Below are 57,262 nucleotides of genomic sequence, written 5' to 3'. Positions count from 1 at the left end.
CTGGTTCTCGATGGTCGCGACCACGTCGCCGTTCGCGCCGACGAGATCGATGCGCGCGACGCCGTCGATGGCCGGCAGTTGCGCGAGGTTGTCCTTGAATACTGGGGTCGGTTGAATCACTGAAAACACTCCGTCGGTTCGGTCAGGGGCCAATGAGCATGGCCGGCCGTATCTTATCCGATCGGTCTCCCCACACCGGCCGGCACGCGGGCGCCGGCCGTGCGCCGCGCCGTCGGCCGGCGGCAACGATCCGGTTCAGCCGGCAGGGGGCATTGCCCCACCGTGCCGGCCATCGCGTTCCACGCCACTACCGCCCGGCGCCGGCCGGCACGCCCGCATCACGCGCGCGCTCGATGTCCGGGCTGCGATACGCGCGCTCGGGAATCTCGGCGAGTCGCGACGCATGCACCTGATGCGGCGTGAGGCCATAGAACTTCTGGAAGCTCATGATCAGCGGCGACCACTTGTCCGGATCGATGCGGTCCGCATGCCCGTCCATCAGCAGGTCGGGATGCACGTGCACGCGCTGGATGCGCAACTCGAACACGCGGATGTGGCCACGCACGTCGGGCGCTTCCTCGCCGATCCCGTGCGTGGCCGCGACGACTGCTTCCATATGCACCGGGCATTCGAGCGCACGCGGCGGCGCGACGGTTTGCGAAGCCGCGGCCGTGAGCCCGGCCGTGCCGAACTTGTCGGATTCGTACACGTAGCCCTTCGCGCGCTTGCCGTCCGGCACCGGCCAGGTGCCCGTCGTACGCGCGATCCGGTCGACCGCGTGGGCCTGTGCCGACGACGGCAGGTTCAGCACGCACTCGCCGGTGCGCAGCAGGTTGCGGGTGGTCTGCGAACTGGCGGCGATGCCGATCACGCCGCGCCAGCCGAGCCAGAACGCGGACGAGATCGGCGCGAGATTGGCCGTGCCGTCTTCGTTCAGCGTGCTGACCAGCACGACGGGCATGCCGAAATAGAGGATGTTCGGTTCGGTGACGCAATGCGGAGCGTTCATGATCGGTGCCTTCGTTGAGGGATCAGTCCGCATGCTGATCCCGCCGCGGCGGCGCGGCGCTCCGAATCTTGTCGTGTCATTCCGGAAGGTGCGCAGGAACGCCATTTGCGCCGTCAGGACCGCCCGGCATCGCGCGCGCTTTTCCGCTACAGTAGGAAATCGCAGGCCGCGCCCGCCGCGTCGCACGAGCGCGCGCGGCCCTGGTCGCCAACGTACACGAGGGCTTGATGGATACCGAGCAACGCTACACCGCCAACGCGCCGACGCGCGCGGAAGTCGACGCACTGGGCGGCGCAACCGTCATCGAATTCGGCGCGAACTGGTGCGGGATCTGCGCGGGCGCGCAGCCGGCGATCGTCGCGTCGTTTTCCGCGCATCCCGCCGTGCGGCACCTGAAGATCGAGGATGGCCCGGGCCGCCCGCTCGGCCGCTCGTTCGGCGTGAAGCTGTGGCCCACCCTGGTGTTCCTGCGCGATGGCGTCGAAGTCGCGCGCGTCGTGCGCCCCGCCGACGCGAAGCAGATCGAAGCCGATGGCTTCGCCGCGCTGGCTTGAGGTCACGACCATGCAACAGGCGATCACGCATATCGGCATCGACACGCGCGGCAGCGGCCTCGTCGAATTCACGTCGCAGGTGCGCGCGTTCGTCGACCAGCAGGCCATCAGCACCGGCCTGCTCACCGTGTTCTGTCGCCACACCTCGGCGTCGCTGCTGATCCAGGAGAACGCCGATTCGTCGGTGCAGCGCGACATCGAGCGCTACTTCGCGACGCTCGCGCCCGAGGACGCCACGCGCTACGAGCACGACACCGAAGGCACCGACGACATGCCGGCGCATCTGCGCACGGCGCTCACGCAGGTGCAATTGTCGATCCCGGTCGAGCAGGGGCGCATGGTGCTCGGCACGTGGCAGGGGATTTACCTGTTCGAGCATCGCCGCGCGGCGCACCGCCGGGATATCGTGCTGCACCTGATCGGCGAGTAAGCGGCTACAAGTGGCAACACGCCGCGCATCGCTGGCGCACCGGCTCAGGCGAACAGCTTCTCGACGAGCGCGCCGAGTTCGCGCAGGTGGACGGGCTTGGGCAGGAATGCGTCGAACACCTGCTTGTTCTCGCGCAGCGCAGCCGATTCATATGCGCTGACGCCGAGGATCGCCGGATGCCGGCCGTCGTCGTCGGGTACCGCGAGCGTGCGAATGCGCCGCGCGACTTCGAAGCCGCTCAAGTCCGGCAGTTCGAGATCGATCACGACGATGTCGTAATGGCCCGAGCCGAAGCGCGCGACGCCGTCCTGCCCGGTGCCGCACAGATCGGCTTCGATGCCGAGCGCCGACAGCATCGCGCCGAGCGTTTCGCGCGCGTTGTCGTCGTCGTCGACCACCAGCGCGCGCCGGTTGCGGTGCGCGGCCGCGTGCGGCAGCGCGAGCGCGTCGCCGGCCGCGTTGCCGGCGGTGTCGATGCCGGGCACTTCGGCCGGCAGCGTCACGACGAACTCGCTGCCTTCGCCCACGACGCTGCGCACGTCCACATGCCCGCGCAGCGTCGTCACGATTTCGCGCACGACGGCGAGCCCCATGCCGATCCCGTCCACGTGCAGCCCGACCGCGTCGTTCGCGCGATAGAACGGCTCGAAGATCTTCGACAGGTGCGGCTTCGCGATGCCGGCGCCCGTGTCGCGCACCGCGATCTTCAATTGCGGGCCGGCCGGCGCGTCGGCGAGCGAGATCGACACGTCGATCGACCCGCCGAGCGTGTACTTGACCGAGTTCTCGATCAGGTTCGACAGCACCTGGCGCAGCAGTTTGCGATCGGAACGGATCGCGAGATCGTGCGGCTCGACCTGCTGCGCGATCGCGATCCGCTTGGCCGCGATCTTCTCGCGCAGCGGGTCGAGCACCTCGGCGAGCAGCGACGCCATGCCGACGGTTTCCCGTTCGGCGAGGCGCTTCGTCGAGCGCAGCTTGATGTAGTCGGTCAGATCCTTGACGAGCGCCTCGAGCGACAACGCGGAATTCTGCAGCCGCCGGATCGTCTTCAGGTTCGCCTCCGACTGCGGGCGCGCGAGCAGGATCTCGACCGATCCGCAGATCGCCTGCAGCGGCGTGCGCAACTCGTGGCTGACCATCCCGAGGAACGCATTCTTCGCCTCGATCATTTCGAACGCGCGGTCGGACGCCTTGCGTTCGGCGTCGAGCGCCGCGTCCTGCCGTTCGAGCAGGTCGTCACGCGTGCGCATCGTATAGAACAGCAGCAGGAACAGCGCGCACAGGATCACGCCGAGCACGATGCCGAGGATCAGGATCGCGCGCTGCTTCTCCTTCAGCTGATGGAACGTGAAGTCGCGCTGCGCCATCTCGATCGCGCGGAAATAGTTCGCGAGGCCGTTGACCTTCGGCCAGTACGCATTGACCTCGTCGATGACCTGCGGCGCGTTTTTCGGCGAATCGCGCAGCAACGGAACTTCGCGCTTCAGGCGCGTCATGAATTCGCCGAGCGCGTCGATCTCGTTGCGCGCGCGCGGGATGCGCAGCCAGTATTCGGACACCTCCGACGGCCGCTGCAGAAAGCCGAACGACACCGACAGGCTGTCGAGCTGCATCTGCACGTGATTGAAGTCGTCGTCCTGGTGCGTCGCGTAGAGGATCAGTTGCCGGTCGAATCGCGTATAGACGTTGCGGTATTGCGCGGCGGTCCAGAACACGCCTTCGCGCGGCCCTTCGAGCACGCCCTCGTTGACCGAGGTGGCGAGGAGGTCCCACAGCAGGAACGCCCACGCGGCGAACCCCATGATCCACAGCGAGCCGAGGACCAGGATGATTTTTCTATTTTTCCATCGCCGGCGTTTCATTTCACCGTCAGGCCGATGATCTGCCACGCGAACTTGGCTTCGCCGAGCGGCGTCTTCAGTTCATCGGGATACTGGTCGCGCGGGTACATGATCCACAGCGGGCCGTAGTTGTCGTTGCTGAGCACCTTGCCGTTCATCTTCCGCGCGAGGATCACGCCGTAGCGATCGGCATCGGACAGGGGAATCGTGAACGTGTACTCGTCGATGCAGCGGAACTCGATCTGCGTGCCGTGCGCGCCGACTGTCTTCAGGATGTCGGACAGGCGTGGGCCGGTGAAGGCCGCTTTCGGCGTCCAGCTCGTGGACGTGACGATCGTGTGCTGCGGCAGCGCCATCAGCGCCTGCTCGGAAAACACGTACGCCGCCTTGCCCTGCTGGTTGTGCTTGTCGATCTTGCCGTCGACGGTGAACGTAAACGACGACGCGGCCCAGGTCGCGGCCGCCATGCCGAGCAGGCAGGCCGTCAGCAGGCACTTGGTCCAGATGGTCGAAATTCGCATGTCTTGCCCTCGGTCGTGCAGTGGTGATTTGTCGTTGGAGTCTCAGTTCGTGGCGGCGGCGGCCGGAAGCGTGATCTTCAGTTCGCGCGCCACTTCGGCGAACAGGATCGGCAGGCGCACCGGCTTTTCCTCGCAGCGCGCGTTGTAGTGCGACACGATGTGCGCGATCTCGTCCTCGCTGGCTTCGCCGGTCGAGATCTTGCCGGTCAGCAGGAAGATCGGCGCACCGCTGTTCTCGCTCGAGCGGATGCCGCGCACGAGTTCGGCGGCGGTCTGGTCGCCGAGCATCCAGTCGAGGATGTAGCCGTCGAAATCCTCGACTTCCAGTGCCTTGCGGAACGTTGCGCCGTCGAAGTACGGAATCGCGTTCACGCCTTTCTCGATGAAATATTCACATACCGTTTCGGCGACGTCCTGCGAATCGTCCACCACCGCGATGCGCGCCGCATATACGTTCGGCTGGGCCGAGCGCAGCTCGATGACGTCGACCGGATACGTGCGGCCCTCGCGCGCGTGCTGACGCTCGGTGATGAGCCATTCGCCCTGCCACTGCAGCGCGACGAAATCCGTCTCGGCCTGGCTGCTGGCTTTCGACGAGATCGCGGCGCGGCACCGGAAACGCCGCGACTCGATCACGAGCGTCGCATCGATCATCTCCGCGGCGGCCGGCTGCGTGCCCTTGTCGTCGAGCAGGATCGCCGGCGGCACGCCGAAGTGCGTCGCGATGTCCTGCAATTGCGACAGATTCCACGGGATCAGGCCTTTCATCTTGCGCGTGACGACCGAGAAGCTCAGGCCGAGCACATTCGCGATCGTCGTGTTGTGACTTCGCGGCGGAATGCCGTTCCGGTTCAGTAGGTCGCGCACCTTGTTGGCGGTAATCAGATCGACGTTGGCCTGCTCGGTGGTGGACATCTCGATGGGGTCTCCAAGGGTTTTTGCGAGGGTGAGCATATCAAAACTGACGCGTCATGCAAACTTTGAAAATGCGAATGACCTTGACATGCCATTTTTCTTCATTATTATTGCTCACCACGTCACTATTGTTTGTCGCGTCATGTTTGGAGATCGATACCGGCCACAGTCGGACCATCGAAAAACGCCGGCCAAGAAGCAGTGACAGAACGATTCGAAGAGAGAACCTGAGAGAGCCTTGGAATGCGTGTCGGCGTTGGCGGATTGTATCCGTTGCGCCGCACGCCGCCGGGTGCGAGCTCACGGGGGTGGGATAGCTCGCAGAATTGCGGCGCCAATAAAACCTGAGGGAAGTAACAATGTACCGCCGTTTACTCGCACCGGGGCTGCTGTTGCTATTGGCCGCGTGCGCGCAGGATCCGTCGATCACCAGCAACACGGTGCGGATCTGCGACGACACAGGCTGTTCCGACCGTCCTAAAGATCAGGTGTCCTATCAAAAAAGGGACGATTCGGAAGACCAGGAAAGCCCGCGCATCGCTGCGCTGAAGCAGACCGCGAAGACCCAGCCGAAGGCCGCCTACGACCTCGGCCTGCGTTATTTCCGCGGCGACGGCGTGCGCCAGGACAGCTACCAGGCCCTCAAGTGGATGCGCGAAGCCGCCGAGCGTGGCGACGTGCAGGCGCAGAAGGCGCTCGGCAGTTTCTACCTGTTCGGCCTCGAGGAAATGGGCTCCGACGCGCGCGAGGCGGAGAAGTGGCTGTCGATCGCGGCCGGCCGCGGCGACAAGGAGTCGAAGAAGCTGCTCGACCTGGCGCGCAAGGCCAAGAAGGAAGACGAAGAAGACTGGAAATGGCGCACGGAATGGCGTGATCGCTATTACGGCTACTGGTACTCGGGCTATCCGTACTACGGCGTCTGGCAGCAGACGTACTGGTACTACTGACCGGGTCTGAAAGCAACGGGGGCAGCAGCGGGGAGACCACCATCGCGCGCCAGCCGGGGGGGCTTATCGAAGTTCGCACGAACACATAAGCCGAACAACGACTCTAATCGATCGACAACGACATGAAGACCATCCTTTCCCAACGTCTCACTCAAGGTGCGCTGGTGGCAGCGCTTTGCGCGTCCGTCGCGGGTTGCGGCGGCGTGGTGACGCCCGGCGGCCAGAACGCGGGCGTGACCGGTGCCGCCGCGGGCGGCGCGAGCGCCGGCGCCGATTCGGGGCTGCAGCGCTGTGCGTCGCCGCTCGGCACGATCGCCGTCGATGACGGCCGCAACGCCGACTGGTGGGGTCCGTTCGGCAGCGCGACCAAGATGACGACGATCGACCCGCTGCTGCGCCTGGCCGTGCAACAGTCGAACTGCTTCGTGATCACGTCGATCGGCAACCAGAAGAGCGACGCGCGCCTGTCGCGCATCACGCAGCTGCAGCGCAACTCGGGCGAATACCGCGCGGGCTCGAAGCAGCAGAAGGGCCAGCGTGTCGCAGCCGACTATTACATGGAACCGCAGATCGTCATCAACGATTCGCCGATCGGCGGCATCGGCAGCATGATCGGCGGGCTGATCGGCAACAGCGCGGTCGCAGCGGTGGCCGGCCACCTGCAGACGAAGGCATCGGTCGTCACGTTGACGCTGTTCGACGTGCGCTCGGCCGTGCAGATCGCGGCGTCGGAAGGCAGCTCGACGGCGACCAACTACGGCGCGGCGCTGGGCGGCTTCGGCGGCGGCGTGGGCGGCGCGCTCGCCGGCTTCTCGTCGACGCCGGAAGGCAAGGCGACCGTCGTCGCGTTCATCGACGCGTACAACAAGATGGTCGTTGCGCTGCGCAGCTACAAGGCGCAGGACGTCAAGGGCGGCCTCGGCCGCGGTGGCCAGCTCCAGGTCAACTGACGTTCCCGGGCCGGCGGTGCGCCGCCGGCCGGTTCCTGATTCTGATGCTTGACTGTCCGTGCGCGCGGTGTGATCCGCGCGTACCGGCTCCGTTCGTCCCTGTTTGCACCGAGGTGATCCCGATGAAAGCCGTTGCTCTGATCGCATTGACCTGTCTGGCGCTGACCGCTTGCGGCGGCGACGATTCCTCGCCTGCGGCGTCCGGTGGCGGTTCGGGCACGAGCAACAACGGCGGCAGCGGCGGCACAGGTTCGGGTGGAACGGGGAGCGGCGGTAACGGCGGTTCGGGTGGGTCGGGCGGTTCCGGCGGCTCGGGCGGCAGCACGTTGACGTGGCGCTACGACGCGCAGCCCGTGGCCGTGGATCGAGCGAGCTTCCTGACGCTGGTCAACAATGAAGGCGCGAAGGGTTACCGATATCTGGGCGACTACTTCTACAGCGCGACCAACGGTGGCACGCAGTCGATCTTCGTGAACGACGGCACTGCTCAGACGTATACGTACCAGTTGCAAACGGCGTCGTCCGACATGACGTCCTTCATCAACGCGGCCAACGCGCAAGGGGCGAGCGGCTACCGCTACGAAGGGCCGCTCACGTACGGCGATCTCTATCGCAAGGATGGCGGCTCGTCGGCCACGTACACGTATACGACGACCGGCCTGCCGGCCGATGCGAACGCGTTCCTCACGCAGGCGAACGGCCAGGGCCAGTCGGGCTACTGGTTCGTCGGCCCGCTGATGGTCGGGGCCGCGCAGGCGAACGTCTACATGAAGAACAACGCGTCGAATGCGACGTATACGTATGACGCGCTGGCGCCGACCTCGACCGTCAACGACTTCATCGCGCAGGCCAACAGCGAAGGCGCGAAGGGTTATCGTGCAAAGGGCGCGATGGCGTTCGGCACGGCGATCTCATGGGTCTACGTGAAGGACCAGACGCAATCGCCGACCTTCGCGTACCAGTCGGCCGCGGTCCAGGGCTCGGGTGCGAGCTTCGTCCAGCAGTCGAATACGCTCGGCGCGCAGGGCGCTGCCTATCTGGGCGATCTCGCGCTCGGCACGTCGAATCCGGTGATCGCGTCGTTCTATTTCACGCCGAAGAACTGCACGGGTTTCCTGTGCACGACACTGAATCCGCTCACACAGAACTGAGCGCGCGCACGCAGAACGAGGTGTCTCAGGCGTGCTTTCCTCGGGCACGCCTTTTCGCCGCCGGCTTGCCGGCGGTATTTCGTTTACGCGCGCTCGCGGCTACCCGTCGCAGGCCAGGCGCGCTTGTTCGATCGTCCGATCATTCCGGCATGACCGGGCGATAAATCCGCAACGAAAATTCGGTCGAGTTCAAAACAATTCACAATTCCACTCAGACGTGTACTAAATAGGTGCTTCGCGACTGATTTCCGCTGCGCCGTTTGGCATGATCGGGATACCTCCATCCCATCGGTTTTCATCGTGACGCCCATTCGGGCCGGAAATGAGCAGTATTCCGGCACCGGATTCGGCGTCGCGTCTGGTCATGGCATACAGCACGCTTCAGTCCATTCGTCGCTATCAGAGCATTTCGATGTTCGGCGGCGCCATCGTCGTGACGATCCTGATCCTGATCGCCTGCGGGCTCGGGATCGTGTCGATCGTCTACGGCTATCTGGACGGCGAGCGGCGCAATTTCCTGAACGGCGTCGAGGAAACCGTCGACGAGATTCAAGTGAGCGAAACGTCGTTCCGCAACGGCGTCGCGAATACGCAGTTGATCTGGCGTGAGCTCGGCCCGGCGCCGGCCGATGTCGTGGACGGCTTCTTCGCCAACGGCCAGCAAATGGCGATCACACCCTACCCGTCGCTCGTGGTCGGCGTGCCGGGCCAGACCGCGCAGCGCGACGAGGTCGCGCGCTACCTCGCGCTGTCGTTCATGCTGTCGCGCATCTGCGCGGCGAGCTCGCTCAATCGCGGGCGCACGCTGGAGGGCTACCACTACAGCACGCGCACGGGGCTGTTCGGCTTCGTGCCGCACCTGTCGCGCGACAACCCCGCGCTCGCGACGGCCGACGCGCGTGCGCACGTGATGGCCGCACTGCATATCGATTTTCCCCCGGTGCCGCGCGAAGCCGATGATGGCCGGCCGCGCGTGCACTGGCTGCCGCCGTACGCGAATCCCGTGACCGGGCAGTCCCGCATCCGGATCGCCGCCGAAGCGCGGGCCCATGGCCAGCCGTTCGCGGTGCTCGTGACCGAGTACGCACCCGACTACCTGCTGTCGTGGCTGGCGGGGCGCGGGTCGACCGGCGTGTTCTTCATCACGACCGCGGACAACCGGCTCATCACGATCGATCCGGACATCGAACGAACGGCTGCGCTGACCGAGCGGCTGCTGACGCTCGACGTCGCGAACGGCGGCGCGGCGGCCGGCGAGGCAGCCTTCCGCGATGGATCGATCGTGTTCAGCAGCAGGCTGGGCGCGACGGGCTGGACGATCGCCTACGCGCTGTCGTGGGCGGATGTGGCTGCCGGCGTCGGCGTGCAGGCGGGCTTGCTGGCAGGCGCGACGATGCTCGCCATCGGCGTGATGTGGCTGTTGCTCGCTCGCTTTCGCCGGCGCGTGCTGCTGCCCGTCTATGCAAGTTCGGCCCGCGTGTTCGACAGCGAGGCGCTGTGCCGCAGCGTGATCGACACGGCCCCGATCGGCCTCGGCCTGATCTCGCGCGCGGACGGTCACTTCATGCTCGTCAGTCCCGCACTCACCGAAATGATCGCGCGGCTCGGCAGCGATTACCGCACGTTGTCCACCCAGGCCGTGGCGCGCTACGAAGCGTTCGTCGCGAGCGGAGCGGCCGGCGGCACGCTGCAGACCGATTTCGTGCTGGCCGACGCGAGCGCCGGGGCGGTGCCGCTGCATCTGGAGGTGAGCGCCAGCGGCGCGCGCTATCAGGAAACCGACGTGCTGATCGTCGCGGTCGCCGACGTGACCGTCCGCCGGCAACTCGTCCGCCAGCTCGAGGACGCAGTGCGCGCGGCCGATTCGGCGAATGCGGCGAAGTCGTCGTTCCTCGCGGCGATGACGCATGAAATCCGCACGCCGCTGAACGTAATCCTCGGCAATCTCGAACTGCTCGAACGCTCCGCGCTGGACGCGTCGCAGCAGGGCCGCGTGCAGACGTTGAGGACGGCCGCGGCGGGCCTGCTCGGCCTCGTCAGCGACATCCTCGACTTCTCGAAGATCGAAGCCGGTGCAATGACGGTCGAAGCGATCGAATTCGACGTGGCCGGCGTGATCGAGCGCACGCTCGGCGCCTTCGCACCGGTCGCGAAGGCGAAGGGGTTGCCGTTGTTCTGCGAGATCGACGCGAGCGTCTCGCAGCGGATGCGCGGCGATCCCACCCGGCTCGGGCAGGTGCTCGGCAACCTGCTCAGCAACGCGATCAAGTTCACCGCCAGCGGGCACGTGTTCGTGCGCGTGTCGGTCGTCTCGACCGGTTGCGGTGGCGCCGAGCTGTCGATTGCGGTGGAGGACACCGGCATCGGTATCGCGGGTGCCGATCGGCACAAGCTGTTCAACGCGTTCTCGCAGGTCGACGCGACGATCACGCGGCGCTACGGCGGCACGGGGCTCGGGCTCGCGCTGTGCGATCGCCTTGCAGCCGCGATGGGCGGGCGCATCGACGTCGCGAGCGAGCCGGGCGCCGGCAGCTGTTTCACGGTGACGGTGCCGCTCGGGATGGCCGTCGTACCGCTCGACCTGCATCCCGTGCGCGGCAAGCGCGTGCCGCTGATCGTCGTCGCGTGCACCGAGTGGCAGCGCTTTGCGTTGCCGCACCTGCGCGCATGGGGCTTCGACGTCGACGCGTACGATCGCCCGTCGCGGGTTTCGGCCGATCGCTACGCGAGGGCCGTTGCGATCGTCGTGTTCGGCGAATCCGACAGCGGCGCGCGCCCGGCGCTCGACAGCCTGGGCGGCGACAAGCCGGTCGTGTTCGCCACGCCGGACGGCCCGCTGCAGGCTTACCGGGCGGGCACGACGATGCACGTGTCGAGTTACGCGCTCGGCGGCTTCAAGGCCGCGCTCGTGCAGGCCGTGGCCGCGGCCCGGGCCGGTGAGCCGGCCGCGCACCTGCCGGCGCTTGCGCACGCGGCGGCCGGCCGTCCGCGCACGTTGCGCGTGGTGCTTGCCGGCGTCGATTCCGTCGGCAGCACGCTCTTGCGGGAACAGCTCGACGTGCTGGGTTGCGAGGTGGCGGCGGCCGGATCCGCCGAGGCGGCGCTCGACCTGCTGGCCACCGGTGCATGGGACGCCCTGCTGCTGGATACCGGCCTGCCCGGAACGTCGGGTTGCGAGTTGGCGAGCGCGGCACGCGATCTCTGCGCAGGCTGCGGCGTGGTGGTCGTGACGTCGCATGTCGCGCCGGGCGACCGGCGCCGCTATGCCGGCGCGGGGGTCGGCTGCGTGCTGACCAAGCCGGTGACGCTCGCGCATCTGCGCGGTGCATTGGCGGGCATCACGCGGCGGCGTGGCGTGCCGGACCAAGAAGGGATACAAGAACAGGACATCGCGCAGTGCGCGCATGGCGATGCGACATGAAGCAGCGTGTTTCGCTACGGGCAGCGACGACGAGGTCCGAAGAGTGGAAGGCAGCGTGCCGCATCGGCAAGTGCGACGCAGATCAATCAGGTGAAGAGAGGGGAAGACCGTGCGCTACATGGTGAAAGTCTTCGTAATGCTGCTCGATTTTGCCACGCTTCCCGAGAAGTCCCGGAAGGATTTTCTTGGCAGGATGAATGAATTCCTGATCATGTCGCCGATGCAGAAGCGGCGCGCGGTCAGCGAATGGAAGCAGGAGGTGGAGGAACGGGGCGAATCGGGTGAGAGCGGACCATAACGATGATCCCGGCGCGGATGCACGATCGCTGCGCGACAGGATCGCAGCCGCGTGAACGACGGCGGCACCGGGGCGGCCGGGCAATGCGACGTTGCGGCCGGGGCGCCGCCGCGCGAGTGGTCGACGGCACCGCTCGCACCCGTGGCGCATGCCCGCAAGCGTAGGTTGGCCACCTTGCAGGGCGATGCGGAACACGCCCCGCGTCTGCCGAGCGGCGGGCGGCTTGCGGCCTTGACCACGTTTTATCTTAAAATCTAGGCGCGCTTGCATTCTCCGATGTGTCGAAGCGACGGGTCGAAGACGGCCTGTCGGCGGGATGGAACGGAACCGGAACGGCGGCCCGCATCCTGCGGCCGTCGACGGATGCGCGATCGAATGCCTCGGGGAGAACAGGGACGATGGATGAATTCTTTGTGCGGGTGATGGTGGCGGACGACCATCCGTCAGCCGCGATCGGGATGTCGCAGGCGCTCGCCGAGAGCAGCACGATCCGGCTCGTCGGCTCCGTGTCCAATTCGACCGATCTCGTGGCGGCGCTCGACGAGAAGCCGAGCGACGTGCTCGTCGTCGACTACGTGATGCCCGGCGGCAAATTCGGCGACGGGCTCGTGCTGCTGTCGTTCCTGCAGCGCCGTTATCCCGCGCTGCGTCTCGTGACGATCACCATGATCGACAATCCCAGCGTGCTGCATGCGATCCGCAAGCAGGGTGTCGGCTGCATCCTGAGCAAGTCGGATGCGATTTCGCATCTGGTCGGCGCGGTGCACGCGGCATATGTCGGCGCCAACTACCTGTCGCCGCATATCAAGCAGTTGCTGGAGTCGACGGGCACCTCCGATACGGCTCGCCCGCTGACGACGCGCGAAATCGAAGTGGTGCGGCTGTTCGGTTCCGGTTATACGGTTGGCGAGATCGCCACGCAGCTCCATCGCAGCAAGCAGACGATCAGTTCGCAGAAAGCCAGCGCGATGAAGAAGCTCGGCATCGCGCGCGACGCCGACCTGATCCGCTATGCGAGCGACGGCAACCTGGCCGACCCGGCAGCACCCGATGCGCCGGCCGCAAGCGAATAGCCGGCGCGCCGGCCGTCGCGATGCAGGATGCATCGACAGGCGGCCGCATGGCCAGACGGCGGGCGAGCGGGCCGGGCAGCCGGCCGGGCGCCGCATGCACCGACGGTGACTTTTTCATCCGGCACCGCCGATAACGATCCATGCCCGCAAAACTGAAACGACTTCTCGCGCACGCGGCGGCGGTGGGCCGCAAGCCGTTCGATCCCGGGCGCGTGCGGCGGCAGCAGCAGATGCTGCTGTACGGCGGCGGGTGTGCGATTACCGCGTTCATTGTCGTGTGCGCGGCGCTGGTTGTCCGGCTCGACGTCCAGGACAGCCTGGAGCGGGCCCGTTCGACGTTTCTTCAGCGCGAAACGCGGTTCTACGCAAGCCTGCAGACTGCGGACCACCTGCTGATGCTCTTCGGTACCCGCACGGAACTGCTATGGAACAAGGGCGCGCAGCCTCCGCCGGAGGCGCTCAGGGCTTTTTCGGCGGAAGGCGGCCGGTTGGCCGCCGGCAACGCCAGCGGAGAGACGCCGTTTTTCGCGATGGCCGAGGTGGCGGCGGACCGGCCGGCCGAATCCTTTGCGCGATATCTGGGTGCGGCACTCGGGCAAATCAACCGGGGCTCGCGCTACCCGCCGGGTCCGCCGGGCGCCGAGCCGATCGGGGGTTACCTGATCGGGCTCGATGGCCCGTTTCTTGGCGTGTTGGGGGCGGGGGTCGTCGCCCGTGCGCAGGCGCTGCCGCCCGATACCGACCTGCGGGCGTTGATCGACAGCCTGATGCCCATCGGCGCAACGAAGCAGAAGCCGGACATGCAGCGCGCCACATTCGTGCTCGACCGTCGCTACGACCCGATCGTCGGGCGCGACGTCGTACGGTTCGCACGGCGGCTCGACGACGCGGACGGCCGCCCGTTCGGATGGCTCGTCTTCAACGGCCGGTTCCGTCTCGACGACACCATGTCGCCGCAGTCCGACGACGAGGACGTCGCCGTCCTGGATGCGCGTGGCCGTGTCGTGTTCGGGCGGCTGCGCGATCCGGAATCGATCGCGCGAGCGATGGCCGATGCGGGTGCGCAGTCCGGCAAGCATGTCGTCGTACGCAGGGTCGGCATGCGGTTTGCGATCGTGGACAGCCTGCCCGATACCAGCCTGACCATCGCGACGACCTTCTCGTGGCGAAGTGTGGCAAGGGCAACCGCGGTCGGCGTGAGCGCGACGCTCGCGGCTGCGTTGCTTGCCGTCTCGATGCTGTGGATCGCGATCGTGACGTTCGATCGCCGGGCGCTGCGCCCCGCACACCGGCGCGCGATCCGTCTGATCGAAAGCGAGGCGTTCAACCGGACGTTGATTCGCACCGCACCGGCCGGCCTGCTGCTGCTATCGGCGGCCGATGGCGAAACGATGGTGCGCAACGACGCCGCGCTCGCGTACGACGACGGCGCGTCGGGGCTCCCGCTCGGCAAGCGTATCTGGCAGGCCTGCCGCGAGCGACAACAGGCCGGCGCGGACGGGCGGCGCTTCATGATGCAGCAGGAACTGGCGGTCGAGCGCGACGGTCACGACACCACATATCTCGCGGCGCATGTCGTCCGCACCAAGTTCCGCGGTGTCGACGTGCTGCTCTGCATGCTGACCGACGTCACGGCGCGCCGGCTGACCGAGGACAAGCTGCGCGAGGCGCGCGTGGCCGCGGACGACGCCAACAAGGCGAAATCGACGTTCCTCGCGACGATGAGCCACGAGATCCGCACGCCGCTCAATGCGATCGTCGGCAACCTGGAGCTGATGGAGCGGGCCGAATTGCCGGCGGTCGAGCGGCAGCGCCTGAAGACGATCGTGTCGTCATCGGATGCACTGCTGCGCGTAATCAACGACGTGCTCGACCTGTCGAAGGCCGAATCGAACCAGATGGCGCTGGAGCAGATCCCGTTCGATCTGAGGCGCGTGCTGCAGGACGTCACGGCGATTTTCCGGCCGCTCGCGGAAGCGAAAGGGTTGACGCTCGAGTGCGATGCCGCGGCCGAACTGGCGGACGGCCATGTCGGCGATCCGACGCGGTTGCGGCAGCTCGTGTCGAACCTCTTGGGCAATGCGATCAAGTTCACGGAGCGTGGCGGGATTGCCATCGACGCACGGCGCGTGCGCGGCGGCGCCGGTGAGGTCGAGATCGCCGTGCGCGATACGGGTGTCGGTATTCCAGAGGACGCGTTGCCGACGCTGTTCGACGTCTACATGCAGGCCGATGCATCGATCTATCGCCGTTTCGGCGGCACCGGGCTTGGATTGCCGCTGTGCCGGCGCATTGCGCGATTGATGCACGGCGAGCTGACGGTCGAGAGCCGGGAAGGTGCGGGTTCGACGTTCGTGGCAACGTTGCCGCTGCCCGCTGCGCCAGCCGGCTGGCGCAGCGCCGAACCCGAACCGGATATGGCGCTCGCGCCGCAGCAACGCGACGACGTGCAGCCGCTGCGCGTGCTGGTGGCTGAAGATCATCCGGCGAGCCGCGCACTGCTGCGGGATCAGCTCGACGCACTCGGTCACGACGCGACGATCGTCGAGAACGGTGTCGAGGCGATGCGCGCGTACTTCGAGCACCCGTTCGACGTGGTGCTGACCGACCTGAGCATGCCGCAGCTCGACGGCTTCGCATTGGCGAATTTCCTGCGTGAGCAGGGGGCAACGGTGCCGGTGATCGCGATGACCGCGCATGCGACCGATGACGATCGCCGCCGCTGTGCGCAGGTCGGGGTGGCGGAAGTCGTACTCAAGCCGTTGTCGATCGATGCGCTCGAGGCGGTGTTGCGGCGGCACGGGACGCGTGGCGCGGGAGGGGCGGTCCAGCCGGCTGATTCCGGCGGTTCGGCGCCGCCGGCGATGACCGACGAGATCCGCGAGAAATTGCGGGCCGCGACGCTGCAGTCGCTTGCGGTGATCGACGATGCGCTGTCGCGCGGCCACGCTGACCCGCTCCGGATTGAACTGCACTCGATGCGGGGCGGCTTCGCGCTGGCCGGCAATACTGACGCAAGGGATGCCTGTGCAGCCATGGAGCGGATCGTGAACGAGGGCGGAGCCGAGGCGCTCAGGGATCGATGGGCCGCGTTCCGGAGTGAAATGGTGCGGCAACTCGAATGCTGACCCCGGGCGCGGCCGCTCGGTGCTTGGGCCAAGTCTGGCCTGAGGCCACGCGTGGACGGGCTACTGTTCACTCATCGTGAAAGTCGCGACGGCACCAGTGCTTTCCGCTGTCATGTTGCCGGTCCGGACTGAGTGTGCGGTGAGAGGCATGTTGACCCCCTGGTTGCCGGTTTCCGTAACGAATCGTTGATTCGGATTGCCGGCTGCGCTCGAGTCCGTGCCGTAGAAGACTGGCGTCGACTGATTCATGATCCGTACGCCGGCGCCTTTCGCCGCGGAACCGGGAGGTAGGCTCGCACTTCGGCTCGCGTACCGGCATGGGTCGCGTCGGTCAGCGTGATGAACATCCGGGTCGTTGCGCCCTGGGTGCCGTCCGCGCACTGCAGATTGATCGCGAAGTTCCGAGCAGGCCCGACGCCATTTCGGGTAAGGTTTGCTATCGCGATGCTGCCCATCGGAACGTTGATCTTCCTCGTACTGACCGCGCAACTCGAGACCAGCGGCATGAAGGCGACGGATCCGCTCAAGCGCACGAGGATCGTGACCTGGCCGTGACTGCCAGGCGTCATCTGCCCGATACCGCCGCTCAGGGGCCGGCGGCTTCGATGAAGTCGCCGGCCGTTGTTTTTTTGGCGCCCGCTCGAAACGAGCGAGCGCTGTTGTGCCGACCCCAACGGGTTCAACTAGCCCTTATCGAGCGACGGGACCGTAATACCATTGCCCGTTGATCTTGCCGATACTCATACCGACCATGTAATACGGTTGGGCGGCACCTTCAACCGAGCTGGTTTCGATGCTGCCGGTGTTGTTGTTGTACCCGACCAGGGTGCCCCAGGAACGCCCACCGTAAATCGTCGATGCGGGATCGATACGGCTGCTCGACTTCGACGCGCGGATCGTGCCGGCGTTTTCGCCGACGAGGCCGCCCAGGGACGCATAGGTGCCAGCAATCGTGCCGGTGGACAACGTGTTGTCGATGACAGCACCCTGATCGTTCAGCCCCACCAAGCCGCCGACGGTCGATAAGTTCGCCGTGACATTGCCGGTCGCTTCCGCTTGGCGCACGATTGCGCGGTCGCCTTGGTTCGTGCCGACCAGTCCGCCGACGCGGCTGTTGTTACCGGCCGTCACGTTCCCGGTGGCTTGCACGGTGTCCACCACCCCCGTGTTCAGGCCGACGAGTCCGCCGACATCGCTCGCGTCGCCTGCACGGACCGGGCCATGCGCGCTTGCGTTCGATACGGTGCCCAGGTTCGTGCCGACGAGCCCGCCTGCATGACTGTTGCGGCCGGCGGTTACCGTGGCCGCTGCATACGCGTTGCGAATCGTGCCGCCGTTCCTGCCCGCCAGGCCGCCGACATGGCCGCTGGCAAGATCCGTGACGTCGCCGTCCGATTTCACTCCGTCCAGCGTGCCGCTTGCGTTGTCGCCGATGAAGCCACCGATGGCGAGTGCGCCGTTGGCCGAAACCAGGCCGGATGCGGACGCGTTTGCGATCGTGCCGCTGTCCCGGATTTTGCCGGCAAAGCCGCCGACATAGCTGCCCTTGCCTGCCGTGACCGTGGCGTTGGCCGACGCGTCGCGAATCGTGCCGAAGTTGACGCCGACAAAGCCGCCGGTGCTCGTATTCTCGCGGCCGGACACGCGCCCGCGACTCGACGAGCGAACGATCAGGCCATCGTTCATGCCGACGAGCCCGCCGGCGCTCTGGAGTTCAGGGCTGTAGGGGCCATCGAAGGGGAAGACGGTGCGGCCGGACAAGGTGACGTCGCCGGAAGCCGTGCTGTCGGCGATCGTGCCGGCGTTGGCGCCGACCAGGCCGCCGACGGAAAGCGTGTTCCCGGTACCCGCGACGCGCCCGGAAAAGTTCGCGCGATCAATCGTGCCGAGGTTCCGGCCGACGAGGCCGCCCATCATGACCACTTCCTTCCCGTTATACGCGACGCTCATGTTTTTCGCGGCGACATTGGTGATGCGTCCGCTCATGTTGTCGCCGACGAGGCCGCCGACGAACCGTGCGCCGGCGGCCGACGTGCCGTCGACCGTCAGCGAATCGAGCGTCAGGTTCGCAAGGTAGCCGGTGCTTTGCCCGAACAGGCCGACGTTCGTGCCGGTGTTGGTGATCGACAGGCGGCTGATCGTGTTGCCGAGGCCGTCGAATACGCCGGTGAACGTGCCGCTGCCGCCGATGCTGCGGAAGTTCGCGTTCGCGCCGTCGATCGTGTTGCCGATCACGTAGCGGCCGCCGAGGTTCGCATCGACGTTACGCAGGTCGGCGAGGGTATGGAGCACCTTGTAGTCCTCGCCGTTCGAACGGAACGACGCGTTGTCACCGGACAGCGTGACGGCAGCACCGTTGTTCACCGTATGGCCGTTCTTCGAATCGAACTCGAGGTGCGCGTTGCGGCCGGTGAGCTTGACCGCATCGTTGATGCGGATCTTGTCGGCGGCGTTGACGTTCAGGCTCGCGTTCGCGCCGGCGGCGGACACCGTTTGCTGCAGATCGACGTTGCCCTTCCGCGACGTGAGCGTGAGCGAGCGATCGCTGTTCCATGCGACCGGGCCGCCGACCCTCAGGTCGCCGTGCGTGTCGGTCAGCGCGACGTTGGTGGTGCCGAGGTTGTTCGACAGCGTGTCGCCGTCGATCGATGTGCCGGCCGGATCAAGGCTGTCTGCGTTGTTGTTCGCAACGCCCGCGTTGGCGGCTTCGATGGTCCAGGTGCCGGCGGTATTGCCTGCGCGCGTGTCGACCGTCGTGCCGCGTGCAACGCGAACCTGTTCGCCGCGAGTGAGAATCGAGCCGGCCGGTGCGTCGGCTTCGGCTGCGCTCGCGTCGAGCTTGCCGCCGACGAGGACGGTGCCGCCATCGAGCGTGATCTTGCCGGCGCGGCTGGCGAGGCCCTTGGCTTCGATCGTGCCGGTGTTGTTCACCACGGCATTGAGCAGGTCGCCCACCGCACGCGCGGTCATCAGTACTTCACCGCCGTCGGCCTTCAGCAGACCGCCGTTGGTGGCCTGCGCATCGACCGCGCCGCCTTCGACCTGCAGGCTGAGCATGTCGTTGCCGTCGAAGTTGACCTTGAACGTGTTGCCGGCGCCGAGTGCGACGCGGCCCATCTTCGCCTGGATCACGCCGTTGTTGGACACACGCGCGCCGAGCAGCGCGACGCTGCCGCCGTCGGCGGCGGTGATGCGGCCGTCGTTGACGATGGAGGCGGTGGAGTTACCCGAGAAGCGGTAGTTGCCGGCGAGGAAATCGGCGTCGGCGATGTTCTGCGTGGAAGCGACGAGGCCGCCGACGTTGATCTGTGCGCCGGAGCCGAACAGCACGCCGTTCGGGTTGACGAGGAAGACCTTGCCGTTGGCGTCGAGCTGGCCGTGAATCTGGCTGCCGTTGTTGCCGACCACGCGGTTCAGCGCGATCGACGTGGTGCCGGGTTGATAGAACGACACGCGCTCGCCGCCGGCGATGTTGAAGTCGTTCCAGTTGGTGATCAGCTTGTCGGTGTGCTGGTTGATGAGCATCGACTTGCCGTCTGCGTCGCGCAGGATATCGGCCTTGCCGGCGGTGATGTTCTCGCCGGAGGGCAGCGCGAAGGCGGGCAGGCTGACGACGCCGAGCAGCGAGAGTGCGGCGGCGGCGCGCTTGGCGCTGCCGGGCTTGGCACGGCGGCGTGCGGTTTCCCCGACCGCGCTCCAGCATCCCTGGGTCTGGTTCCAGACCAGTGCGTAGGTCTTGTTCATGTTTCTTTCCTGTGGAAAAAGTACTGGAGTATCGTTTCGCATTGGTACGTATACCTAACGAAACGGCTAAGACGGAAACGTGTGACTTGCACGCTTCCGACAGTGCGAGCAACTACGCTGCCCGCGCTACTTACGGCCTTGCCATGCCCGGCGGGCCGCTCGTCGTATGCCGCTCAGAAATACTGGGCGGCCTGCAGCCAGACACTCGGTGAGCGCGTGGGCGACGCGACCTGATCGGTGTAGCCGACCGGCAGCGCGGCGGTGACGCTGACTTGATGACGCGAGCCGTACCAGCTCGCGCCGATACCGAGCGACGACAATTGCACGGTATTGCGTTCGCGCGACCAGCGCTGCTTGCTGAGCTGGATGCGGCCCGTGTCGGCGAACGTGCTCAGTTGCCAGCCGGGCGCGACCAGATAGCGCAGTTCGGCGGTGGCCTGCCAGCCCTGGTCGCCGCTGCCGGCGCCGAGTGCGAACGCGCGCACGCCATACGGTCCGCCGAGATTGAATTTTTCCGAAGAGTCGAGGTTGCGCGACGACAGTTGCGCACTGAATTGCGTGTAGAGCTGGAATCGCGAACCGAGCGCCTGCAGCCGCAGCGCGTTGATGTTCAGTTTCGCGAACTGCCCGAGGGTATGGACGTAGTAGTTCATATCGAGCGGATCATTGCTGCTCAAATGCCCGATGCCGACGGTCGCGGAGAAGCCGGTGCGGCCGCCGCCGCCGAAATCGTCCTGGCGGTTGCCGCTCACGCCGAACGACCACAGATCGACGGTCTTGTCGCTGACCACGTCGAATACGCCGTACACGTCGCGCAAGTGCTTGTTTTCGTAGGTCACCTGGGCATCGACGCTGGTGCGCCGGTTGCGCACCAGCGGCTGCGTGACGAACGCGGAGCGGACGTCCGCTCCGCCGTGGTAGCGAAGCTCCTTCAGGCTGCCGCCGATCCGGTAGTTCATGTCGGAATACGCGATACCGACGCGCGTGGACGCGGGTCCGACCGGCACCTGATACGACGCGCGGTAGTAGCGCTGGTTCGTATTGCTCGTCAGGCCGCGCAGCGAGAAGCGGTCACCCAGGCGCAGCGGCGCGTTGACGTCGATGCTGCCCGTCGCGCGGTAGCGGCCGGTCAGCGGATCGCCGAAGTTGTCGAATTCGACCGAGCCGGTGGCGAAGCGACTGCGTTCGGCATCGATCACGAGATCGGTCGTGCCGGGGTCGGCGCCGGGCCGCAGCGTGCCCTTCGCATCGACGCCGGGCATCTCGTTCAGCAGCATGAGGCTGCGCTCGAGACGGTTGCCGCTGACGATCTCCCCGGGCTGCAGCGACGCAAGCGGCTGACGCAGCGCGCGATCCATTACGCGTGTGCGGTTGTGCAGCTCGAGCTGCCCGTAGCGGCCTTCGACGACGGCGATGCGCACGACGCCGTGTTCGATGTCCTGGCGAGGCAGATAGGCGCGGGCGAGCACGTAGCCGTGTTCGCGGTAGTACGTCGTGATTCTCCCGGCGGCCTGTTGAAGATCGCCGAAGCTCAGCTCGCGGCCGACAAGATCGACGAGTAGTGCGTCGAGCCGTGCGGCGGGAATGGCCGCATTGCCTTCGATGGCAAATGCGCTGACCGGAATGCGTGGGCCCTCAGCCGTGGCAGGCGAAGGCGCTTCGTCGGGTGGCGGCATCGCGAGATCGGGCTCGGTGGGAGCGGGCAGTGTCGGGCGGAGTGTCTCGACATCGCGCAGCGACTGTCCCGCATTCGGCACCTGGGCTTGCGCATGGGCGATACCGTGAAGCGATAGCGCGAGGCCGGCCAGGCACACGATGCGTAACCGGCCTGATCGCCTTTCGGCGATGGGTTCGAAGCGGAGGAACTGGCGGGCACGGCGCATGGCCGCTCGCTTGGCGGGAAGAAAAGCGGGTACTGGCGCCTGCATCGGGGGCGTCCCGGGCTCGGCGTCGAGGGAGCGGATGAAGGGGATTTTCGGCCTCGATCGGTTGTGCTGTTCGGCCGACGCGTGGTCTCTCGCTTCGGCCGTTTGAGATGCCGACGATGGTACGAAATGGTTCCGGAGATGAATATGGAACAAGTACGAGTGGCTCGTTCCCTTTATTCATTTTTGTCAGATTATTCGATGCAATCGGATCGGCGTTCAAGACGCCGATGCACGACGCGTCGGTGGCAGCCATCGCTTCAACGCAGCAAGCATCGGCCGTTCGATCCACGCATGACAGGCACAGCCGCATGCGCAGACGACGGCCAGCGTCGCGAGCACGGCCGCCAGGCCCAGCCCCGTGCCGGCATCGAGGCGCACGCCGACGATCTTGCTCGCAGCGCCGATCACATACGGATGCAGCAAATAGATCGAATAGCTCGCATCGCCGAGACGGGCGAGCATCGCGCTCCCGATGGTCCAGCCCCGCAGGTCGAGCGCGACCGCGGCGACGATCAGTACACAGGCCGGCACGCCCCACCAGAACACACGCTCAAAGCCCGCCGGGATACCGGACAGGGTGGCGGCGAGCGGTATCGTCGCGAGCGCTGCCGCGGCCGCCGTGAGCCACGCGAAGCGCGGAAGACGGGCGGCGATGCCCGTTTCCAGCAGGCGGCTGGCGAGCACGCCAAGCCCGAATTCGAGCACGAACGGCTGGCCGAGATGAGTCGCGACGTCGCCTGCCGGGCCGCCGGCGGCCACGTACGCGCAGAACAGCGCAAGCGCGAGCGCCGCGAACGTCGTTGCATGGCGCGCGCGGACGAACCACATCGATCCGGCGATGACGAGGTAGAACAGCATCTCGTACTCGAGCGTCCAGCCGTTGAGGTTCAGCGGCCCCCAATGGCCGTTCTCCTTCACGTACGGCACGAAAAGCAGCGACTTGACGAGATAGCCGAGGCCGGCCGTCGTCGAATTCAGCCATTGGGGTTTCATGATCGCGATCGCGAACACGCCGAGCGTGGTCAGCCAGTAGAGCGGCACGATCCGGATCAGGCGCCTGCGCAGGAAGTCGCGCCCCTCGCGCGGCGCGACGACGGACATGATGAAGCCGCTGATGACGAAGAATATGTCGACGCCGGCCTGCCCGAACGGAAGCACGCCCATGTGATAGCCGACGACGGCGAGCGCCGCGAAGGCGCGCGCGCACTGAAGATTCCGGAATATGCCGGAATGGAGGGGGATGGTCTGCATGTCGGGTTCAGCGGGTGATGGTCTTGTGTTGCGTGCGGGCGAGATTCGACGTGGCAGGAACGCCTGGTTGCCGCGTGCCCTTCGTCGCGGGATCGCGCTTCGGCCGGTGTCGGCCGGCACGCGAGTCGAATCCCGCGAACTGAAGCGCGCACAGCAGGGCGACACTGGAAAGATGGCGCGTATAGCTGCCGAGATCGGGTTCGAACAGCATCGAAACGGCGACGTGACCGATGACGACGCAGGCGAGCAGGTCGTGGGCCGGATGCGTGCCATGCCGTGCACGACGCCACACGGCGGCCAGCGCGATCCACACGAACAGTTGCATCGCGAGTTCCTTCGGGCCGATGTCGAACAGCAGCGGCAGGTTCAACCGCAGCACCGCGTACGCATAGTTCGCGCAAAAGGCGATGAACGAATCGGGCGTGAACGGGTTGTAGAAGCTCGTGCGCGCGCCGAACGGCGAGCCATAGGCGAGATAGTCGGCCGCCATGTCGCGAGGGTGCTGGAGCAGGTAGTACACGTCCGGCGGCAGCAGGAACAGCGCGATCGCGGCCGCGCCGATCAGCAACGTCTTGCCGCGCGACGACACGTGCCGGAACAGGAACGCGGCCAGCGCGATCGCGAGAATCAGCGCAAAGTAGCTGCGCACGACGGCGGCGTAGCCGGCATAGAGCGCAACGACGGCCACGAAGGTCCAGGCGGTCGAGCGACGCTGCGCGATACGTGCCAGCACGAGCGCAATCAGCACGACGAGCGTGTCCTTGCTGGCGACGAACAGGTTGAAGAACACGCAAGGCGCGAGCAGCACGACGGTCGCGGCCAGCGACCCGAGGCGGCGGCTCTCGCCGACGATCCGCCAGATGAACGCCGTGCCGATTGCGGCAACGAACAGCGACGCGCCGGCCGGGCCGAGCAGCGCATAGAATTTCGCGATCGCGTCGAACGACGTGCCCTCGTAGGTGCTGCCGCCGCCGATCTGGCTCTGGATCTTCTCCGCGTCGCGGAACACGAACTCGGGCAGGAACGTGCCGGCCTTGGCGTAGACGATCCAGTAGACGAACACGATCATCGCGCCGACGGCGCGCGTCACGCCGCGGCTCAGTGCCGGGCCGCCGGCAATCAGGTTACGCAGCATGCGGGGCAGCCTCCGTGCTTGCGGCCGCACGCGACCGCCCGGTGCGCGCGACGATCAGCGCCAGCGCGGCGACGATGCCGGCGCTTGCCGTGAGATGGGCGATGGCCGCCCCCAGCGCGCCGGCGTGGACGATCAGGCTCGACGCAAGCGGCAGATACGACAGCGCGAGCGTAATCATCGATACCATCACGACGAAGCCGGTACGCAGCGCGATCGCGGCCGTCCACAGCACGTCCGCCGCGCCGCGCAGCACGAACGACACGAGCAGTATCGCGAGCAGCGCGAACTGGCCGGTGTCCCCCGGCGCGTGCGCGAGCGCGAACAGGTCGCGATGCAGCGCGACGATCGCGGCCGCCACGATCGAGGTGACGACCACGCTGGCTACCGTCGCGCGCACGACGAGCCGGGAGAACGTGCGCGGCGCGTCGGCCAGCACGCGCACGAAGCGCGGGCCTGCCGCCACGACGACGGTCGAGAACGCGAGCGCCTGGATCGCATTGGCGATCGACCACGCGAACACGTACCGGCCGAGTGCATCGGCGCTCAGGTGCTCGCCGCCGACGAATCGCTCCGCGTATTGCAGCGACGAGAGGACGATACCTCCCACGTAGAACGGCAACCCGTGCCGCCAGACCGACAGCACACCGCGCTCGCGCACGGCCGGTGCGCGAGCGGCCCGCGGGCTCCCGCACGCCGGGCGCGCAACCGCGCCGATACGCCACAGCGAAAGCGCGACGACGCACGCATTGGCCGCGAACCACAGCGCGAAAACCGATTCGATCGACCGCAGAATGCCGACCAGCAACCCCGCTCCCGCGATGCCGGCCCACGCGCCGGTCCGCACGAACAGCAGCAGCGAGCCGACGCGCGGGCGATGCAGCGAGAACAGCCAGCCATTCGCTTCGAATGCCGCATGCTCGGACAGCGCGACGAGCAGCACGCACCACGCGAGCCGCGTCGGCAGGCCGAGGCGGGCGAGCAGGGCTGCGTCGCCGTGGGCCGTCGCAATGGCGAGCGTCGCGACGAGCAACAGGTAGAGCCCGCCGTACGCGATGCAGAGCGTGCGCATCGCGCCGAACGCGGGCAGCGGATCGGATTCGCTGAGCCGCCGGTTGAGTTCGGGGCTGAAGCCGAGGCCGAGCAGTTTCGAGGCGATCACCGCGGCGGCGACCGCGAGCCCGTACGCGGCGACCGCGTCGAAGCCGAGCGTGCGCGCGACGATGATCGCGAGCGCGAATTTCAGGCCGAGCGCCAGGCTGCGCAGGAGCAGGCGTATCAGCATGGCGCGACCTCGTCGGCTTCGGCGTGCGTTTCGATGTCGGAGCCGCAATGGTCACGATGGGCCGCGCGCAACGTGTCGATCACGCGTGCGCGTGCGGCACGGATGCGCGCAAAGCCGCCCTGCGCGGCATGCCAGAACGCCTCGGTCGCGCCGGGGGCGAGGATCGTCCGGCAGACGCGCGCCGGATCGAAATCCGCACCGTTGACGACCCAGTCGCCGAGCTTCATGTCCGCATACGCGCCGAAGCCCTTGCGCTCGTAGCTGACGTGGAAGGCGGGTACGCCGTGCAGGATAGATTCGAGCGCGCCGTGCAGGCGAACGGATACCGTGAGGTCCGGCCGGTCGGCTTCGAGGAGCGTCTTGAGCGGCGTCAGCGGTTCCTGGATGCCGAGGCCGCGGTAGTACGCGGGATCGTCGTTGCCGCGTCCCGTGCTTTGCACCGCAAAGCTGACCCGGCACGTCGCGCGTACCTGCTCGACCAGCCGCGCGATCGACGCGTCGTAGCGTGCGCGTCGCTTCGCGCTCCAGGCGGGGGCGCGACGCAGCACGAACGCGACATGGCGGGCGGTATCGCTCGTCGGCAGGGCGTGCCGAAGGATGGCCTCGCTGCGATGCCCGAAGTCGAGCACGGCGAGATCGGGTGCACGCCGCGTATTGGGATTCGCGGCGAGGAAGGCGGCGGAACGGTCGTCGCGCACGAATACCGAATCGAACGCGCCGAGCAGCGATTGCAGATGCGTTCCGACGGCGCTCGAGGACAGCACCGGGCCGATGCTTTGCGGCAGATAGACGGCGGGCTTGCCGGAGACGCGCGCGGCCCGCATTTGCAGCAGGTGGCCGGCTTCGAGCTTGAGCGCTTCGATGGCCGTGCGTGCGCGCAGGTAGCCGCCGCCGACGCCGACGATCAGGTCGACTTCGTCGAGCAGGCTGCGCAGTGCTTTCAACCGGCCATTGATTCGCACGGGCAGCGCGGCAGCGGCCGCACCGACCAGCCGGTGGGTGCCGCGTTCCGCGAGCACAGGGGCAGCGCATACGTCGTCGTACGCCGGGAACGAGGCCGGATCGGCCGCGACGATCGACACGCGGACGGCATCGCCGAAGGCCTCCCGGAGCAAGTCGACGGACAGGTCGACCAGCAGGCCGTCACCGGAGTTGCGGGCGCTGTAAGCGTGCAGCAGCGCGACGTGAATGGGGCGCGTCATGCCGGGCCTCGTCGGGAAAGGGTGTGATAGAGGTCGAGCGTGTGCGCGACCATCGTCTCGGCCGAGAAGTGACCGAAGGCCGCCGCGCAGTTCGCTCGCATCGCGTCGCATGCGGCCGGATCGCCGGCAAGCGCGACGATCGCGCGGGCGAAGCGCGTCGTGTCGTCTTCGTTCGGCACGACGACGCCGATGCCGTGCGCGTCGATCAGCTCGGTCGCGCCGGACACCTGCGTGGCGACGATCGGCACGCGCGCAGCCATCGCTTCGAGGCATACGTATGGAAAGCCTTCGTAGCGGCTCGGCAACGCGAACAGGTCGAATGCGGAGAAATAGCGGCTCGCGTGGTTCACGCGGCCGACGACGTGAAGATTCGGCGGCAGATCGTCGGCCTCGTCGCCGGCCGCCGCGATGAAGTCGCCGGAACCGATTGCGACGATCTGCACGGTGCGGCCGCATTGGCGATACACGCCGCGCGCGATTCGCACGAGACGGTCGATGCCTTTCTGATGGTCGAAGCGCCCGACGAAGCCGACGACGCGTGCATCGCGCGCGATACCGAGCGCACGTCGTGCCGCTTCGCGCGGTATCGGTGCGGGCGGCCGGACGCCGTTGACGATCGTCTCGATCCGCGCGGCAGGGATGCCGAGCGTTTCGTTCAGGTGTTGGGCCTCGTCATGCGAGACGGCGACGATCCGGTGCGTGCACAGGCGGCCGAGCAGCCGCTCGACCGTTCCGTAGAAACGGCGCTGGCGCGCGCCCAGGGTCGGGTTGAGCGTATAGACCGCATGCGGCGTATACACCTGCCGCCACGGCCCCGAGCACAGGCGCGCGATCGCGCCGGCTTTCGAGCTGTGGCTGTGCACGATGTCGGGGCGGATGCGCAGCAGGTGGCGATAGACGTGGGCGACCGCGAGCGCGTCGCGCCAGCCGACCGCGCGCTGCATCGGCACCGCATGCACGCTGGCGCAGCGCGACAGCACGCGCGCATCGAGGATCGTCGCGTCGAAGCGCGGGCCGTGCGGCACGATCAGGTGCAGTTCGATGCCGTCGGTGGCGCCCAGTCCGTCGATCAGGTCGGCGAGATGGACGGCCACGCCGCCGCCTGCGGCTTCGACGACGAGCGCGATGCGCAGGCGCGCCGCACGGGCCGGGGCAGGCCGGGCGCGAAATTCGGTCGTGGCGGAAGCGCTCGACGGCGCCGTATCGCGTATCGCGACGCGTTCGAGGTGACGGGTATCGCTCATCGCGGCTCTCCCCGGCGGCGGGACACGAGCGCGCGCAGCATGCGGCCGACCGACGATGCCAGGCCGCAACGCGTCGGCGCGTAACGGTACTGCTTATAGCGATAGGCGCCGTAGCGCGAGCTGTACCGGCCGACGTGCGGATCGATGCCGTTGAGCAGCACGCCGCTCGCGGCGACGCCGTTGTGCGCGAGACGCCGCACGGATTCGTCCAGTTCGGCGACGCGTGTCGAGGCGGCGCGCGCCGTGAGCAGCACGGTGCCGGCATGGCGGCCGAGCGTGACCGCGTCGGTCACCGCGAGAATCGGTGCCGCGTCGATCACGACGACGTCGTAGTGGGCCGACAGCAAGCCGAGCAGTTCGGCCACGCGCGCGTCGTCAAGCAGCTCGGACGGATGCGCGGGCACTGCGCCGGTCGGGATGAAGTCGAGGCGCGGCACCACGTCGCGGCAGATCACGTCGGCCGGCGCAGCCGTGCCCGACAGCAGCTCGGCGAAGCCGCGCTCGCGCGGGACACCGAACGATTCGTGCAGGTGGCCCTTGCGCAGGTCGCCGTCGACGAGCAGTACGCGCTCGCCATTGGCCGTGAGCAGCGCCGCGAAGTTGGCGGCGACGAACGACTTGCCCGCGCCCGGCGCAGGGCCGGTCAGCAGCAGCACGTTGTTGCGCGCGCCCTGCATCGCGAAGCGCAGCGCGGTGCGCAGGCTCCGCAGGCTTTCCACGGCCGGATCGTGCGGGTGCCGCGCGCTCAGCAGGTTGGGCCCCGGTGCATGCTGCGCGATGCGCCGCGCCATCTGCCGCTGGGCCGCCGAGTCGGGAATCGTTGCGTAGACGTCGATGTCGAGATGCCGTTCGATCTCGTCCGCATGGCGGATGCCGCCGAACAGGAAGTCGCGCGCAAAGGCGAGCGCGATGCCGAACGCGAGCCCGATCAGCGCGGCCGCCGCGATCACGACGGGCCGCCTCGGGCGTACCGGATCCTCGGGCACGATCGCCGTATCGACCAGCCGCACGCTGCCGGTCTTGCCGGCCTTCACCAGTTCGAGCTGCTGCGTGTTCGCGAGCAGCGCCGTATAGAGATCGGTGTCGACCTTCACGTCGAGCATCAGCCGCACGGCGTTCTGCTGCAGGTCGGGCAGCCGTCGCACCTGATGCTCGAAGCCGCGCTGCTCGCGGCCGAGCGTGGCGATCTGCGCGTCGAGCGCGACCATGTCGGGGTGGCCCGGTGCAAAGCGCGTGGCCATCTCGTCGCGCTTTTGCTGCAGCTCGAGGCGGCGCGTTGTCGCGTCGGCCGTCTGCTGCAGGATCAGCTTCGCTTCCTCGGTCAGGTCGATCGTGCCGTTCGCGTTGCGCATGTCGGTGTAGCGCTGTTCCGCTTCCTGCAGCTGGCGCTTGAGCACGGGCAGCTGTGCGTTGAGGAACGCGAGCGACTGCGCCGCGTCGGCGGACTTGCGCTCGATGTGCTGGCGCACGTAGTGGTTCGCGACCGCCTGAAGCTGCGACTGGATCCGGTGCGGATCGGGGCCGCGCAGCGTCGCGACGATCATGCCCGACTGCTTGATCTTTTCCTGGACCTCGAGGCCGCGTCGCAGCGCGTCGATCGTCTCGGCACGCGATTCGCGCACGAGCGTGAAGCGGGTGGCCGGATTCGCGTCGATGTGCGCGACGTCGAGTGCGATCGGGCCGTTCTTGGTCGGGAAGGTTTCCAAGTGCCCGATGCGGCCGGTGACGTCCGACGGCAGTGCGGGCCCGGTCAGCCGGTAGCGCTGGCCGTCGAGCAGCGTCAGTTCGAAGCGCTCGCCTTCGAGCGGCCTCGGCACGTCGAAGCGCGCGACCCCGATCGCTTCCTCGCCCCATGCGTAACCGCCGAAACCGAGGAGGCCCGGGTGCGCGAGGCCGGTGTTGAAGCGCGACACGAAATTGCCGACCAGCGGAAAGCGCTTCGGCTGCACGACGATGTAGCTGCGCAATTCGTCGACGACACGCGTGACGACGAGCCGCGACGCGAGAATCTGCGCTTCGGCCGCCGCGCTCGACTTGATGTCGAACAGCGACGACACGTCGCCGAGCATGCTTTTCGCGGCGGACGTGTCGCCGCTGTCCTCGACCTGGAGCAGGATGTCGGCCTGGTATTGCGGCGGCGCGAGAAACGCGTACAGCGTGCCGGCGCCGACGCAGGCGGCGGTTGCCAGCGCGATCAGCCAGCGTTGGGCGGCGAGCACGTCGACGACACCGGCGAGGTCGAGCTCGGCGTCGCGATCGTGCGATCGCTCGCGGGAAACGGAAGAGGTCATCGATTCGGTCCGGAAAGCGGGTTGGAGGGGCCGGCGGCCGGCGCAATGCGCGCGCACCACGCGTCGACGCCGCGCTCGATGAGCCGCAGGCTGTGTTCGAACGACGCGCGCGGGCCGAGATACGGGTCGGGGATGTCGAAGCCACGAGCGGCGCCGCCGAGCCGGAACACGCGGCCGCACAGGAACGGGTGGCGGCGTTCGAGCCAGCGCTTCTGCTCGAGATCCATCGTCAGGATCAGGTCGGCGCGCACGACTTGCCGGGACGACACTTGGCGTGCGCGGTGCGGGGCGAGGTCGAGGCCGCGCTCGCGCATCAGGTCGATGGCGTGCGGGTCGGCGGGGTGGCCGTCGAGTGCGCCGATGCCGGCCGACTGCACGTCGACCTCGGGCAGGCGTGCGCCGAGCAGCGCCTGCGCCATCGGGCTGCGGCAGACGTTGCCGACGCACACGACGAGCAGCGTGGCGATGGCGCTCATTTGACGGCGAGCGCCGCGGCGGCGCTGGTGCTGACGCCAGGCAGCAGCAGGCTCAGCACGCGGCTGAAGCGCACCAGGCCGTTGCCGTCGACGTAGACGATGTCCTTCGGTTGCAGCGCGAACTGGTTGGCGAGCACCATCGACACCGGCGAGCGCGCGTCGAGGTGGAACACCTGCGGGTCGCCCGTCTGCGAGCCGCGAATCACGAACATCTGCGCGGCGTCGGCGGTATTCGCGTTTACGCTGCCGGCCTGCGACAGCGCGTCGGACAGCGTCAGCCGGCCGTCGCGCAGCGGCAGCGCGAGCGACGGCTTGTTCACCTCGCCCATCACGTACACGCCGTAGTCGCTGCGCGCCGGCACGTGCAGCAGGTCGCCGGCCGACAGCACGACGTCGGCCGGATTGCGGCCGTCGCGCAGCATGCGCGTCAGGTCGAGCGGATAGGACACGCCGTTGCGCACGAGCGTCATGCGGCTCTGGTCGGCGGCCGTGCCGAGCCCGCCCGCGCGGCCGAGCGCTTCGTAGAGCGTCATCGGCACGTCGTTGACGGGCTGTGCACCCGGCGTGCGGACTTCGCCGTCGATATAGACCTGCTGCGAGCGGAACGACGCGACGCGCAGCGTCACTTGCGGATTGCGATAGACGCGCGACAGCGCGGCGGCGATACGGGCCTGCGCGGCGTCGGCCGTGAGACCGGCGACCGGCACGCTGCCGGCGAACGGGAACGCCACGTTGCCGTGCGGATCGACGACGAAGCCGGCGACCGGGTCGGCCGCGCGCGGCGCGTTCTGCTGCGCGGCGCCTTGTGCGGCAGCGAGTTCGGGGTGATCCCAGACGGTGATCTGCAGCACGTCGCCGGGGCCGAGGCGGTAAGCGCCGGGCGCGGCTGTCGGCGGGCCGGGCGGCAGGTTCTGCTGCTGCACGGCCTGTGCGTCGAGCTGGCGAATCAGGCTGGCATCGATCGTCGTGATCCGGAACGGAAGGGCACTCCCGTTGGCGTTTGCGTGTCCGGCGGCCTGGCCGCCGGTGGTGGCGGGCGGGGCGCTCATCTGCATGCCGGGTGCGAATGCACAGGCCGACAGTGCGACGCTGACCGCTGCGGCGAGCAGCGTGCGCACGCGGCAGGGACGTGCGGATCCAGCCCGCTCGATCATGGCGGAAGTCATCAGTCATCCTTATCGTGATGCGGCGACGCGCGTTGGCGGCGCCGCGTGCGTATCAGTACGCGTTGCGGTGCGACCAGCCGCGCAGGGCGGTAGCCAGGACGATGCGCATGTCGAGGGCGAACGACCAGTTGCGCAGGTAGTGGAGATCGGCTTCGACGCGGCGCTGCATTTTTTCGACGCGGTCGGTTTCGCCGCGCAGGCCGTTGATCTGCGCCCATCCGGTGATGCCGGGCTTGACGCGGTAGCGGTGGATGTAGCCGTCGACGATCTTCCGGTAGAGGTCGTCGTGTTCGAGCGCGTGCGGGCGCGGGCCGACGACCGACATCTCGCCGCGCAGCACGTTGAGGAATTGCGGCAACTCGTCGAGGCTCGTGCGGCGCAGGAACGCACCGACCCGCGTGATGCGCGGATCGCCGCGCGTCGCCTGGCACACTTCGCTGCCCGCGTCGTGCAGCCGCATCGTGCGGAACTTGAAGATCGTGAACGCCCGGCCGTCGGCGCCCTTGCGCTGCTGGCGGAACAGCACGGGGCCGTTCGACGACAGCCGGACCGCCGCCGCAATCGCGAGGAGCAGCGGCGCCAGGCCGACGAGGACGGTGGCTGCGAACACGCGATCGAAGATTGCCTTGTGCAGCAGCGCGCGCGACGACAGCGGCGACGCGACCAGGTTGATCGCCGGTGCACCGACGAGGTCGATCATCTCGCCGTCGAACATCGCGAGCTTGCTGACATCGGGCATGAAGCGGATGTTGACGAGATCGTCGCGGAACACGTCGAGCACGGCCATCACGACGCGCGCCTCGCCGATCGGCAGCGCGAGCCAGACTTCGGGAATCGCGTGGGCGCGGACATGCCGGGCGAACGTATCGAGATCGGAAAAGCACGGTATGCCGTCGGGGCTCGTGGTGTCGGCGCCGGCGATATCGAACATCGCTGCCGCGCGGAATCCGGCCGACGGCGCACCGGCGATGCGGTCGAGGACGGCGTCGCGATGGGCGCCGGTGCCGACGATCGCGACGAGGCGGTCGCTTTCCTGCGGCCGGCCGATCCGTTCGAGTGTCGTGCCGGCGACGACGCGCGACGCGACGAGCGCGATGCCGCTCGTCACCGTCCAGAGCAGGTACCAGGGCAGCGGGATGGCCAGGGTTGGCGCGAGCACCCGCATCACGAGCGCTGCGCCGGCCTGCGCGGCCAGCCACGCGAACGCGGTGAGCAGCGCGGTGCGGTGCGTGGGGGTGTGGGCCGGCGCATGGTAGAGGCGGAATGCGGGAAACAGCATCAGCGCAAAGGTCGCCGCGCAGGCGACGGCGGCCAGTTCGGACAACCGGTCGACGTCCTGGCCAGGCAACACGAGCGCGGCGGCCAGCGCGCCGAACGAGATCAGTGCGACGTCAGCGATACGCGCGATCAGGCCGCCTGCGGCGCGCGCTGCATGCGTGTGCCGTGGTTCGAATGAAATATCCATATACCCCTCTGCTGCCGTTCTGATTTAAAAGGACGCCCGTCGGCCCGATTGCGCCGCGAAACCGCACGCTCGGCCGAAGCGGAGCGCGGCCGCTGTTTCCACTGCATGGGAAATGCCATCGGGGAAGGAGACGCTGCCTGGGGTGCCGGTCGACCTGATGCGCTGCAACGGTGCTATCCGCGCCTCGCGCGAAGAAGGACGAATGCTGGTGAAGCGTTGCGGCCGACTCGACAGGGTCAATTTTCGGGAAGCAGGGGCCTGATTTAAATAGAACGCCTACTAAATGCCACGCAAATGGATTAGTACATGTACGAATCAGGCGGATTGCGGCCCGAATGTGCGATTGACGGAGTCGGACTCGTCTTTAGCAAGACAAGCGATGTCGGGGTATCGAGGCGAACGATTCGCAACGAGCGGCGCGCGGTGGGCTGGAAATCGAGGGTTTGGGGTAGCCGAAGAGATGGCGCGCGGGCCGGAGGACGTGTAGGGGCAGCTGCAACGGCAAAGGCGATCCGGGCGATCGCCGTGATCCAGGCGCCGGCGCGCGACCCTCGGCGCGCCGGCCGTTCATCTCAAATTCGTCAACCGTTCCGGAAAATCTCGCTGTATGCACTCAACGCCGGCACGCCGCCGAGATGCGCATACAGCACCTTCGACCCCGGCTCGAATTCCCCGAGCCGTACCTTGTCGATCATCCCGTGCATCGACTTCCCTTCGTACACCGGATCCGTCAACATGCCTTCGAGCCGCGCACACAGGCGGATCGCTTCGAGCGTGCCGTCGTTCGGCAGCCCGTATTCGGGGCCGGCGTAGCGCGTGTCGAGCACGACGTCCGCGGCGGTGATTGGCCGGCCGAGATCCACGAGCTCGGCGGTGTGCCGCGCGATGCGCGTGATCTGCTCGTGCGTGCGCTCGGGCGTGGCCGACGCGTCGATCCCGATCACGCGGTCGGCGCGCCCGTCGGCCGCGAACCCGACGACCATCCCCGCCTGCGTGCTGCCCGTGACCGAGCACACGACGATGTAGTCGAACCTGAAGCCGAGTTGCGCCTCCTGCGCACGCACTTCTTCCGCGAAACCGACGAAGCCGAGCCCGCCGAGCGGGTGCTCCGAGCAGCCGGCCGGAATCGGGTAAGGCTTGCCGCCCGCCTGCCGCACACTCTCCATCGCTTCTTCCCAACTGCGGCGAATGCCGATGTCGAAGCCGTCGGACACGAGCCGCACGTCCGCGCCCATCATGCGCGACAGCTGGATGTTGCCGACGCGGTCGTACACCGGATCTTCGTAGTTGACCCAGTGCTCCTGCACGAGCACGCATTTCATCCCGAGATGCGCGGCGACGGCCGCGACCTGGCGCGTCTGGTTCGACTGCACGCCGCCGATAGACACGAGCGTATCCGCGCCCTGCGCGAGCGCGTCGGGGACGAGGTATTCGAGCTTGCGCGTCTTGTTGCCGCCGAACGCGAGGCCGCTGTTGCAGTCCTCGCGCTTCGCATACAGCTCGACCTTGCCGCCGAGGTGCTCGCTCAGGCGCTTGAGCGGCTGGATCGGCGTCGGGCCGAACGTGAGCGGATAACGGGAGAAACGTTGCAGGTTCATCGGCGGGCTCCGGAAAGCGGTGGACAGGGCGGGAAATCGGATCGTTCGGACGCGGCCGGCCGGCCGTGTTCCGACGAGAAAAATGATAGGCAGAAGCGAGAGAAATGAGCTTGCGAAATCAATTGAGACGGCCTACGTTATCGACGATATGAGAAAGTGATAAGCAATTTTGAGTCGTCGAACAGGAGGATGACGCAATGAAATTAGATCGAGGCCGCGCGTCGCCGGCCGACGCCGCACCGGCGCTCGATCGCATCGACCGCGCGATCCTGCGGCAACTGCAGCAGGACGCGTCGATCTCCAACGTGAGCCTCGCGGCGAAGGTGAAGCTGAGCGCGCCGGCGTGCCTGCGGCGCGTCGAGCGGTTGAAGGAAATGGGGCTGATCCGCGGCATCGTCGCGTTGCTCGACCCGAAGCCGCTCGGCGCGGGGATGCTGGTCGTGATCGGCTTCGTGCTCGATCGTTCGACGCCGGAGGCATTCGCGGCGTTCGAGAAGGCCGCGCAGAAGGTGTCGGGATGCGTCGAGTGTCACGTCGTGACCGGGGAGTTCGACTACTTCATGCTGGTGCGCACGCGAGACAACGACAGCTTCAACCGGTTGCACGCCGAACAGCTGCTGTACCTGCCGGGGGTGCGGCAGGTGCGCTCGTTCATGGTGCTCAAGGAGATTCTTTCGACGCATGCGCTGCCGTTGTAGGCACGCGTATTCGACGGAGGCACGCCGGAGCGGCGCCGGGCGTGCCCGTCAATCCGTCTGTTTGCCGACGAAACGGCGACAGTCGCCCGACACCGCCGAAAGGGGACCGAACCATACGCAAGCAAGCGTGTCGCACCTTCACGACGCGTCGCGAAACGATCGCGTATGCTCGTTCGTTCGGTGGCGAAGGCGGGCGCCGCGGCCGATTCTTTCGTGTGACGACCCATCAACGAGCGAGGGCAGCATGGTAAAACAGACGATGGCGGAATATCTGGCGAAGACGCTGGCGGCAGCAGGCGTCGAGCGCATCTGGGGCGTGACGGGCGACAGCCTGAACGGCCTGTCGTTCAGCCTGGGCCAGATCGGCTCGATCCGCTGGATGCATACGCGGCACGAGGAAAGCGCCGCGTTCGCGGCCGGCGCGGATGCCGCGTCGACCGGGCGGCTCGCGGTGTGCGCGGGCAGTTGCGGCCCCGGCAACCTGCACCTGATCAACGGGTTGTACGACTGCCACCGCAATCACCAGCCGGTGCTCGCGATCGCCGCGCATATTCCGTCGACCGAGATCGGCCTCGGCTACTTCCAGGAAACCCATCCGCAGGAGCTGTTCCGTGAGTGCAGCCACTTCGCGGAGCTCGTGACGAACGCATCGCAGTTCCCGCGCGTGCTCGCGCGCGCGATGCGCACCGCGATCGAGGAGCGCGGCGTCGCGGTGATCGTGCTGCCGGGCGACATCGCACTCGGCGACGGCCCCGAAGAGCTGCCGGCGTGGAGCGAATCGGCGCCGCCGTCGATCCTGCCGGCCGACGCCGATCTCGACCGGCTCGCGGCGCTGCTCAATGCATCCGACGCGGTCACGCTGCTGTGCGGCAGCGGCACGCAGGGCGCGCACGACGAGGTGGTCGCGCTGGCCGACACGCTCGGCGCGCCGGTCGTGCATGCGCTGCGGGGCAAGCAGTTCGTCGAATGGGACAACCCGTTCGACGTCGGGATGACGGGGCTGATCGGCTTCAGCTCGGGTTATCACGCGATGGAATCGTGCGACACGCTGCTGATGCTCGGCACGGATTTCCCGTACCGGCCGTTCTATCCGTCGAACGCGAAGGTCGTGCAGATCGACTGGAAGGGTTCGCAGCTCGGCCATCGCGCGCCGCTTGCGCTCGGCCTCGTCGGCACCGTGAAGGAAACGATCGCGGCGCTGCTGCCGCGCCTCACGCGCAAGACGCAGCGGCGCTTCCTCGAGAACGCACTGAAGCACTACGCGGCGGCGCGCAAGGGGCTCGACGATCTCGCGGTGGCCGAGCCGCCGGGCCGTGCGATCCATCCGCAATACCTGACGAAGATCGTCGATGAAGTCGCGGCGGAAGACGCGATCTTCACGGCCGACGTCGGTACGCCCACGCTGTGGGCCGCGCGCTACCTGACGATGAACGGCAAGCGCCAGCTGCACGGCTCGTTCAATCACGGGTCGATGGCGAACGCGATGCCGCAGGCGCTCGGCGCGCAGGGTGCGCATCCGGGGCGGCAGGTGGTGTCGCTGTCCGGCGACGGCGGGCTGTCGATGCTGCTCGGCGATCTGTTGACCGCGCGCCAGCTCAAGCTGCCGGTCAAGATCGTCGTGTACAACAACAGCCTGCTCGGCTTCGTGTCGATGGAGCTGAAGGCGGCCGGCTATCTCGACACGAATGTCGACCTGAGCCCGACCGACTTCGCGGCGATCGCGAAGGGCGCGGGCATCTTCAGCGTGCGCGTCGAGCATTCGGAGAATGTCGAAGAAGCGTTGCGCACGGCGTTCGCGCATGACGGGCCGGCCGTCGTCGACGTCGTCACGTCGAAGTACGAGCTCGCGATGCCGCCGAAGATCGAACTCGCGCATGCGAAGGGCTTCAGCCTGTTCATGCTGCGCGCGATCCTCAGCGGGCGCGGCGACGAGATCGTCGAGCTGGCGAGAACCAACTTGCGGTAATGCGGTGCCGCGCGCGGTGCGTCGGGCAGCGCGCGCGGCACAACGCGTCGGCGAACGCGCCGGGGTGCATTCGTCTGCGCAGCACGCATTGAACAACACCCAAACATGGCAATCGAAATTCGCGCCTACGAGGCATCCGACCTGCACACGCTGTCGGCCATCTGGTTCGATGCGTCGCTGCTCGCGCATGCGTTTCTCGGCGAGGCGCGGCTGCGCGAGCAGCGCGCGCTGATCGAAGCGGTTTATCTGCCCAAGGCGGAAACATGGGTCGCGTGTCGGGCTGGCGAGCCGGTCGGTTTCATCGGCCTGCTCGATGGTTCGATCGGCGGCTTGTTCGTCGCGCCTGCCATGCACGGCCACGGGATCGGCCGCGCGCTGGTCGAGCATGCGCTCGCGCTCAAGGGCGCCCTCGATCTGGAGGTGTATGCCGACAATCGCGATGCCCGCGCGTTCTATGCACGACTCGGCTTCGACGAAATTTCGCGGCGCGACGAAGACGACGAAGGCTTGCCGTTCGCGAACATCCTGCTGCGCTCGGCGCGTTGAACGAGCGGGCATGCCGACCGCCGGCGATCTCGCCGCGATCGAGGCCGCACTGCAGCAAATCAGGATCGTCGGCGAGCGCTATCCCGCGCATTTCCAGCAGCGCATCGACTGCTGACCGGGCGCGCGCCAGCTGATCCGGCACGAATTGGTCAGGCAAATCAGGGTCAATCTTCACGTCGGCTTAAGTTTGTGTTTCCTAGAATCGATTGACCGTCGCGTGTACAGCGACGGACCGATTCGCTCAGGAGGATGCGCATGAACCCTACCAGTGTCGCCGTAGCCCAGTTCCGCGCGGTCATCGGCACGCCGCCGCTGACCGCGCAAGCACCGGAGGCCCGCCCATGATGTGGCCGAACGCGTGGCGTGTCTCGGCACTGTTCGTGCGCGAGTGGGTCGGCCGTCCGGCCGCGGTGGGCGCGTTGTGCCCGAGTTCGCGGCAGCTGGCGCGCGAAATGGCCGGCGCGGTGCCGGACGGCGACGGGCTGGTCGTCGAGCTCGGCGGCGGCACCGGCGCGATCACCGCGGCGTTGCTCGAACGCGGCGTCGCGCCGCGGCGGCTCGTGGTGGTCGAGCGTTCGCCGGCGTTCGTCCAGCATCTGCGGCGACGCTTTCCGGGTATCACGATCGTATCGGGCGACGCGCGGCAGCTCGAGCGGCTGCTGCCGCCCGATGCGCGCGTCGACGCGATCGTGTCGTGCCTGCCGCTGCGCACGCTGCCGCGGCAGGACGTGGCGGCGATCGTCGATCAGTGCCATCGCGTGCTGTCCGCCGACGGCGTGATGATTCAGTTCACGTACGACCTGCGGCCGCCCGGCCGTCATCCGCTCGGCGATTCGGCATTTGTTGCCAGCGGCAGCCGGATCGTGTGGGCAAACATACCGCCTGCGCGCATCGTGACCGTGCGCAGCGTCACCGTCGAACACGCGGAATGACGCGGCTTCACGCGGGGCGCTCGACCGTGGCGCCTCGCTTTCTGCTTTCATAAATCCTTCGAATCCTTCCAATTGCCCTTCACATTGTCGTCACATCAGGTTCCTACCATCGCCTTTCATTTCGAAAGCATCAATGGCGGGGGGAACCGGCGACATGAATCGAATCAAACTGGCGGCGCTGCTGTGTGCAGGCGCCTTTGCACTGGCCGGATGCGGCAGCGACGACGGCCCGACCAGCACGGCGCCCGGCCCCGTGCAGGCGGCGGCGCGCAACGTGATCTTCTTCCTCGGCGACGGCATGGGGATCACGACGATGACGGCCGCGCGCATCTATGCGGTCGGTGAAGACGGCGCGCTCACGATCGACACGCTGCCCGAAACCGCGTTCGTGAAGACCTATTCCAACGATGCGCAGGTGACGGACAGCGCGCCGTCGATGTCGGCGTACATGACCGGCGTCAAGACCAACAATGAAGTGATCTCGATGACGCCCGACACGAAGGCGATCGAGCCGACCGCGAGCCTCACCGGCAACTGCGGCGCGAACAACGGCAAATCGGCGACGACGCTGCTCGAGATCGCGAAGGCGCAGGGGCTGGCCACGGGTGTCGTGACGACCACGCGCGTCACGCATGCCACGCCCGCCGCAACGTATGCACACGTGTGCCATCGCGACGCCGAGAACGACATCGCCGCGCAGCTCGTGCCGGGCGGCGCGGGCTACAACGGCGCGCTGGGCGACGGCGTCGACGTCGTGCTCGGCGGCGGCACGCAGTTCTTCGTGCCGAAGGACGGCGGCGGCAAGCGCACCGACGGCCGCAACCTCGTCAACGAGCTGAAGGCGAAGGGCTATGCGGTCGCGCAGAACCGCGACGACTTGCTGGCCGCCGATGCGACGAAGGGCGGCAAGCTGGTCGGCCTGTTCTCGTCGAGCCACATGAGCTACGACCTCGATCGCGGCGCGACCAAGGAGCCGAGCCTCACCGACATGGCGACGCGCGCGCTCGACGTGCTGCAGAAGAACCCGAACGGCTATTTCCTGATGGTCGAAGGCGGCCGGATCGACCACGCGCTGCACGACACCAATGCGAAGCGCGCGCTGCAGGACACGGTGGCATTCGACAACGCGATCAAGGCCACGATCGACAAGGTGCGCAAGACCGATCCCGACCTGAAGAACACGCTGATCGTCGTCACGGCCGATCACGACCACACGCTGGTACTGAACGGCTATGCGGCGCGCACCGGCAAGACCGAGGCGGGCAAGCCCGGCGTGCTCGGCGTGCTGCGCAGCTACCAGACCGGCTCGGTTGCGAAGGATGCGGACGGCGCGCCGTACACGATCATCGGCTTCGGCAACGGCGAGAACCGCGTGCAGGGCAGCCGCGCGGGCACGGCACTCACCGACGCGGTGACGGGCGCCGACGACTATCGCCAGGAGGCGGTCGTGCGCATGGACAAGGGCAGCGAGACGCACGGCGGCACCGACGTGTTCCTTGGTGCGATCGGCCGCGGCGCGGATGCGTTCCACGGCGTGATCGAGAACAACAAGGTCTTCGAGCTGGTGCGCAACGCGGTGCAGCTGTGAGCGCCGACCATACGGGTACAGGGGAATACAGGATGTCGACCATCAAGTGCATCGCGGCGGCGCTGGCCGTCGCGGGTTTCGCATGCGGCGCGGCGCAGGCCGCCGGCCAGGCGAAGAACGTGATTTTCTTTCTCGGCGACGGCATGGGGCCGACGACCGTGACGGCGAGCCGGATCTACAAGGTCGGTGAGTCGGGACAACTGACGATGGAGAAGCTGGCCCGCACCGCGCGCGTCAAGACCTTCTCGAACGACGCGCAGACGACCGACAGCGCACCGTCGATGGCCGCGTACATGACCGGCGTGAAGATGAACAACGAAGTGCTGTCGATGTCGTCGGACACGCGCGCGGTCGCACCGGGCAACGACGCCAACGGCAACAAGACCGTCAACAACTGCGCGCCGGGCAACGGCCAGCCGGTCGCGACGCTGCTGGAGCTCGCGAAGGCGCGCGGCAAGGCGGTGGGCGCGATCACGACGACCGAACTCACGCACGCGACGCCCGCCGCGACCTATTCGCACATCTGCCATCGCGATGCGCAGTACGACATCGCCGCGCAGACGGCGCCGGGCGGCGCGGGCTACAACGCGGCGCTCGGCGACGGCGTCGACGTGCTGATGGGCGGTGGCCGCAACCACTGGACGCCGTTCGATCCGGTCGCCAACAAGCGCGGCCGCGCGGACGGGCGCAACCTGCTCGACGAGATGAAGGCGAAGGGCTACACGGTCGTCGCGACCCGGGATCAGCTCGCGCAGGCCGGCAACGGCAAGCTGGTCGGCCTCTTCAGTTCGACGAGCCACCTCGAGTACGAACTCGATCGCGTCGCGGGCAAGGGCGAAGGGCCGACGCAGCCGAGCCTCGCGGAGATGACGTCGAAGGCGATCGACGTGCTGTCGAAGAATTCGAACGGCTATTTCCTGATGGTCGAAGGCGGCCGGATCGATCACGCGCTGCACGGCACCAATGCGAAGCGCGCGCTGGAAGACACGGCGGCGTTCGACGAAGCGATCCGCGTCGCACTGTCGAAGGTCGACCTGTCGAACACGCTGATCGTCGTGACGGCCGACCACGACCACACGATGACGATCAACGGCTATTCGAAGCGCGGCAACCCGATTCTCGACATCAGCCGCAACTATCGCGACGGCCAGCCGAGCAAGGACGCCGACGGCAACACCTACACGACGCTCGTGTTCGGCAACGGCGCGAACCGGCCGAACGTGCGCGCGTCGGTCGATTCGGCCACCGCGACGAACGACGCGTATCTGCAGGAAGTCGGTGTGCGGATGGGCAGCGCGGGCTCGGAGACGCACGGCGGCGGCGACGTGATGCTGTTCGCCGACGGCGCGGACGCGAAGGCGTTCAAGGGCACGATCGACAACACGAAGGTGTTCGGTCTCGTGCGCTCGGCGTTCGGTTTCTGAATCCGTTGACGGCATGAGGAACGGGAACGCCCGATGAAACGTCAGCTTCTCTGCGCGCTCGCTTGCGGGTGGGTTGCGCTGCCGGCCCTTGCAGCGGCCGATCTCGACGCGGTGCTGGTGCACGAGAGCCGCACGGTGTCGGCCGATGGCGTGACGCGCACGACGATGTATCGCGAACGGATGGTGCGGCGCGACGCTCACGTGTGGGTCGAACGCGTGCTGCCCGTCGCGGCGGCAGGCGGTCACGGCAATGATCACGATCACGACCATGATCACGACGCGGGGGCTCGCACCGGTGCGCAGCCTGCCGCCGCCCACGCGGGCCACAAGCATTTCAACTTCCAGGCGGCGGCGCGGCACGTGACGTACGACGGCAAGGCAGCCCGCATCGAGTACGTGGACACGGCGAACCGGACGGTCGTCAGCGTGCCGCCGGCCGAGTACGAAACCACGGGCTTCGACGGCTCGTGGGACAACGCGTATTACGTCACGCCGCCGTCGCAGTTGAAGCGGCTCGCGGTGGCGAAGCGCGGCGACACGCCCGGCACCCGCTGGTACGAGCAGGCGGTCGACACACCGGGCGCGCGCGGCGTGAACCGGATCCTGTGGAGCGAGAAGCTGCAGGCGCCGCTGTCGGTCGAATTCCGGAGCGCCGACGGCCGCGTCGTGCGCAAGCTGACGCTGACCCCGGCGACGGCCGCACGGCACGAGACGTTGCCGTGGCAGGCGCTCGCCGGTTATTCGCGCAAGGAATACGCGGATTATCTCGACTGATCGACGATGTCGACCCTCTGTACGCGGGGCTTGCGGTCAGGCCGGCCGGTATCGTCAAGCGATGCGGGCCGGGCCCTGGCCGGTTTTTTTGCGGCTGACCGGCAGCCATTGGCGATGACACGCTAGAAGCGCGCGCCATCCGGCACGCGCGTTGAAGGCCGCGACGCGACTCGCTTGACGAAGCGGTCGAGCGGTGTCGCATAGCCGCGCGCGATCGCCGCGCTCAGCGCCGCCGACAACACCAGATACGCAATCAGCAGCAACAGCTTCGCGTCGCCATGGGTGGCCGACGGCGGCCAGAACGTGCGCAGCCCGCCGAGCACGATCAGGTGGAACAGGTACAGCTCGTAGCTGAGCTTGCCGGCGCGGCCCAGCGGCACGAGCAGGCGGCCCTGCACGTGCTCGCCGCTGACGTGCGCGCCGATCAGCAGCACGGCCGTGCCGAGCGCCATCGCGGTGACGCCGGCGACATGGCTTTCCGCGATCGGCCACGCCAGGTAAAGCGTGGCCATCGCCGCCGCGACGAGCCACTGCACGAGCGGCGCGGCCAGCCGCTGCCCGTTCACGCGCTCGGCCAGCAGCGCGGTGCAGCAGCCGATCGCAATCCCGTCGAACGAGGCGAAGTACGCATACAGGAACCCGCCTTCGTCGCCGGCGTGCGTGAAGCGGTACACGGGCCCGATCGCGGCGATGACCACCCAGAACGCGACCAGCCGCGTATCGCGGCGCAACGCGATGCACAGCAGCGGAAACGACAGGTAGAACACCTCTTCGACCGACAGCGACCACAGCACGCCGAGCGCGTAGTTGACCCACCCGTACGCGCCGATCAGCACGTTCATCCAGAACGTCAGCGACGCGAGGTTCACCAGCCAGAATGACACGGCGATGCCCTCCGGCGCATGGTTCTCGAAGATCGGCACGCCGGCTACCGCGAGGCCGTTGACGAGCGCGAGCAGCAGGAGCAGGCACGGGACGATGCGCGCGATACGCGACACGTAGAACGCACGCACGTCGAGCGCACCGAGGCTGCCCCAGCGGCGGCGCGCATTCGACGTGATCAGGTAGCCGGAGATCACGAAGAACATCGTCACGCCGTAGTTGCCGTTGCGCGCCACGGCATGCACCGCGTCCCAGCCGAATACGCGCGCGAGCGACGTGTCGCGCAGCGAGTAGGGGATGTTGAAGTGGTGCAGCAGCACGAGCACGATCGACACGCCGCGCAACAGGTCGATCCGCGCGTCGCGCGGGCCGGTGCTCATTGCGGCCTGCCCGGTTCGGCGAGGGCCGGCAGCGTTGCCAGGAACGTATCGCGTGCGCGCAGGCCGGCGTTCGGCGTCTGCCGCTCGTCGTCCTGGATCAGGGTCGCGAATGCGACCTTGCGCGGCCCCTTCGCCGCCCAGCCGACGAACCAGCCGTACGCGCGCGACGCATCGTACTTGCGCCCCGGCGACCCGGTGCCCGTCTTGCCGTGCACCATCCAGCCGCCGGGCTGCGTGTCGATCAGCGTGATGCGCTCGGTCATGTCGTATGCGTGCGCGCTGACGGGCAGCGTCCGGTTCGCGATCTTGCGCATGAAGTCGACCTGTTCGAGCGGCGAGATGCGCAGCGACGCGTTGACCCATGCGCCCATCACGCCGTTCAGTTCGCCCGCCGGACTGGTCGCGTCCGCGTTGCCGTAGCCGAATGCGGTCGTGTACTGCTGGAAGCGCGCCTGCCCGAGCGCCTGCGTGACCTGCTGCGAGTACCAGAAGATCGACAGCTTCATCCAGCGCGCCGGATCGGTCGGCTCGCGCCACGGTGCGCCGCCCCAGTCGGGGTAGCCGGCGTGGAAGTCGAGCGTCGGCGTGTGCGCGTCCTTCAGGACGCCCGCATCGAAGCCCATCAGGCTGATGGCGACCTTGAACGTCGACGCCGGCGTGACGCGGGTCGTGCAGTCGCCCTGCTGAACGAGCACCTCGCCGGTGGCGGCATCGGCGACGACGGTGCAGATCGGGTGGGCATTGGAAGTCGCGGCGGCCAGGAGGCCGGCGGCGAAGGTGAACAGCGCGCGGCGCCAGGGCTTCAAGTGACACTCCTCGGAGATGGGCGGCAAGCGCGCGGTGCGGGCGGATAGCGGCGTGCCGTGCGCAAGGAAGGCGGCGGCAGGCATCGGGGATCGTGGGGATGGCGGCCGTCGCGGAAGCGCACAGTGTATCGACGGATGGTCGTTCGTTGACCTGTCACGGTTGACGGGGCAAGCGCACGCTTTCTACCGATGCCGGCGACATCGGCCGGTCGCGCGTTGCGAGGAACCATGAAAAAACCCGCCGGCAGGCTGGCGCTTGCGGGCGGGCAAAGACACCTCGGGCAGACCCGCGCGGGTGTCGCGTGAAGAACGGAGAGCCGGCTTACATCAGAACTTGTGGCGCAGCGCGACGCGCACGGCCACCTGGTTCGACGTCGACGACGGCGCGTCGGTACCGGGGATGAACGCGTTGTCGAGGATCGAGTTCGTCTTGTCGCCGGCGATGTGCTGGTACGCGGCCTGCACGTACACGTCGGTGCGCTTCGACAGGTTGTAGTCGGCCATCAGCCCGGCCGAATGGATCTTCGGCTTCGCGTTGCCGGTCGATGCGTCGTACTTCTCGAGCGACAGCACGTACTGCGCGCCCACCATGAACGCCGGCGTGACCTGGTACGAACCGTTCACCTCGAAGTTCTGGTACTTGATCGCGCTGACCGTCGCGCCCGGGGCGATGACACCGCGCATTCTTCCCAAGCCGACAAGGAATCGAAAGCGAGTAATTTCGATGGATGGGATCGGGTTCGCCAATGGGGGCGCGACAGGCCGTTTCGACAGTTGAAACGGTATGTGCGGCGTCGCGGTTCGACGCCGGTCCGGCAACGGCCGAACGGGGGCGGCTCGCGCAGCAGCGCCGGCAGAAGGGCGCGTCGCGCGTGCCGTACCGGCTGCCGCGCAAGGCGCAGCCGGCGGGCGTCGATTCGAATCAGGCGACGCAGTCGTCGCGGGCATAGGAGCGGAGACAGACATGGCGACCATCGACGTCAAACACGTGTACAAGCTGTTCGGGCCGCAGGCCGCGCATGCGCGCGTGCTCGACCTGCTGCGCTCGGGCAGGCGCAAGGCCGACGTGCTGGCCGAAACGGGCTGCAACGTCGGGCTCAACGACGTGAGCCTCGGCATCGAGTCGGGCGAGATCTTCGTGATCATGGGGCTGTCGGGGTCCGGGAAATCGACGCTCGTGCGGCACTTCAACCGGCTGATCGAGCCGACGGCCGGCGAGATCGTGATCGCCGAGGCCGCGCGCAACTGGCTGACGAAGGTCGGGCTCGATGGCTATGGAGATCACTACCCGGACGAGCTGTCGGGCGGGATGCGGCAGCGGGTCGGGCTGGCGCGCGCGCTGGCGGCCGATACCGATGTGCTGCTGATGGACGAGGCGTTCTCCGCGCTCGATCCGCTGATCCGTACCGAGATGCAGGATCAGTTGCTCGAGCTGCAGGCGACGCTCGCGAAGACGATCGTGTTCATCACGCACGATCTCGACGAAGCGTTGCGGATCGGCGACCGGATCGCGATTTTGCGCGACGGTACGCTCGTGCAGGTCGGGACGCCGGACGATATCCTGTCGCGGCCGGCGGATGATTATGTCCGGCGGTTCGTGGAGAAGCGGACGAGTGTGAACTGACGAGGCCGCACGGGCGGGAAGCCGGGTCGGACGCATGAAGAGCGGCACGCCGCGACAGGCGGCGTGCTTCTTTTGCCGGCGACACGGCGATGACACGTGATCGTCCACGAAAAACCGCCGCGAGTCTCGTGGACACGCGGCGGTTTCGTCACGCTCCTCGCGTGCCGATCCGTGATCAGTAGTCCCACAGAACCGGCACGAACCGGAATCCGTCGCCGGTCTTTGCGATATGGCCAATGGACGGAAACGCGACGTGCGCGGCGGCCAGCAGCGCGCCGGTCTCGGCGGCTTCGTTGAACAGCGCGATACGCACGGCGGCAGCCGTTTCAGGATCGTGCTCGAAGCCGTTTTGCCACTCGGGATGATCGAAGTTGACCTCGAAGATCGCATCGCCCGCGAACGTCAGCTTCTCGCCATTCGATGCGATGTCCACGACGCAGTGCCCGGGCGTGTGCCCGCCCGTCACGCGCGCCGACACGCCTGCGGCGACTTCCACGGTCTGGTCGAACTGGACGATGTTTTCGCCGTAAAGCGTCACGAACTTCTCGGCTGCCTTGCGCAGGGCCGGGGGCACCGTTTCCGGCATTACAGTCTTGCTGAAGTCCGGATTTTTCCAGAACGCCACTTCCGCGGCCGACACGTGAATGCGCACGTCCGGGCGCAGCTTGGCCTTGATGCCGTCGACGTTCAGCCCGCCGACGTGATCCATGTGCATATGGGTAATCACGATATCGGTGAGCGCGGACAAGTCGATGCCGGCCGATTCCAGGCGCATCACCGACTTCCCGGCGCGCGTGAAGTATTCGAAGCCGTCGCCGACGCCGGAGTCGATCAGGATCAGGCGTTCGCCGCTGCGCACCAGCGCGATGTTCAGCGCCCAGTCGAACATGTCGCGTTGCAGGAAACGGCCGTCGAACCAGGCATTGCGGTCGGCTTCGCTCACGTTGGTGGACATGGTGGAGGTCGGCAGCGGCAGAATGCCGTCGCTGATCAGCACGACGTCGACGTCACCCACGCGGACGGCGTAGCGGGACGGCACGAGTTCGCCGGAACCTTTCTTGCCGAGGTCGGAGATAACCGGCTGAACATTGCGGGTGGTTTCGCTCATCATCAATAGTCCTATTCATCGAGTGGGGTAAGTCGCATTGCAGGGTGCGGTTCACGAGCACGACCACGAATTTCGCGCGTTTCGCTTCGCTCGCCTTTCAACCGGGCGTGAGAAGGATTGTAGTCAGGTGGATGAAAGGCGGAAGCACCGGGAACGCACACATCATGTTGTTCGACCGGCAACAATCGACGACGGGCGGGAAGCGTCGGGCAACGCGGGAGGCGGATGGTTCGACCCGCATTCCGCCCGCGGCTCCCCGGCAAGCGCCGAAGCCCCATTTTTGGCGGTGTGCGGCGAACGTCGCTGGTTTCGACCCGCGGCCGCTACTTCGTGCCGAGCACGCAAGCGAGCGGATGCGACCGTACGCCGTTGCGATGGATGGCAACCGACGCGAAGCCGGCGTCGGTCATGAGGCGAGCCAGCGTGTCGGGCCGGTACGCATCGTACGGCGCGCGCTCGATGTCGCGTACGGTGATCGCGACGATGCCGCCGCGTCTGACTACGCGACGCAGTTCGCCCAGGCCGTGTGCCGGGTCGCGCCAGAAGTAGATGCAGTTGATCGAGAATGCGTTGTCGAACGCGTCGCTCGCGAACGGAAGCGCGTCGATGGAGCCGAGCGAGAGCCGTACGCGGCCTTGCTCGATGAAAACGCGATTCAACTGCTTGGCGGCGGCCAGCATGGTCGCGGAATGATCGACGCCCGCGATGCGGCAGGATGGTGCGGCTTCAGCGGCGAGCCTGATCGCATCGCCGGGGCCGAACCCGACTTCGAGTGCTCGCTCGCCGTCGCCGATCGCGAGCAGCGACAGCGTCCAAACGTTGTCCGGCCGGTTGTAGCGGCGCATGATGCGGCCGACGATCCACCCGGCGAGGCCGCGCGGCAGGCCGGGTTGCCCGAGATGAGCGGTCATGGCGTTCTCCTTCCGGTTTGCCTGCGAGCAAACGGCGTGCCGCATTCGCGGCGCCCGGGAAAACACGGCGGCCACCGTTTCAGTGTGCGACGGTTTCCCGTTCGCCGGCATGTGCGTCCGTCATGTCGCCGCGCAGCGCGTCCGCCAGAATCAAGTCCGCGCCTTTCTCCGCAACCATCATCGTCGGCGCGTTGATGTTGCCCGACGTGATGTTCGGGAACACCGACGCATCGACGATCCGCAGCGCCTGCAGCCCGTGCACGCGCAGCGACGCATCGACCACCGACGTCGCCGCGTCCGGCCCCATCGCGCACGAGCCGCACAGGTGGTAGATCGAACCCGACTGCTCGCGGAAATACTGCAGCATGGCTTCGTCGGAATCGACCTGCGGCCCCGGCGAGATCTCCTCGACGGTCATCGACTTCAGCGCCGGCGCACGCATCAGCGCACGGATCACCTTGCTGCCCTGCACGGCTTCGTCGAGATCCTTTTGCGTGGTCAGCGCGTTGATGTGGATCTTCGCGGCATCTTCCGCGCGGTTCGACGCGATCTCGATCGTGCCGCGGCTCGTCGGCCGGCACGGGTTGAACGCGATCAGGAAACCCGAATAAGGCTCGGGCTTGATGCTTGCGCGGTCGCTCTTCGGGATCCGGTACGACAGCGGATTGAAGTAGAGCTGGATGTTCGGCTCCGGCGTTGCGTCCGTGCCGCGGAAGAATCCGCCCGCCTGGTTCACGCTCATCGCGAGCGGGCCGCGCTTCGTCAGCAGGTAGCGCAAGCCGATCTTCATCTTGCCGATGAGCGTCCCCATCTCGTCGTTCAGCGTCGGCCGGTTCGCCTTGAAATAGAAGCTCACGCACAGGTGGTCCTGCAGGTTGCGGCCGACGGCCGGCAGCGCATGCACGAGCGGCACGCGCCGGCGCGCGAGCAGCGACGGATCGCCGACGCCCGACAGTTGCAGCAGCTTCGGCGTATCGACCGCGCCGGCCGCGAGGATCACCTCGCGCGTGGCGACGAGCGTTTCGTCGCCGTGCTCGCCCGCGACCACCACGCCGGTCGCTCGCGTGCCGTCGAAGGTCACGCGCCGCACGAGCACGCCCGAGCGCAGCGTGAGGTTCGAACGGCCCAGCGCGGGACGCAGGTACGCGAAGCTGCTCGAGCAGCGTTCGCCGTGCTTCGTGTTCAGGTCGTAGATGCCGGCGCCTTCGAACTGCGCGCCGTTGAAATCGTCGGTGCGCGGCAGGTTCAGTTGGCTGCAGCCCTTCAGGAACTCGTGGACGATCGGATGCACGTCGGCCTTCATCGACGTGATGTGGATCGGTCCGGTCGAGCCGTGATGCTGAGGATCGGTCGCGCCTGCCGCTGTCGCGCGACGGCGAGAATTTCCTGATCCATGCGCGCCGGATCATCCAGGTGCAGAACGACGCGATCCTCGCGTTGAAGCAGGCGAGCAGCGACCGCGGCGTCGTGCGCTTCGGGCTGCCCGAGGACTATGCGGAGCTGTGGCTGCCCGACCTGCTGAAGTCGTTCTATGCGATGCGTCCGGGCGCGCGCCTGCACGTGCATTGCCGGATGTCGCTCGAACTGCTCGAACGGCTGCAGGCCGGCGAGCTCGATGTGGCACTCGTCGTGCGGCACGGTGCCGGCGCGGGCGGGTGCTCGGCCGGCACGACGTCGTGTGGGCCGCGCACCGCGATTTCGCGCTCGACCGCCATGCGTCGGTGCCGCTCGCGCTGTTCCCGGAAACGTGCTGCTACCGGCAGCGCGGGCTGCAGGCGCTCGCGACGGCCGACCGGTCGTTTCATGTCGTCTACACGAGCCAGAGCCCGACCGGCATCAAGATCGCGGTGAACCACGGCGCGGCCGTGACGATGATCGATCGCTGCACGCTGCCCGAGAACTGGCGCGTGCTCGACGAGTCGGACGGTTTTCCGTCGCTGCCGGCGGCCGACCTCGAACTGCATCGCTCGCCGGGCATCCGCGATCCGCTGACCGACGATCTGGTGTCGCTGATCGAATCGATGGTCGACGAGCGGCGGCGCGCATCGCTCGAGGCGTTCGCCGCGTAACGGGAACAACGCACGGGCGAGCGCGGCTCAGGTGAGGGTGACGCGAGCTGCGGCGCGCGGTCACCGTGCGCGGATGACGGCGCACCGCCGGCAGCCGGCCGCCAGTCACCGGCCGGTGATGTGATGTGTCCCCCCATGGCGTTTTTTGCATCGGCGGCACGTTTTTTTGCACGACGTTTATGTCGTCTCTTCTAAGCTGGAGGCGTGTCGAACAGCCGAGACGACTTCCGTCCGCTCCATGACCTTCATTCGTCCCGTTCCCGCCTTCCATGTCGCCGGCCGCCCGGTGCGCGCCGGCGCACGCAACAACGTCATTCCCTTCCCGCCGCCGCGCCCGCGCCTGCAGCTGCCCGTCACGCTGACGGCCGACTCCGGCGAGCACGCGCACGCCAGGCTCGCCGCGCTGCTGCATTCCCCGCTCGGCGTGTACGTCGTCAGCGCGCGCGCCGTGCGCGACGTGGTTCACGTGCATTTCGACATCGCGCCGGAGGACCTGGATTTCACGCTGCACATGCTGATCGCGCAGCAGGCCGACGCGGTGATCGGGCCGGTTGCGCGCCGCTTGCGCATCGGGCCGAAGGCGCGGTGAAGCGGGGAACGGTTGTTGCTCGCTCCTGGAGGGCTTGTCCGATCCGCCGCCCGCTTGCCGGTCGCCGTGCTGTCCGTCGCCCGACGGCGGACAGGCGCGCGGCACCGCATGCGCGGCGCCGATCCTGAATATGGAGGGGTCATGGACCTCATGGAAGCAGTACCTGTCGCGCGGCCGGAAAGCCGCCGCGCGCGGACGGTGTCGCTGCCGTCGGGCCAGCAGCTCGCGCGTCAGCTCATGACGACGGTGCGCGTGGCCGAAGTGCTGCTGCATCAGGCGATCGTCGTGCCCGCCCGGCATCAGTGGTCGGTCGACACCGAACGGGTCGACGCGGCCGGCGGGCCGCTCGCGGCGTGGGAAACCTGCGTGACCTGGCGAATTGGCAAGGTGTTCGCGTCGACGGTCACCCCGGCCGCGCGTGTCAACGATCGCGATCAGGTCGCGGTCGAGATCCGGCTCTATTTGCCCGAACAGGACTATGTGGCGGGGCGGCACGTGAGCACCTTCGGCCTCCGCCACGGCAATGCCTTCTGCGCGACGCTTTCGGTCGCGTCGGGTGCGCAGTGGGGCTGGCAACGCAAGGAGCACGTCGCGCCGGAACACCGGCACGTGCGCGGCGACACGCTCGAGGCGCTCGTCGATACGGTGGCCGCGAACGTCAACGCGGCGCTCGCCGTGGCCGGGTTCGGCCCGAAGCGCTGATCACGCGTCGCCGGTCTGCCCGGTCTGCCGCTGCAGGTCTTCCATCAGCTGTTCCGCGAGAAAGTCGCACGGCGGCCGCTTCGATTTGGTGCTGCGCGCGAGGATCAGTTCGAGCGGCGGCAGGTCGGGCAGCCCGTGCGAGCGGCCGAGCATCGACAGCTGCGCGGGAATCGCGCAGCGCGCGAGCGGCGCGACGGCCAGGCCGGCTTCGACCATGCTGAGCAGCCCGAGCAGGCTCGGGCTTTCATAGGAGGTGCGGTACGGCACCTTGGCGCGCTCCAGGCTGCGGATCGCGTTCTCGCGCGCGACGCTGCCCGGCATGAACACCGCGATCGGCAGCGGCCGCTCTTCCCACACGCGCGGCCCGTTCGTCATCGCGGCCCACGCCATCGGCTCGTGGCGGATGAAGTCGCCGGTGAGCCCCTTGATGCGCGTGCCGCAGACGAGATCGACGGTGCCGTCCTTGATCAGCGGCGCGAGCGCACTGCTCGGCAGCCCCATCACCTGGATCTCGACCTTCGGGTAGGTTGCCGAGAATTTCTTCAGGACCGACGGCAGCAGCGACGACGCATAGTCGTCCGGCACGCCGATCACGACCTTGCCGGTCACCTCCGGCCGCACCACGGCCGCCCATGCCTCGTCGCGCAGCGCCAGCATTCGTCTGGCGAATCCCAGCAGCACTTCGCCTTCGCGCGTCAGCACGATGCTGCGCGGCTTGCGCACGAACAGCGGCCGGCCGATCGCGTCTTCCAGGCTCTTGATCTGCATGCTCACGGCCGACTGCGAGCGGTTCACGGCCTCGGCGGCGCGGGTCATGTTGCCGGTTTCCGCGACGGCGACGACGGTGGCCAGCACGTCGTGATCGAGCATCTTCATGGGTATCAGTAAAACTGAACGTAACGATCAGCATTATGCGTTTTTATTGTTGCTGTGTGTCTGCCATAGTGCGATCACGCTGACGTTTCACCCGAGGGTGGCGCGGCGTTCGGGCCGGCCGAGCCGGCGTGCAGCACTGAACAGGAAAGCGTGGTGTCTCGATGATGGACCATCCGTTGCGCGCCGCACTGGCCGCGGAATTGCATGCGCGGCCGTTCCTGCGGCTCGCCGAAGCCGTATCGCTCACGCATTACGCGATCTACGCGGACGGCCAGCCCGACATCCACGAAACGCTGCTGCACGCGCTGTGCCGCGATACCGGCATCGACGCGCCGCACGAAGGCGCGACGCACTACGCGGTGCAGTCGCCGAGCGGCTGGCACCTGAAGTGGGAGCGCCACACCGAATTCTCGACCTTTACGTTCGTCGCGCCGCGGCGCGACACCGGCTATTTCGACGATCTCGCGATCGAAGGCATTCCTGCCGCGTGGTTCGCGCGGCTGGCCGGCATCCGCTTCGTCGCGGTGCGCATGGAGCTGCTGTCGGGCGACGCGGCGCGGCTCGTGTGCGGCGACCTGCGCCGCTGGATCGACGGGCCCGCGCTCGTCGGCAGCAACGTGCTCGGCGGCGGCAAGGTGTTCTGCGACTGGCACGTGCGCGACGACGGCTTCATGCGCTTTCTGGTGGTCGACGAGGATTTCCGCGAGGAGCAGGGCGGCCGGCTGCTGCAGCGCCTGTATGAAATCGAAACGTACCGGATGATGGCGCTGCTCGCGCTGCCCGTCGCGCGCCGGATGAGCCGCGAGCTCGACGAGATCCATGCGGCGCTGCACGCATTGATGCAGCGGATGGACGCGAGCGGCGCGGACGGCGACGACACGGCGCTGCTCGTCAAGCTCACGCATCTCGCGGTGCGGGTCGAATCGCTGTCGGGATCGGGCGCGCGTTTCAGCGCGTCGCGAGCTTACGAAAAGCTCGTGCTGGCCCGCATCCATGAGCTGCGCGAGGAGCGCATCGAAGGCATGCCGACGATCGCCGAATTCATGGAGCGCCGTTTCGCGCCGGCGATGGAAACCTGCCGCAGCGTATGGGCGCGCCACGAGCAGATCGCCGCGCGGATCGCGCGGGCGGTCGACCTGCTGCGCACGCGCGTGAACCTCGCCCAGGAAAAGGACGTGACGCGCCTGCTGGCGGGCATGGAGCGTACCGCACGCAATCAGCTTCACTTGCAGCACGCGGTCGAGGGATTGTCGGTGGCGGCCATTTCGTACTACGTGCTGTCGCTCGCGACGGCCGCGTTCAAGGCGCTGCACGTGATGAACCTGCCGGTCGATCCCGAACTGGCGGAAGGCCTGCTGATCGCGCCGGTCGTGTTCGCGGTGATTCACATCACGCGGCGCACGCGCGCGCAGCTGGCGCGATCGGAGGCCGCGCACGACGGCACGCCGGTGCCTGCGGCGGCGTTGAAGCAGGTCGGTTAGAACATCGAAAACACAATCAATGAAAGGAATGGAGATGACTTTTTCGCACAAGCAAGCGGCGTTCTTCAGCGGTTTCGATGCCGCGTTCGATGAGCCGGCACTGGATGAGCCGAGTGCGTCGGACGAGCCGCGCATCACTTCGTATCAGGCCGTGCTGCAGGAGCCGATGACGTCGCTCGTCGGGAATACGATCGATCGGCCGGACGTCGCGGCGGTGGCGATTCTCGGGTACAACTGACGCGACTCGTCGCGGCGCTTCGGCGTTGCGCGGGCATTCACTGGCCGGCCTTCCCCACGCGTGACGGCGGCGTGACGCGCGATCAAGGCGGCGGTTGTGTCGGCAACGCATGCCGAGCGACGGCGCGCTATAGTCTGATGATCGACGGCCGGGTGTCGGATGCCCGGCGGCCTTTCTTCTCGACCGCACCTGCGCCATGCCGACCCAGCCCGACATTTCCATCCAGCTCACCGACACCGAGCAGCCCGCCGCTCGTGACTTCATCGGCCGCAAGCTCGGCGAATTCAATCATGCGAGGACGGGGCGTGCCGACGCGGCCGCGCTCGACGTGTACGTCACCAATCCCGCGACCGGCGAGATCCTCGGCGGCCTGACCGGCCGCACCTCGCTCGGCCTCTTTTTCATCGATCTGTTCTACCTGCCGGAATCGCTGCGCGGCGGCGGCTTCGGCAGCCGGCTGCTGCGCGAGGCCGAAGCCGAGGCGAAACGGCGCGGATGCGCGCGTGCCGTGCTCTACACGATCTCGTTCCAGGCGCCGGATTTCTACCGGAAGCAGGGCTACGAAGCGTTCGGCGAAGTGCCGTGCGAGCCGGAAGGGACGTCGCGCGTGTTCATGGTGAAGGTGCTCTGAACCGGTTCGGCCGGCTCGCATCGCGCGGCCGGTTTTTCGTGGCGGGCGCCTGCACGATCGTAACGGCGCGAACGGCGTGTCTTGCCGGCCGGTGCTCCGGCATCGATGCCGCGACGTGATCAAGTTCAAGGTGCGATTCTTCTTGCCGGCACGATGGCGCGGCGCGAACGCCGGTGTCCCGGCTGCCGATTGCCGGCCGCGCGGGCTGGGCCGCCCCCGTGCGAACCGCCACGGGGCGCATGCCGCCCGCGTCAGCAATGCTCCAGCGCGTACGACAGGTCGGCGATCAGGTCGTCCGGATGCTCGAGCCCGACCGACACGCGAATCAACCCTTCCGATACCCCCGCCGCCGCACGCGCATCGGCCGGCACGCCCGAATGCGTGGTCGACGCCGGATGGCAGATCAGCGACTCCGTGCCGCCGAGACTGACCGCCGACTTGAAGAGCGTCAGGTGATTGATGAACCTGAACGCCTGCTCGCGGCCGCCGTCGAGGATGAACGCGAACGTCGAGCCCGGCCCGGTGCACTGGCGCTGATAGACGGCCTGGTAAGCCGGATCGTCGATGAGCTCGGGATGCAGCACGCGCACCGGCCGATGCGGATTGTCGGCGAGCCAGCGAGCGACGGTAATGCCGCTGCGCGCGGCCTGCTGCATGCGCAGCACGAGCGTTTCCATCGAACGCGTGATCATCCACGACGAATGCGGGTCGAGCTGCGAGCCGAGCGTGCTGCGGACCGAGCGGATCTTCGTGATCAGCGCGCGAGCGCCCGTGACGCCGCCGGCGACGAGGTCGCTATGCCCGCCGATGTATTTCGTCAGCGAGTACACGCTCAGGTCGATGCCCTGCCGCGACGGCTTCTGGTAAAGCGGCCCGAGCAGCGTGTTGTCGCAGACCGACAGCGGGCGATAGCCGTGGCGTGCCTCGAACGCGTCGATCTCGCTGCGCAGCCCTTCGAGGTCGAACAGCGCGTTGGTCGGGTTGGCCGGCGTCTCGATGTAGCACATCCGCACGTTGCCCTTTTGCGCGGCCGCTTCGAGCGCGGCGCGGATCGCATGGGTGGACAGCCCGTCGGCGATCACTTCGGAGCGAATGCCCCACTCGGGCAGGAACTTCGAGATCAGCGTTTCGGTGCCACCGTAAAGCGGCACCGACTGGACGACGCAGTCGCCCGGCCGCAGGAAGGTCAGCAGGATCGCGGCGATGGCCGACATGCCGCTCGACGTCACGACGGCCGCTTCGGAATCGTCGAGCAGCGCGAGGCGATCCTCGACGATCTCCAGGTTCGGGTGATTGAACCGGCTGTAGACGAGGCCCGCGCCTTCGCCTTCGGGTGAAGGCTTGCGTCCGGCCACGACGTCGAAGAATTCGGCGCCGTCCTCGGCCGTGCGGAACGCGAACGTCGATGTGAGGAACACCGGCGGCTTCACCGATCCTTCCGACAGGAACGGATCGTAGCCGTACGACATCATCTGGGTTTCGGGATGGAGTTCCCGGTCTGCAATCTTGCGCTTGTGGTAGTTGCGATAGGCCATGCGGTGCTCCGTGCAGGGGTGGTGAGGAACGGCCGTTGCAGTGGTGGCATGACGCGCGCGGCGCCGGGTAGGCACCGGCCGTCGCGACCGCGTGTGGCGATACTACCCCGAAGGCGCTGCCTCGTGACGCACCCCTGACACTATCGTCAGGGTGTCGCCTGTTCGACGATCATGTCGTACAACGCACGGGCGGCAGGCGACAGTTGCGCGCTCTTGCGCGTGACGAGCACGAGCGTGCGCGACACCGCCGGCTCGACGAGCTCGATCGTGCGGATCATCGGGTACGCGTTCTTCTGGATCGCGAGCTTCGGCACCACGGCCGCGCCGAGCCCTTCCGCGACGAGCCCGAGCGCCGTCGAGCTGCGCTGGACCTCGTAGAACGAATGCAGCGACACGCCGCTCGTCTTCAGTGCGCCGTCGAGCAGCCCGCGGTTGCCGCTCACTTCGCCGGCGAAGATCAGCGGATGCGGCTGCAGTGC

Annotated in this window: 47 protein-coding genes and 4 pseudogenes (2 of these 51 running past the window's edge); 25 read left to right on the top strand and 26 right to left on the bottom strand. The window is 67.4% G+C overall.

Going from position 1 to position 57,262, the window contains the following annotated elements; all coding sequences use genetic code 11:
* A protein-coding gene (locus C5O79_RS26020) for a DUF2322 family protein (protein WP_089463345.1) crosses the window boundary here: on the bottom strand, positions 1 to 120 show its beginning. Its footprint begins 213 nt before the window's first position; only the first 120 of its 333 coding nucleotides appear in the window; the start codon lies at positions 118 to 120; its stop codon lies beyond the left edge, outside the window.
* Between the two features lie 187 nt (positions 121 to 307).
* Positions 308 to 1,009 (bottom strand): flavin reductase family protein, encoded by a 702-nt coding sequence (locus C5O79_RS26015; protein ID WP_122474709.1) that lies wholly within the window; start codon positions 1,007 to 1,009, stop codon positions 308 to 310.
* A 227-nt stretch (positions 1,010 to 1,236) separates the two neighbouring features.
* On the opposite strand from C5O79_RS26015, the gene C5O79_RS26010 reads away from it, so the two are divergent.
* Positions 1,237 to 1,563 carry a thioredoxin family protein gene (locus C5O79_RS26010; RefSeq protein WP_021160574.1) on the top strand — a complete coding sequence of 109 codons (327 nt, stop codon included), beginning with the start codon at positions 1,237 to 1,239 and terminating at the stop codon, positions 1,561 to 1,563.
* A 10-nt stretch (positions 1,564 to 1,573) separates the two neighbouring features.
* Entirely contained in the window at positions 1,574 to 1,993 is a 420-nt protein-coding gene (locus C5O79_RS26005) for a secondary thiamine-phosphate synthase enzyme YjbQ (RefSeq protein WP_039369746.1), read from the top strand.
* 44 nt (positions 1,994 to 2,037) lie between these two features.
* On the opposite strand, the gene atsR is transcribed toward C5O79_RS26005, so the two are convergent.
* From atsR to C5O79_RS25990, 3 genes are read right to left on the bottom strand one after another with little or no spacing between them, the layout of a single operon-like run.
* Positions 2,038 to 3,858 (bottom strand): hybrid sensor histidine kinase/response regulator AtsR, encoded by a 1,821-nt coding sequence (gene atsR, locus C5O79_RS26000; protein ID WP_122474710.1) that lies wholly within the window; start codon positions 3,856 to 3,858, stop codon positions 2,038 to 2,040.
* Entirely contained in the window at positions 3,855 to 4,358 is a 504-nt protein-coding gene (locus C5O79_RS25995) for a molybdopterin-dependent oxidoreductase (protein ID WP_122474711.1), read from the bottom strand. The genes atsR and C5O79_RS25995 overlap by 4 nt, the downstream gene beginning before the upstream one ends.
* 42 nt (positions 4,359 to 4,400) lie before the next feature.
* The gene (locus C5O79_RS25990) at positions 4,401 to 5,273 is read right to left on the bottom strand and encodes a helix-turn-helix domain-containing protein (protein ID WP_122474712.1); all 873 of its coding nucleotides are present in this window, start codon (positions 5,271 to 5,273) and stop codon (positions 4,401 to 4,403) included.
* Positions 5,274 to 5,632: 359 nt separating this feature from the next.
* On the opposite strand from C5O79_RS25990, the gene C5O79_RS25985 reads away from it, so the two are divergent.
* The 7 genes from C5O79_RS25985 (at position 5,633) to C5O79_RS25955 (ending at position 16,241) form a co-directional block, all read left to right on the top strand.
* Positions 5,633 to 6,220 (top strand): SEL1-like repeat protein, encoded by a 588-nt coding sequence (locus C5O79_RS25985; RefSeq protein ID WP_122474713.1) that lies wholly within the window; start codon positions 5,633 to 5,635, stop codon positions 6,218 to 6,220.
* Positions 6,221 to 6,342: 122 nt separating this feature from the next.
* Positions 6,343 to 7,170 (top strand): hypothetical protein, encoded by an 828-nt coding sequence (locus C5O79_RS25980; RefSeq protein ID WP_071333326.1) that lies wholly within the window; start codon positions 6,343 to 6,345, stop codon positions 7,168 to 7,170.
* Between the two features lie 122 nt (positions 7,171 to 7,292).
* On the top strand, positions 7,293 to 8,321 hold the full coding sequence (locus C5O79_RS25975; RefSeq protein WP_122474714.1) for a hypothetical protein: 1,029 nt from the start codon (positions 7,293 to 7,295) through the stop codon (positions 8,319 to 8,321).
* Between the two features lie 364 nt (positions 8,322 to 8,685).
* Complete coding sequence (locus C5O79_RS25970) at positions 8,686 to 11,742, top strand: ATP-binding protein (RefSeq protein ID WP_122474715.1); 3,057 nt, start codon at positions 8,686 to 8,688, stop codon at positions 11,740 to 11,742.
* A 118-nt stretch (positions 11,743 to 11,860) separates the two neighbouring features.
* Positions 11,861 to 12,040 (top strand): hypothetical protein, encoded by a 180-nt coding sequence (locus C5O79_RS25965; RefSeq protein WP_174242156.1) that lies wholly within the window; start codon positions 11,861 to 11,863, stop codon positions 12,038 to 12,040.
* Positions 12,041 to 12,438: 398 nt separating this feature from the next.
* Positions 12,439 to 13,113 carry a response regulator gene (locus tag C5O79_RS25960; RefSeq protein WP_122474717.1) on the top strand — a complete coding sequence of 225 codons (675 nt, stop codon included), beginning with the start codon at positions 12,439 to 12,441 and terminating at the stop codon, positions 13,111 to 13,113.
* A gap of 140 nt (positions 13,114 to 13,253) precedes the next feature.
* Positions 13,254 to 16,241: a hybrid sensor histidine kinase/response regulator gene (locus C5O79_RS25955; RefSeq protein WP_122474718.1), complete on the top strand. Its 2,988-nt coding sequence runs from the start codon at positions 13,254 to 13,256 to the stop codon at positions 16,239 to 16,241.
* A 690-nt stretch (positions 16,242 to 16,931) separates the two neighbouring features.
* Here the strand turns inward: C5O79_RS25955 and C5O79_RS25950 are convergent.
* The 12 genes from C5O79_RS25950 to C5O79_RS25895 all read right to left on the bottom strand — a co-directional run bounded on the left by C5O79_RS25950 (position 16,932) and on the right by C5O79_RS25895 (position 35,023).
* Positions 16,932 to 19,985 carry a GLUG motif-containing protein gene (locus tag C5O79_RS25950; protein WP_122474719.1) on the bottom strand — a complete coding sequence of 1,018 codons (3,054 nt, stop codon included), beginning with the start codon at positions 19,983 to 19,985 and terminating at the stop codon, positions 16,932 to 16,934.
* Between the two features lie 173 nt (positions 19,986 to 20,158).
* Complete coding sequence (locus C5O79_RS25945; protein ID WP_122474720.1) at positions 20,159 to 21,868, bottom strand: ShlB/FhaC/HecB family hemolysin secretion/activation protein; 1,710 nt, start codon at positions 21,866 to 21,868, stop codon at positions 20,159 to 20,161.
* Between the two features lie 261 nt (positions 21,869 to 22,129).
* The gene (locus C5O79_RS25940) at positions 22,130 to 23,164 is read right to left on the bottom strand and encodes an acyltransferase (protein WP_122474721.1); all 1,035 of its coding nucleotides are present in this window, start codon (positions 23,162 to 23,164) and stop codon (positions 22,130 to 22,132) included.
* A 7-nt stretch (positions 23,165 to 23,171) separates the two neighbouring features.
* On the bottom strand, positions 23,172 to 24,299 hold the full coding sequence (locus tag C5O79_RS25935) for a hypothetical protein (protein ID WP_236862361.1): 1,128 nt from the start codon (positions 24,297 to 24,299) through the stop codon (positions 23,172 to 23,174).
* Entirely contained in the window at positions 24,289 to 25,581 is a 1,293-nt protein-coding gene (locus C5O79_RS25930) for an oligosaccharide flippase family protein (RefSeq protein ID WP_122474722.1), read from the bottom strand. The genes C5O79_RS25935 and C5O79_RS25930 overlap by 11 nt, the downstream gene beginning before the upstream one ends.
* A complete protein-coding gene (locus tag C5O79_RS25925) occupies positions 25,575 to 26,783 on the bottom strand; it encodes a polysaccharide pyruvyl transferase family protein (RefSeq protein WP_122474723.1) in 1,209 nt (402 codons plus the stop codon). The genes C5O79_RS25930 and C5O79_RS25925 overlap by 7 nt, the downstream gene beginning before the upstream one ends.
* Entirely contained in the window at positions 26,780 to 28,027 is a 1,248-nt protein-coding gene (locus C5O79_RS25920; protein WP_131931848.1) for a glycosyltransferase family 4 protein, read from the bottom strand. Before C5O79_RS25920 ends, C5O79_RS25925 begins: the two co-directional genes overlap by 4 nt.
* Positions 28,024 to 30,318, bottom strand: coding sequence for a polysaccharide biosynthesis tyrosine autokinase (locus C5O79_RS25915; protein WP_122474725.1), 2,295 nt, complete (start codon positions 30,316 to 30,318; stop codon positions 28,024 to 28,026). The genes C5O79_RS25920 and C5O79_RS25915 overlap by 4 nt, the downstream gene beginning before the upstream one ends.
* Complete coding sequence (locus C5O79_RS25910) at positions 30,315 to 30,794, bottom strand: low molecular weight protein-tyrosine-phosphatase (RefSeq protein ID WP_122474726.1); 480 nt, start codon at positions 30,792 to 30,794, stop codon at positions 30,315 to 30,317. Before C5O79_RS25910 ends, C5O79_RS25915 begins: the two co-directional genes overlap by 4 nt.
* Positions 30,791 to 31,960 (bottom strand): polysaccharide biosynthesis/export family protein, encoded by a 1,170-nt coding sequence (locus C5O79_RS25905; RefSeq protein ID WP_122474727.1) that lies wholly within the window; start codon positions 31,958 to 31,960, stop codon positions 30,791 to 30,793. Before C5O79_RS25905 ends, C5O79_RS25910 begins: the two co-directional genes overlap by 4 nt.
* Before the next feature lie 52 nt (positions 31,961 to 32,012).
* Entirely contained in the window at positions 32,013 to 33,425 is a 1,413-nt protein-coding gene (locus tag C5O79_RS25900) for an undecaprenyl-phosphate glucose phosphotransferase (protein WP_122474728.1), read from the bottom strand.
* A 581-nt stretch (positions 33,426 to 34,006) separates the two neighbouring features.
* A complete protein-coding gene (locus tag C5O79_RS25895; protein ID WP_122474729.1) occupies positions 34,007 to 35,023 on the bottom strand; it encodes a 1-aminocyclopropane-1-carboxylate deaminase in 1,017 nt (338 codons plus the stop codon).
* A 197-nt stretch (positions 35,024 to 35,220) separates the two neighbouring features.
* On the opposite strand from C5O79_RS25895, the gene C5O79_RS25890 reads away from it, so the two are divergent.
* The 8 genes and pseudogenes from C5O79_RS25890 (at position 35,221) to C5O79_RS25860 (ending at position 42,951) form a co-directional block, all read left to right on the top strand.
* The gene (locus C5O79_RS25890) at positions 35,221 to 35,721 is read left to right on the top strand and encodes an Lrp/AsnC family transcriptional regulator (RefSeq protein ID WP_122474730.1); all 501 of its coding nucleotides are present in this window, start codon (positions 35,221 to 35,223) and stop codon (positions 35,719 to 35,721) included.
* Positions 35,722 to 35,965: 244 nt separating this feature from the next.
* Positions 35,966 to 37,687 carry a ubiquinone-dependent pyruvate dehydrogenase gene (gene poxB, locus C5O79_RS25885; RefSeq protein WP_122474731.1) on the top strand — a complete coding sequence of 574 codons (1,722 nt, stop codon included), beginning with the start codon at positions 35,966 to 35,968 and terminating at the stop codon, positions 37,685 to 37,687.
* Positions 37,688 to 37,792: 105 nt separating this feature from the next.
* Positions 37,793 to 38,233, top strand: a complete 441-nt coding sequence (locus C5O79_RS25880; protein ID WP_122474732.1) for a GNAT family N-acetyltransferase — start codon at positions 37,793 to 37,795, stop codon at positions 38,231 to 38,233.
* A gap of 25 nt (positions 38,234 to 38,258) precedes the next feature.
* Positions 38,259 to 38,348, top strand: a pseudogene (locus tag C5O79_RS38395) (aldo/keto reductase); the annotation flags it as partial.
* A 226-nt stretch (positions 38,349 to 38,574) separates the two neighbouring features.
* Complete coding sequence (locus C5O79_RS25875) at positions 38,575 to 39,165, top strand: methyltransferase domain-containing protein (RefSeq protein ID WP_122474733.1); 591 nt, start codon at positions 38,575 to 38,577, stop codon at positions 39,163 to 39,165.
* A 154-nt stretch (positions 39,166 to 39,319) separates the two neighbouring features.
* On the top strand, positions 39,320 to 40,753 hold the full coding sequence (locus C5O79_RS25870) for an alkaline phosphatase (protein ID WP_047852641.1): 1,434 nt from the start codon (positions 39,320 to 39,322) through the stop codon (positions 40,751 to 40,753).
* Positions 40,754 to 40,785: 32 nt separating this feature from the next.
* Complete coding sequence (locus tag C5O79_RS25865) at positions 40,786 to 42,177, top strand: alkaline phosphatase (protein WP_122474734.1); 1,392 nt, start codon at positions 40,786 to 40,788, stop codon at positions 42,175 to 42,177.
* 33 nt (positions 42,178 to 42,210) lie between these two features.
* Entirely contained in the window at positions 42,211 to 42,951 is a 741-nt protein-coding gene (locus tag C5O79_RS25860) for a hypothetical protein (RefSeq protein WP_122474735.1), read from the top strand.
* A 122-nt stretch (positions 42,952 to 43,073) separates the two neighbouring features.
* On the opposite strand, the gene C5O79_RS25855 is transcribed toward C5O79_RS25860, so the two are convergent.
* The 3 genes and pseudogenes from C5O79_RS25855 to C5O79_RS25845 all read right to left on the bottom strand — a co-directional run.
* Positions 43,074 to 44,213, bottom strand: coding sequence for an acyltransferase (locus C5O79_RS25855; protein ID WP_122474736.1), 1,140 nt, complete (start codon positions 44,211 to 44,213; stop codon positions 43,074 to 43,076).
* Positions 44,210 to 45,019 (bottom strand): OXA-1043 family class D beta-lactamase, encoded by an 810-nt coding sequence (blaOXA, locus tag C5O79_RS25850; RefSeq protein WP_122474737.1) that lies wholly within the window; start codon positions 45,017 to 45,019, stop codon positions 44,210 to 44,212. The genes C5O79_RS25855 and blaOXA overlap by 4 nt, the downstream gene beginning before the upstream one ends.
* A gap of 327 nt (positions 45,020 to 45,346) precedes the next feature.
* Positions 45,347 to 45,682 (bottom strand): annotated as a pseudogene (locus C5O79_RS25845) (porin); the annotation flags it as partial.
* A 301-nt stretch (positions 45,683 to 45,983) separates the two neighbouring features.
* On the opposite strand from C5O79_RS25845, the gene C5O79_RS25835 reads away from it, so the two are divergent.
* Positions 45,984 to 46,643, top strand: coding sequence for an ATP-binding cassette domain-containing protein (locus C5O79_RS25835; RefSeq protein WP_122474738.1), 660 nt, complete (start codon positions 45,984 to 45,986; stop codon positions 46,641 to 46,643).
* Positions 46,644 to 46,818: 175 nt separating this feature from the next.
* On the opposite strand, the gene C5O79_RS25830 is transcribed toward C5O79_RS25835, so the two are convergent.
* The 3 genes and pseudogenes from C5O79_RS25830 to C5O79_RS25820 all read right to left on the bottom strand — a co-directional run.
* Positions 46,819 to 47,751 carry an MBL fold metallo-hydrolase gene (locus tag C5O79_RS25830; RefSeq protein ID WP_122474739.1) on the bottom strand — a complete coding sequence of 311 codons (933 nt, stop codon included), beginning with the start codon at positions 47,749 to 47,751 and terminating at the stop codon, positions 46,819 to 46,821.
* Positions 47,752 to 48,074: 323 nt separating this feature from the next.
* Positions 48,075 to 48,662 carry a methyltransferase domain-containing protein gene (locus tag C5O79_RS25825; RefSeq protein ID WP_163009004.1) on the bottom strand — a complete coding sequence of 196 codons (588 nt, stop codon included), beginning with the start codon at positions 48,660 to 48,662 and terminating at the stop codon, positions 48,075 to 48,077.
* 79 nt (positions 48,663 to 48,741) lie between these two features.
* Positions 48,742 to 50,010, bottom strand: a pseudogene (locus C5O79_RS25820) (GMC oxidoreductase); the annotation flags it as partial.
* A 65-nt stretch (positions 50,011 to 50,075) separates the two neighbouring features.
* Here C5O79_RS25820 and C5O79_RS38850 point away from each other — a divergent pair.
* The 4 genes and pseudogenes from C5O79_RS38850 to C5O79_RS25805 all read left to right on the top strand — a co-directional run.
* Positions 50,076 to 50,243: pseudogene (locus tag C5O79_RS38850) on the top strand (LysR family transcriptional regulator); the annotation flags it as partial.
* Between the two features lie 74 nt (positions 50,244 to 50,317).
* A complete protein-coding gene (locus C5O79_RS25815; RefSeq protein WP_250645740.1) occupies positions 50,318 to 50,731 on the top strand; it encodes a LysR substrate-binding domain-containing protein in 414 nt (137 codons plus the stop codon).
* Positions 50,732 to 50,969: 238 nt separating this feature from the next.
* Positions 50,970 to 51,320 (top strand): hypothetical protein, encoded by a 351-nt coding sequence (locus C5O79_RS25810; protein ID WP_046549099.1) that lies wholly within the window; start codon positions 50,970 to 50,972, stop codon positions 51,318 to 51,320.
* 141 nt (positions 51,321 to 51,461) lie between these two features.
* Entirely contained in the window at positions 51,462 to 52,022 is a 561-nt protein-coding gene (locus C5O79_RS25805; RefSeq protein ID WP_122474741.1) for a hypothetical protein, read from the top strand.
* Here the strand turns inward: C5O79_RS25805 and C5O79_RS25800 are convergent, their stop codons facing one another.
* Entirely contained in the window at positions 52,023 to 52,898 is an 876-nt protein-coding gene (locus C5O79_RS25800) for a LysR family transcriptional regulator (RefSeq protein WP_034181902.1), read from the bottom strand.
* Between the two features lie 161 nt (positions 52,899 to 53,059).
* Here C5O79_RS25800 and C5O79_RS25795 point away from each other — a divergent pair, with 161 nt between their 5' ends.
* The 3 genes from C5O79_RS25795 to C5O79_RS25785 all read left to right on the top strand — a co-directional run bounded on the left by C5O79_RS25795 (position 53,060) and on the right by C5O79_RS25785 (position 55,248).
* Positions 53,060 to 54,379 (top strand): DUF3422 domain-containing protein, encoded by a 1,320-nt coding sequence (locus tag C5O79_RS25795; RefSeq protein ID WP_122474742.1) that lies wholly within the window; start codon positions 53,060 to 53,062, stop codon positions 54,377 to 54,379.
* 34 nt (positions 54,380 to 54,413) lie between these two features.
* Positions 54,414 to 54,617 (top strand): hypothetical protein, encoded by a 204-nt coding sequence (locus C5O79_RS25790; protein ID WP_122477277.1) that lies wholly within the window; start codon positions 54,414 to 54,416, stop codon positions 54,615 to 54,617.
* Positions 54,618 to 54,813: 196 nt separating this feature from the next.
* Entirely contained in the window at positions 54,814 to 55,248 is a 435-nt protein-coding gene (locus C5O79_RS25785; protein WP_122474743.1) for a GNAT family N-acetyltransferase, read from the top strand.
* Positions 55,249 to 55,499: 251 nt separating this feature from the next.
* Here C5O79_RS25785 and C5O79_RS25780 read toward each other — a convergent pair whose 3' ends face one another.
* Together C5O79_RS25780 and C5O79_RS25775 are read right to left on the bottom strand one after the other, a co-directional pair.
* The gene (locus C5O79_RS25780; protein WP_122474744.1) at positions 55,500 to 56,783 is read right to left on the bottom strand and encodes a cystathionine gamma-synthase family protein; all 1,284 of its coding nucleotides are present in this window, start codon (positions 56,781 to 56,783) and stop codon (positions 55,500 to 55,502) included.
* A gap of 146 nt (positions 56,784 to 56,929) precedes the next feature.
* Positions 56,930 to 57,262 carry the end of a LysR family transcriptional regulator gene (locus tag C5O79_RS25775; RefSeq protein ID WP_046549103.1) on the bottom strand. It continues 558 nt past the right edge of the window, so only the last 333 of its 891 coding nucleotides appear in the window; its start codon lies beyond the right edge, outside the window — the gene reads right to left on this strand; its stop codon occupies positions 56,930 to 56,932.

It is taken from the genome of Burkholderia sp. SRS-25 (genome assembly GCF_004343765.1).
In the GTDB taxonomy this organism is placed as follows: Bacteria; Pseudomonadota; Gammaproteobacteria; order Burkholderiales; family Burkholderiaceae; genus Burkholderia; species Burkholderia contaminans.
Note: the sequence above shows the minus strand (reverse complement) of the source record. Positions and strands in the feature narration are given on the sequence as shown.

Coding starts and splice junctions, on each gene's coding strand:
- C5O79_RS26015 (WP_122474709.1), bottom strand. CDS start 1,009: ATGAACGCTCCGCATTGCGTCACCGAACCGAACATCCTCTATTTCGGC.
- C5O79_RS26010 (WP_021160574.1), top strand. CDS start 1,237: ATGGATACCGAGCAACGCTACACCGCCAACGCGCCGACGCGCGCGGAA.
- C5O79_RS26005 (WP_039369746.1), top strand. CDS start 1,574: ATGCAACAGGCGATCACGCATATCGGCATCGACACGCGCGGCAGCGGC.
- atsR (WP_122474710.1), bottom strand. CDS start 3,858: ATGAAACGCCGGCGATGGAAAAATAGAAAAATCATCCTGGTCCTCGGC.
- C5O79_RS25995 (WP_122474711.1), bottom strand. CDS start 4,358: ATGCGAATTTCGACCATCTGGACCAAGTGCCTGCTGACGGCCTGCCTG.
- C5O79_RS25990 (WP_122474712.1), bottom strand. CDS start 5,273: ATGTCCACCACCGAGCAGGCCAACGTCGATCTGATTACCGCCAACAAG.
- C5O79_RS25985 (WP_122474713.1), top strand. CDS start 5,633: ATGTACCGCCGTTTACTCGCACCGGGGCTGCTGTTGCTATTGGCCGCG.
- C5O79_RS25980 (WP_071333326.1), top strand. CDS start 6,343: ATGAAGACCATCCTTTCCCAACGTCTCACTCAAGGTGCGCTGGTGGCA.
- C5O79_RS25975 (WP_122474714.1), top strand. CDS start 7,293: ATGAAAGCCGTTGCTCTGATCGCATTGACCTGTCTGGCGCTGACCGCT.
- C5O79_RS25970 (WP_122474715.1), top strand. CDS start 8,686: ATGGCATACAGCACGCTTCAGTCCATTCGTCGCTATCAGAGCATTTCG.
- C5O79_RS25965 (WP_174242156.1), top strand. CDS start 11,861: ATGGTGAAAGTCTTCGTAATGCTGCTCGATTTTGCCACGCTTCCCGAG.
- C5O79_RS25960 (WP_122474717.1), top strand. CDS start 12,439: ATGGATGAATTCTTTGTGCGGGTGATGGTGGCGGACGACCATCCGTCA.
- C5O79_RS25955 (WP_122474718.1), top strand. CDS start 13,254: ATGCCCGCAAAACTGAAACGACTTCTCGCGCACGCGGCGGCGGTGGGC.
- C5O79_RS25950 (WP_122474719.1), bottom strand. CDS start 19,985: ATGAACAAGACCTACGCACTGGTCTGGAACCAGACCCAGGGATGCTGG.
- C5O79_RS25945 (WP_122474720.1), bottom strand. CDS start 21,868: ATGCGCCGTGCCCGCCAGTTCCTCCGCTTCGAACCCATCGCCGAAAGG.
- C5O79_RS25940 (WP_122474721.1), bottom strand. CDS start 23,164: ATGCAGACCATCCCCCTCCATTCCGGCATATTCCGGAATCTTCAGTGC.
- C5O79_RS25935 (WP_236862361.1), bottom strand. CDS start 24,299: ATGCTGCGTAACCTGATTGCCGGCGGCCCGGCACTGAGCCGCGGCGTG.
- C5O79_RS25930 (WP_122474722.1), bottom strand. CDS start 25,581: ATGCTGATACGCCTGCTCCTGCGCAGCCTGGCGCTCGGCCTGAAATTC.
- C5O79_RS25925 (WP_122474723.1), bottom strand. CDS start 26,783: ATGACGCGCCCCATTCACGTCGCGCTGCTGCACGCTTACAGCGCCCGC.
- C5O79_RS25920 (WP_131931848.1), bottom strand. CDS start 28,027: ATGAGCGATACCCGTCACCTCGAACGCGTCGCGATACGCGATACGGCG.
- C5O79_RS25915 (WP_122474725.1), bottom strand. CDS start 30,318: ATGACCTCTTCCGTTTCCCGCGAGCGATCGCACGATCGCGACGCCGAG.
- C5O79_RS25910 (WP_122474726.1), bottom strand. CDS start 30,794: ATGAGCGCCATCGCCACGCTGCTCGTCGTGTGCGTCGGCAACGTCTGC.
- C5O79_RS25905 (WP_122474727.1), bottom strand. CDS start 31,960: ATGACTTCCGCCATGATCGAGCGGGCTGGATCCGCACGTCCCTGCCGC.
- C5O79_RS25900 (WP_122474728.1), bottom strand. CDS start 33,425: ATGGATATTTCATTCGAACCACGGCACACGCATGCAGCGCGCGCCGCA.
- C5O79_RS25895 (WP_122474729.1), bottom strand. CDS start 35,023: ATGAACCTGCAACGTTTCTCCCGTTATCCGCTCACGTTCGGCCCGACG.
- C5O79_RS25890 (WP_122474730.1), top strand. CDS start 35,221: ATGAAATTAGATCGAGGCCGCGCGTCGCCGGCCGACGCCGCACCGGCG.
- poxB (WP_122474731.1), top strand. CDS start 35,966: ATGGTAAAACAGACGATGGCGGAATATCTGGCGAAGACGCTGGCGGCA.
- C5O79_RS25880 (WP_122474732.1), top strand. CDS start 37,793: ATGGCAATCGAAATTCGCGCCTACGAGGCATCCGACCTGCACACGCTG.
- C5O79_RS25875 (WP_122474733.1), top strand. CDS start 38,575: ATGATGTGGCCGAACGCGTGGCGTGTCTCGGCACTGTTCGTGCGCGAG.
- C5O79_RS25870 (WP_047852641.1), top strand. CDS start 39,320: ATGAATCGAATCAAACTGGCGGCGCTGCTGTGTGCAGGCGCCTTTGCA.
- C5O79_RS25865 (WP_122474734.1), top strand. CDS start 40,786: ATGTCGACCATCAAGTGCATCGCGGCGGCGCTGGCCGTCGCGGGTTTC.
- C5O79_RS25860 (WP_122474735.1), top strand. CDS start 42,211: ATGAAACGTCAGCTTCTCTGCGCGCTCGCTTGCGGGTGGGTTGCGCTG.
- C5O79_RS25855 (WP_122474736.1), bottom strand. CDS start 44,213: ATGAGCACCGGCCCGCGCGACGCGCGGATCGACCTGTTGCGCGGCGTG.
- C5O79_RS25835 (WP_122474738.1), top strand. CDS start 45,984: ATGGCGACCATCGACGTCAAACACGTGTACAAGCTGTTCGGGCCGCAG.
- C5O79_RS25830 (WP_122474739.1), bottom strand. CDS start 47,751: ATGAGCGAAACCACCCGCAATGTTCAGCCGGTTATCTCCGACCTCGGC.
- C5O79_RS25825 (WP_163009004.1), bottom strand. CDS start 48,662: ATGACCGCTCATCTCGGGCAACCCGGCCTGCCGCGCGGCCTCGCCGGG.
- C5O79_RS25810 (WP_046549099.1), top strand. CDS start 50,970: ATGACCTTCATTCGTCCCGTTCCCGCCTTCCATGTCGCCGGCCGCCCG.
- C5O79_RS25805 (WP_122474741.1), top strand. CDS start 51,462: ATGGACCTCATGGAAGCAGTACCTGTCGCGCGGCCGGAAAGCCGCCGC.
- C5O79_RS25800 (WP_034181902.1), bottom strand. CDS start 52,898: ATGAAGATGCTCGATCACGACGTGCTGGCCACCGTCGTCGCCGTCGCG.
- C5O79_RS25795 (WP_122474742.1), top strand. CDS start 53,060: ATGATGGACCATCCGTTGCGCGCCGCACTGGCCGCGGAATTGCATGCG.
- C5O79_RS25790 (WP_122477277.1), top strand. CDS start 54,414: ATGACTTTTTCGCACAAGCAAGCGGCGTTCTTCAGCGGTTTCGATGCC.
- C5O79_RS25785 (WP_122474743.1), top strand. CDS start 54,814: ATGCCGACCCAGCCCGACATTTCCATCCAGCTCACCGACACCGAGCAG.
- C5O79_RS25780 (WP_122474744.1), bottom strand. CDS start 56,783: ATGGCCTATCGCAACTACCACAAGCGCAAGATTGCAGACCGGGAACTC.